This is a genomic window from Eremococcus coleocola ACS-139-V-Col8, assembly GCF_000183205.1.
GTDB lineage: Bacteria > Bacillota > Bacilli > Lactobacillales > Aerococcaceae > Eremococcus > Eremococcus coleocola.
In genome coordinates, this window is record NZ_AENN01000015.1 from 1 (window position 1) to 57,671 (window position 57,671).

Annotated in this window: 52 protein-coding genes (1 of these 52 running past the window's edge); 8 read left to right on the plus strand and 44 right to left on the minus strand. The window is 37.8% G+C overall.

The window, feature by feature from the left end:
* The 7 genes from HMPREF9257_RS03725 to HMPREF9257_RS03755 all read right to left on the minus strand — a co-directional run.
* Window positions 1-1,607, minus strand: a 1,607-nt coding sequence (locus tag HMPREF9257_RS03725) for a muramidase family protein (protein ID WP_006418415.1), incomplete at its 3' end; no start/stop codon positions are given.
* Window positions 1,608-1,761: 154 nt separating this feature from the next.
* Window positions 1,762-2,118 carry a DUF6568 family protein gene (locus tag HMPREF9257_RS03730; protein ID WP_006418515.1) on the minus strand — a complete coding sequence of 119 codons (357 nt, stop codon included), beginning with the start codon at window positions 2,116-2,118 and terminating at the stop codon, window positions 1,762-1,764.
* A gap of 69 nt (window positions 2,119-2,187) precedes the next feature.
* Window positions 2,188-3,810: a hypothetical protein gene (locus HMPREF9257_RS03735; protein ID WP_006418347.1), complete on the minus strand. Its 1,623-nt coding sequence runs from the start codon at window positions 3,808-3,810 to the stop codon at window positions 2,188-2,190.
* 94 nt (window positions 3,811-3,904) lie between these two features.
* Entirely contained in the window at window positions 3,905-4,747 is an 843-nt protein-coding gene (locus HMPREF9257_RS03740) for a CapA family protein (RefSeq protein ID WP_006418133.1), read from the minus strand.
* Window positions 4,744-4,989: a hypothetical protein gene (locus HMPREF9257_RS03745; RefSeq protein WP_040466680.1), complete on the minus strand. Its 246-nt coding sequence runs from the start codon at window positions 4,987-4,989 to the stop codon at window positions 4,744-4,746. Before HMPREF9257_RS03745 ends, HMPREF9257_RS03740 begins: the two co-directional genes overlap by 4 nt.
* 8 nt (window positions 4,990-4,997) lie before the next feature.
* A complete protein-coding gene (locus HMPREF9257_RS03750; RefSeq protein WP_006418394.1) occupies window positions 4,998-8,492 on the minus strand; it encodes a pyruvate carboxylase in 3,495 nt (1,164 codons plus the stop codon).
* Window positions 8,493-8,711: 219 nt separating this feature from the next.
* A complete protein-coding gene (locus tag HMPREF9257_RS03755; protein WP_006418598.1) occupies window positions 8,712-9,200 on the minus strand; it encodes a PTS sugar transporter subunit IIB in 489 nt (162 codons plus the stop codon).
* 145 nt (window positions 9,201-9,345) lie between these two features.
* On the opposite strand from HMPREF9257_RS03755, the gene HMPREF9257_RS03760 reads away from it, so the two are divergent.
* Window positions 9,346-10,515 (plus strand): helix-turn-helix domain-containing protein, encoded by a 1,170-nt coding sequence (locus HMPREF9257_RS03760; protein ID WP_006418241.1) that lies wholly within the window; start codon window positions 9,346-9,348, stop codon window positions 10,513-10,515.
* Window positions 10,516-10,607: 92 nt separating this feature from the next.
* Here HMPREF9257_RS03760 and nrdH read toward each other — a convergent pair whose 3' ends face one another.
* The 4 genes from nrdH to HMPREF9257_RS03780 form a co-directional block, all read right to left on the minus strand.
* Entirely contained in the window at window positions 10,608-10,829 is a 222-nt protein-coding gene (gene nrdH / locus HMPREF9257_RS03765) for a glutaredoxin-like protein NrdH (protein ID WP_006418267.1), read from the minus strand.
* A 183-nt stretch (window positions 10,830-11,012) separates the two neighbouring features.
* Window positions 11,013-11,789 carry an ABC transporter ATP-binding protein gene (locus HMPREF9257_RS03770; RefSeq protein WP_006418354.1) on the minus strand — a complete coding sequence of 259 codons (777 nt, stop codon included), beginning with the start codon at window positions 11,787-11,789 and terminating at the stop codon, window positions 11,013-11,015.
* The gene (locus tag HMPREF9257_RS03775; protein ID WP_006418255.1) at window positions 11,789-12,679 is read right to left on the minus strand and encodes an ABC transporter permease; all 891 of its coding nucleotides are present in this window, start codon (window positions 12,677-12,679) and stop codon (window positions 11,789-11,791) included. Before HMPREF9257_RS03775 ends, HMPREF9257_RS03770 begins: the two co-directional genes overlap by 1 nt.
* Window positions 12,680-12,681: 2 nt before the next feature.
* Window positions 12,682-13,662: an ABC transporter substrate-binding protein gene (locus tag HMPREF9257_RS03780; RefSeq protein ID WP_006418449.1), complete on the minus strand. Its 981-nt coding sequence runs from the start codon at window positions 13,660-13,662 to the stop codon at window positions 12,682-12,684.
* A gap of 405 nt (window positions 13,663-14,067) precedes the next feature.
* On the opposite strand from HMPREF9257_RS03780, the gene HMPREF9257_RS03785 reads away from it, so the two are divergent.
* The gene (locus HMPREF9257_RS03785; RefSeq protein ID WP_006418581.1) at window positions 14,068-15,771 is read left to right on the plus strand and encodes an Rqc2 family fibronectin-binding protein; all 1,704 of its coding nucleotides are present in this window, start codon (window positions 14,068-14,070) and stop codon (window positions 15,769-15,771) included.
* A 70-nt stretch (window positions 15,772-15,841) separates the two neighbouring features.
* Here the strand turns inward: HMPREF9257_RS03785 and HMPREF9257_RS03790 are convergent, their stop codons facing one another.
* From HMPREF9257_RS03790 to parE, 4 genes are all read right to left on the minus strand, one after another.
* On the minus strand, window positions 15,842-16,141 hold the full coding sequence (locus HMPREF9257_RS03790; protein ID WP_155857449.1) for a hypothetical protein: 300 nt from the start codon (window positions 16,139-16,141) through the stop codon (window positions 15,842-15,844).
* Window positions 16,142-16,295: 154 nt separating this feature from the next.
* Window positions 16,296-17,228 carry a manganese-dependent inorganic pyrophosphatase gene (locus tag HMPREF9257_RS03795; RefSeq protein ID WP_006418411.1) on the minus strand — a complete coding sequence of 311 codons (933 nt, stop codon included), beginning with the start codon at window positions 17,226-17,228 and terminating at the stop codon, window positions 16,296-16,298.
* 54 nt (window positions 17,229-17,282) lie between these two features.
* Window positions 17,283-19,772 carry a DNA topoisomerase IV subunit A gene (gene parC / locus HMPREF9257_RS03800; protein ID WP_006418537.1) on the minus strand — a complete coding sequence of 830 codons (2,490 nt, stop codon included), beginning with the start codon at window positions 19,770-19,772 and terminating at the stop codon, window positions 17,283-17,285.
* Window positions 19,773-19,775: 3 nt separating this feature from the next.
* Window positions 19,776-21,851 (minus strand): DNA topoisomerase IV subunit B, encoded by a 2,076-nt coding sequence (gene parE, locus HMPREF9257_RS03805; RefSeq protein WP_006418330.1) that lies wholly within the window; start codon window positions 21,849-21,851, stop codon window positions 19,776-19,778.
* 145 nt (window positions 21,852-21,996) lie between these two features.
* Between parE and plsY the strand changes: the two genes are divergently transcribed.
* Window positions 21,997-22,677 carry a glycerol-3-phosphate 1-O-acyltransferase PlsY gene (gene plsY, locus HMPREF9257_RS03810; RefSeq protein WP_006418363.1) on the plus strand — a complete coding sequence of 227 codons (681 nt, stop codon included), beginning with the start codon at window positions 21,997-21,999 and terminating at the stop codon, window positions 22,675-22,677.
* A 60-nt stretch (window positions 22,678-22,737) separates the two neighbouring features.
* On the opposite strand, the gene HMPREF9257_RS03815 is transcribed toward plsY, so the two are convergent.
* From HMPREF9257_RS03815 to HMPREF9257_RS03865, 11 genes are all read right to left on the minus strand, one after another.
* Window positions 22,738-23,622 carry an aldose 1-epimerase family protein gene (locus tag HMPREF9257_RS03815; protein WP_006418399.1) on the minus strand — a complete coding sequence of 295 codons (885 nt, stop codon included), beginning with the start codon at window positions 23,620-23,622 and terminating at the stop codon, window positions 22,738-22,740.
* 11 nt (window positions 23,623-23,633) lie between these two features.
* Window positions 23,634-25,034: an ATP-dependent protease ATPase subunit HslU gene (hslU, locus tag HMPREF9257_RS03820; RefSeq protein WP_006418287.1), complete on the minus strand. Its 1,401-nt coding sequence runs from the start codon at window positions 25,032-25,034 to the stop codon at window positions 23,634-23,636.
* Window positions 25,035-25,043: 9 nt separating this feature from the next.
* Window positions 25,044-25,571, minus strand: a complete 528-nt coding sequence (hslV, locus tag HMPREF9257_RS03825; protein ID WP_006418217.1) for an HslVU peptidase proteolytic subunit — start codon at window positions 25,569-25,571, stop codon at window positions 25,044-25,046.
* Window positions 25,572-26,486 (minus strand): tyrosine recombinase XerC, encoded by a 915-nt coding sequence (xerC, locus tag HMPREF9257_RS03830; RefSeq protein WP_006418138.1) that lies wholly within the window; start codon window positions 26,484-26,486, stop codon window positions 25,572-25,574.
* Window positions 26,487-26,621: 135 nt separating this feature from the next.
* Window positions 26,622-28,679, minus strand: a complete 2,058-nt coding sequence (gene topA, locus HMPREF9257_RS03835; protein WP_006418410.1) for a type I DNA topoisomerase — start codon at window positions 28,677-28,679, stop codon at window positions 26,622-26,624.
* A gap of 84 nt (window positions 28,680-28,763) precedes the next feature.
* Complete coding sequence (gene dprA / locus HMPREF9257_RS03840; RefSeq protein WP_006418317.1) at window positions 28,764-29,669, minus strand: DNA-processing protein DprA; 906 nt, start codon at window positions 29,667-29,669, stop codon at window positions 28,764-28,766.
* 48 nt (window positions 29,670-29,717) lie between these two features.
* The gene (locus HMPREF9257_RS03845) at window positions 29,718-30,518 is read right to left on the minus strand and encodes a ribonuclease HII (RefSeq protein ID WP_040466681.1); all 801 of its coding nucleotides are present in this window, start codon (window positions 30,516-30,518) and stop codon (window positions 29,718-29,720) included.
* Entirely contained in the window at window positions 30,511-31,383 is an 873-nt protein-coding gene (gene ylqF / locus HMPREF9257_RS03850) for a ribosome biogenesis GTPase YlqF (protein WP_006418490.1), read from the minus strand. Before ylqF ends, HMPREF9257_RS03845 begins: the two co-directional genes overlap by 8 nt.
* A 228-nt stretch (window positions 31,384-31,611) precedes the next feature.
* The gene (locus HMPREF9257_RS03855) at window positions 31,612-33,057 is read right to left on the minus strand and encodes a S41 family peptidase (protein WP_040466682.1); all 1,446 of its coding nucleotides are present in this window, start codon (window positions 33,055-33,057) and stop codon (window positions 31,612-31,614) included.
* A gap of 18 nt (window positions 33,058-33,075) precedes the next feature.
* A complete protein-coding gene (gene deoD, locus HMPREF9257_RS03860) occupies window positions 33,076-33,792 on the minus strand; it encodes a purine-nucleoside phosphorylase (RefSeq protein ID WP_006418378.1) in 717 nt (238 codons plus the stop codon).
* Window positions 33,793-33,802: 10 nt separating this feature from the next.
* The gene (locus HMPREF9257_RS03865) at window positions 33,803-34,027 is read right to left on the minus strand and encodes a YozE family protein (protein WP_006418247.1); all 225 of its coding nucleotides are present in this window, start codon (window positions 34,025-34,027) and stop codon (window positions 33,803-33,805) included.
* 135 nt (window positions 34,028-34,162) lie between these two features.
* Here HMPREF9257_RS03865 and trhA point away from each other — a divergent pair, with 135 nt between their 5' ends.
* Window positions 34,163-34,801, plus strand: coding sequence for a PAQR family membrane homeostasis protein TrhA (gene trhA / locus HMPREF9257_RS03870; RefSeq protein WP_006418497.1), 639 nt, complete (start codon window positions 34,163-34,165; stop codon window positions 34,799-34,801).
* A 122-nt stretch (window positions 34,802-34,923) separates the two neighbouring features.
* Here trhA and proC read toward each other — a convergent pair whose 3' ends face one another.
* The 8 genes from proC to lepA all read right to left on the minus strand — a co-directional run bounded on the left by proC (window position 34,924) and on the right by lepA (window position 44,383).
* Complete coding sequence (gene proC / locus HMPREF9257_RS03875; RefSeq protein ID WP_006418401.1) at window positions 34,924-35,700, minus strand: pyrroline-5-carboxylate reductase; 777 nt, start codon at window positions 35,698-35,700, stop codon at window positions 34,924-34,926.
* Window positions 35,693-36,214, minus strand: coding sequence for a dihydrofolate reductase (locus tag HMPREF9257_RS03880; RefSeq protein ID WP_006418366.1), 522 nt, complete (start codon window positions 36,212-36,214; stop codon window positions 35,693-35,695). Before HMPREF9257_RS03880 ends, proC begins: the two co-directional genes overlap by 8 nt.
* Before the next feature lie 8 nt (window positions 36,215-36,222).
* A complete protein-coding gene (locus HMPREF9257_RS03885) occupies window positions 36,223-38,130 on the minus strand; it encodes an ABC-F family ATP-binding cassette domain-containing protein (RefSeq protein WP_006418155.1) in 1,908 nt (635 codons plus the stop codon).
* Window positions 38,131-38,146: 16 nt separating this feature from the next.
* The gene (locus tag HMPREF9257_RS03890; RefSeq protein ID WP_006418480.1) at window positions 38,147-38,815 is read right to left on the minus strand and encodes a uracil-DNA glycosylase; all 669 of its coding nucleotides are present in this window, start codon (window positions 38,813-38,815) and stop codon (window positions 38,147-38,149) included.
* A complete protein-coding gene (locus HMPREF9257_RS03895; RefSeq protein WP_006418560.1) occupies window positions 38,799-40,544 on the minus strand; it encodes an ABC transporter ATP-binding protein in 1,746 nt (581 codons plus the stop codon). Before HMPREF9257_RS03895 ends, HMPREF9257_RS03890 begins: the two co-directional genes overlap by 17 nt.
* Window positions 40,545-40,619: 75 nt before the next feature.
* Window positions 40,620-42,134, minus strand: coding sequence for a glycerol kinase GlpK (gene glpK, locus HMPREF9257_RS03900; RefSeq protein WP_006418228.1), 1,515 nt, complete (start codon window positions 42,132-42,134; stop codon window positions 40,620-40,622).
* Between the two features lie 210 nt (window positions 42,135-42,344).
* Window positions 42,345-42,479, minus strand: a complete 135-nt coding sequence (locus tag HMPREF9257_RS08950) for an LPXTG cell wall anchor domain-containing protein (RefSeq protein WP_006418309.1) — start codon at window positions 42,477-42,479, stop codon at window positions 42,345-42,347.
* Window positions 42,480-42,550: 71 nt separating this feature from the next.
* On the minus strand, window positions 42,551-44,383 hold the full coding sequence (gene lepA / locus HMPREF9257_RS03905; protein ID WP_006418364.1) for a translation elongation factor 4: 1,833 nt from the start codon (window positions 44,381-44,383) through the stop codon (window positions 42,551-42,553).
* 260 nt (window positions 44,384-44,643) lie between these two features.
* Here lepA and coaBC point away from each other — a divergent pair, with 260 nt between their 5' ends.
* Window positions 44,644-45,864 (plus strand): bifunctional phosphopantothenoylcysteine decarboxylase/phosphopantothenate--cysteine ligase CoaBC, encoded by a 1,221-nt coding sequence (coaBC, locus tag HMPREF9257_RS03910; protein WP_006418202.1) that lies wholly within the window; start codon window positions 44,644-44,646, stop codon window positions 45,862-45,864.
* 146 nt (window positions 45,865-46,010) lie between these two features.
* Here coaBC and HMPREF9257_RS03915 read toward each other — a convergent pair whose 3' ends face one another.
* The 3 genes from HMPREF9257_RS03915 to HMPREF9257_RS03925 form a co-directional block, all read right to left on the minus strand.
* On the minus strand, window positions 46,011-46,787 hold the full coding sequence (locus tag HMPREF9257_RS03915) for a type III pantothenate kinase (protein WP_006418184.1): 777 nt from the start codon (window positions 46,785-46,787) through the stop codon (window positions 46,011-46,013).
* Window positions 46,788-46,809: 22 nt separating this feature from the next.
* Window positions 46,810-47,571 (minus strand): ECF transporter S component, encoded by a 762-nt coding sequence (locus HMPREF9257_RS03920; RefSeq protein WP_006418528.1) that lies wholly within the window; start codon window positions 47,569-47,571, stop codon window positions 46,810-46,812.
* Between the two features lie 111 nt (window positions 47,572-47,682).
* Window positions 47,683-48,642, minus strand: a complete 960-nt coding sequence (locus HMPREF9257_RS03925) for a P1 family peptidase (RefSeq protein ID WP_006418371.1) — start codon at window positions 48,640-48,642, stop codon at window positions 47,683-47,685.
* A gap of 259 nt (window positions 48,643-48,901) precedes the next feature.
* Between HMPREF9257_RS03925 and HMPREF9257_RS03930 the strand changes: the two genes are divergently transcribed.
* Complete coding sequence (locus tag HMPREF9257_RS03930) at window positions 48,902-50,242, plus strand: MATE family efflux transporter (protein ID WP_006418134.1); 1,341 nt, start codon at window positions 48,902-48,904, stop codon at window positions 50,240-50,242.
* Window positions 50,243-50,319: 77 nt separating this feature from the next.
* Here HMPREF9257_RS03930 and HMPREF9257_RS03935 read toward each other — a convergent pair whose 3' ends face one another.
* From HMPREF9257_RS03935 to HMPREF9257_RS03960, 6 genes are all read right to left on the minus strand, one after another.
* Entirely contained in the window at window positions 50,320-51,009 is a 690-nt protein-coding gene (locus HMPREF9257_RS03935; protein WP_342610063.1) for a YitT family protein, read from the minus strand.
* 351 nt (window positions 51,010-51,360) lie between these two features.
* Window positions 51,361-52,128 carry a thermonuclease family protein gene (locus HMPREF9257_RS09425; protein ID WP_006418390.1) on the minus strand — a complete coding sequence of 256 codons (768 nt, stop codon included), beginning with the start codon at window positions 52,126-52,128 and terminating at the stop codon, window positions 51,361-51,363.
* A gap of 233 nt (window positions 52,129-52,361) precedes the next feature.
* Window positions 52,362-53,321 (minus strand): glycosyltransferase family 2 protein, encoded by a 960-nt coding sequence (locus HMPREF9257_RS03945; protein WP_006418334.1) that lies wholly within the window; start codon window positions 53,319-53,321, stop codon window positions 52,362-52,364.
* A gap of 19 nt (window positions 53,322-53,340) precedes the next feature.
* Window positions 53,341-54,846 (minus strand): hypothetical protein, encoded by a 1,506-nt coding sequence (locus tag HMPREF9257_RS03950; protein WP_006418201.1) that lies wholly within the window; start codon window positions 54,844-54,846, stop codon window positions 53,341-53,343.
* 117 nt (window positions 54,847-54,963) lie between these two features.
* Window positions 54,964-55,545 carry a uracil-DNA glycosylase family protein gene (locus HMPREF9257_RS03955; protein ID WP_006418370.1) on the minus strand — a complete coding sequence of 194 codons (582 nt, stop codon included), beginning with the start codon at window positions 55,543-55,545 and terminating at the stop codon, window positions 54,964-54,966.
* 30 nt (window positions 55,546-55,575) lie between these two features.
* Window positions 55,576-55,929, minus strand: a complete 354-nt coding sequence (locus HMPREF9257_RS03960; protein ID WP_006418463.1) for an arsenate reductase family protein — start codon at window positions 55,927-55,929, stop codon at window positions 55,576-55,578.
* Window positions 55,930-56,075: 146 nt separating this feature from the next.
* Here HMPREF9257_RS03960 and HMPREF9257_RS03965 point away from each other — a divergent pair, with 146 nt between their 5' ends.
* Together HMPREF9257_RS03965 and HMPREF9257_RS03970 are read left to right on the plus strand one after the other, a co-directional pair.
* The gene (locus tag HMPREF9257_RS03965) at window positions 56,076-56,606 is read left to right on the plus strand and encodes an EndoU domain-containing protein (RefSeq protein ID WP_006418369.1); all 531 of its coding nucleotides are present in this window, start codon (window positions 56,076-56,078) and stop codon (window positions 56,604-56,606) included.
* A 6-nt stretch (window positions 56,607-56,612) separates the two neighbouring features.
* Window positions 56,613-56,915, plus strand: a complete 303-nt coding sequence (locus HMPREF9257_RS03970) for a hypothetical protein (protein WP_006418200.1) — start codon at window positions 56,613-56,615, stop codon at window positions 56,913-56,915.
* A gap of 132 nt (window positions 56,916-57,047) precedes the next feature.
* Here HMPREF9257_RS03970 and HMPREF9257_RS03975 read toward each other — a convergent pair whose 3' ends face one another.
* Window positions 57,048-57,671, minus strand: the 3' portion of a protein-coding gene (locus HMPREF9257_RS03975) for a CobW family GTP-binding protein (RefSeq protein WP_006418425.1). The gene runs 396 nt beyond the window's last position; only the last 624 of its 1,020 coding nucleotides appear in the window; the start codon falls outside the window, past its right edge; its stop codon occupies window positions 57,048-57,050.

Consider the following 57,671-nt stretch of genomic DNA (forward strand, 5'->3'; position numbering starts at 1 on the left):
TGAGTCTTAGCATTTGTATTAATTTCAGGTTTTGAGTCTTCTTTTTTACTATCATCTTTTTTAGTTTCTTCCGGTTTACTAGGTTCAGTATTATTGGTTGAAACTTTAAGCACTTGACCAGGCTTAATGATATTAGAAGATAAATTATTTAAGGCTCTTAATTCAGGAATACTAATACCATACTTTTTGGCAATTAAATACAAATATTCGCCATGTTTTACAGTATGAGTATTAGCTGTTTGGTTAATCTGATTGCTATTAGAAGTTTCAGAGGCGGCAGCAGCATCATTATCTGTAGAATTTGTGGATTCTTGAGTGGTTCCAGAAACTTTAAGTACTTGGTTAGGATGAATTAACTCACTCGTTAAGCCATTTAAAGCTTTAAGTTGAGCGACTGTCATTCCGTATCTACGAGAAATGAGTCCTAATGACTCCCCTTTTTTCACCGTATAAGTTCCTGTCGATTGATTTCCGTTATTTTGTTGATTAGAAAGATCTGAGCCAGATTGCTTTATAATTTTAGAAGCTTCATCTTCAATATCCTTAATATTATGATTTGAATTTTTAGAATCTTCGAACAATATTTGGTCATATTGGGTTAGATTATACATGCTAATCAGGTTATTTAATTTACCACCATAACGAGTATCCGTAGCATAACGTCCAGTTAAATGAGCGGTGGCATCCTTGTAGGAATTTGTATTTGAAAAACGAGCACCTGCATAATATTCCCTGCGCCAGGTTGAATCTTTACCTGTTAAAACATTCGCATAGTCTAACAAGGATTGCATATAACTTGGATATGCTTTAAATTTGGCTTTAACTCCTGAATAATTTCCTGTACCATCATCTTCCAGAGTATCCAGAGCAACCGAATTACCGTTATACGATCCTTTTACGCCAAATAAATTATAGTTAGGAGCTTTTGATAATTTAGAATTTCCCCAATTAGATTCCAAAGCTGCTTGGGCAATCATAACGGATGGATATAAATCATTCGCTTTTGCAATGGACTTAGACGATTCTGCAATCATAGCAATGAACTCTTGTGGACTATAATTATCAGACTTCAACTTAGTGACTACTTGAGTTGTTGCTCTTTCTTGATTAGCTACTACTTGTGAATTTGATTTTGCTTGCGGTGTAAAGTATAAGACGGTTCCAACAGGAATATTATATGAGCTCAGATTATTATAAGCCATTAATTGGTCTAGGGTTAAACCATTATTTCTTGCGAGTGAATATAAGGTATCACCTTGTTTTACTGTGTGTGAAGCGGAAGTTGGATTTGAAAGAGAAGTTTGATTTGAAAGATTGGAAGTATGTTGAGAATTTTCAGCTGGCTTAGCTAATGCGCTTTGAATAGATTCAATTTCAACAGCATCTATTTCAGGCGTAACTTCTTGCTTTTCATTGTCAATATTTAAACTAGATTCAATTTTTGAAATTTCGTCAATTTCTTGACTAGTAACGAGACTTTGATCAGAACTGTTGGCTTCTTGAGCTAGCACAAAATCAGCAGATTGCATGGTGATGGCCATTGCTAAGAGCGAGGTTGATAAAGCAACCCATTGTCCTTTTCGTTTGTGTAAAAGCTTGCGTTCCAAAGGGCACACTCCCCCTATCTATAAATTTTCACAATTAATTCTAACATTCTTTATCCTTGACTGTATTTCAAAACCATTACAATATGACTACATTGTAGTGATATATAAGAATTGCAACATAAAAAAGCGCCCAAGCGCTTTTTCTAATTATAAGTTATCCAATAAATTCTTTAATTTCTTCAATTGGCATTGAAGAATCACATTTTACCTTTACTTCTCCTTGTTTAGCCACCAAAAATCCTGGGACTGTTTTAATATTGTATTTATCACGAAATTCAGCTAAACCTTGATCTGCTTTATTTTCAGAATTGACAAAAAGAATTTCTTGATTACTTTCATCAATTATTTCTTTTAATTTCAGGATAAATTTACGACAATATGGACAAGTTGGACGACCAACAAATACTGGCTTTTCTTTGTCTGCTGCCAAATATTCCCCTGCTTGATTAGCTGTAACAGTCTCAAATGATTTATTAATTATTTCCATGAACTCTACTTCATTAATACTCATCTATATTCCTCCTATTTGTAATAAGTATAAGACAAATTATGGCTTAATAAAAATATTCTGCTCATGGCCTTAATCTAGATGTAGGTGTTCTATATTTTTTTTATGACGATATCTTTGAATTAAATCAGGAATTAAAATTATCACACCAATTACCACGAAAGTAATGGCTATTAGGTAGGCCGCACGACTCTCCCCTGTATCAGGTAATTTAAGCGAAGATTTTGAAGCCGACTTGTCTTCTTTTTTAGGAGACTTTTTGGCTTTATTATTATTTGAATCAGCTAATGTTTTGGCCTTAGATGGTTTGTTTGATTCATGACTACTAAGTTTATCTTTGATTGCTTGTAATTGCTGATTACGAACCGACCTCTTATTACTAGATTCATCATCATTAATTTCTTGAGGATTTTCCTGAGTTGAGCTATGGTCTGTGCTACCACTTTCTTCATTAGCTATCACTTTGCCCTCAATCACTCGATTGATATATTCATCATAAAACCCTGTGCTTGTAAAATCATTTGCGACCCACTGACTAGTTTGGTCATCATAAAATACTAATTTTATTTGATATTTACTTTGAAAAGTTTGAATTGCTTGTAAACTTTTTTCTTGGTCTAAGTTATTAGAATTTAAATATTGAAGTAATATCTCTTGGATTTTTATAAATACTTCCCGATTAATTTGAAAAAAGTAATGAAACTGATCCTCTTTTAATTGAATAATTTCATGATATGCCTGGTTATACCGATGGTCATCTTGATCATCAAGATAATATCTCTGCGCAAAATGAGCTAAGCTTTCTATGTCTGATAAGGATAATTCGCGGGCATAGGAATATTCATAGTATGCATTTTGATCTAAACGGATGAGTTCTTTACCTTTTAAAATTTTATCCAACTCTTCTTGACTCATAAATAAATTAAAAATTTCGTAAATTTGCTGAAAACTAACTTTACTATAAGCTTTGGGAACAATAGCTTGCATTGTTTGATCTAGATTGACTAGGATATCTTCTAAGGAGCCATTGTTTGTATCAAAAATTATTCGCTCGTCCAGTTTAAATGGAACAGAATAAGCGTAGAGTTCACAAGCGTTGTTTTCACTTTGTTCTTGATTTATATAACTTGATTGATTTTCTAATTCCTCTAGTCGATATATAGCTTGATTATATTCATCTTCAATGAGTTTTTGCTGGTGAACTAGATAATCGATTTCTGCTTGAACTTCGCTAAGATAGGTCTGCCATTCTTGCACACGACTATCTTGGACTAAATATTTTTCTTGACTTGATGCATCGAGTTCAAGAAAACCTGTTTGTTCCTGACTTAATTCATCATAGACCGTCTCAAGGATGTGGTCTAAGCCTGCTTGGGCAGCTTGTCGAGAATAGTCAGGGTTTTGTTCAAGATCTTCAATCGCTAAGGTTATTTCATTATGTTGGTTTACTAAGTTCGTTATTTCTGTTTCTAAGGTTTTAATTTCACTGCTTGCTTGATTATCTTGATAAACATTTTCTCTCTTCTGATTAAAAAAATTTAAACAGTAATCTTTATCAATCGCTTTCTCTTGAATATGTTGCGTTAACCGATAGGGCTTAGGAACCTGATTTATATTTTCTTGAGCATTTATATTATTCGTTATGAATGATGAAGTTATTAAAAGACTTAAACTAAAACTATATATTTTTTTCATGGAACACCTCCTATGTATAAATACAAAAATAGGTGGTAATTCCTTTTATTTAATTAAAAAAGCTCAGATTATTAATCTGAGCTTTAAGTTTTATTTAATCCAAATATTCAACGACCTGAACTTTATTTGTATAAGTCTGCATCCGATATACAAAATCATCAAAATATGCTTGGGCATCGGCTAAACCATAGTCTGCTCCGTCTATCAGTGCAACCACTTGTCCTGTATAGTCGCTGTAAGAGCCAGCATTATAGGTAGGCATAAGCCGTAATCGATCAATCTTACATTCTTTAGTTTCTTTATTAAAGGCATATCTTACTTCAATAATGCTACCTAATTTATTTTCTATATTTACTTGACCACTGATGAAATTACCATGGGAAAAAATCCCAGCTTGGCTCTCATTATAATTAATAAATGGTTGGACTACATGAGGATGCCCTCCCAGTACGAAATTGGCACCAGCATCCCGAGCTAAACGAAAGGTTCTTAGTTGGTAATCAGCCGGTAAGTATTCATATTCCTCGCCAGTATGGAACATAACCATGGTAATATCGGTTTGGTCGGCTAATGCTTTAATTTCTTGGGGAAAGATATCCTCATCAATTAAAGAGAATAAATAGCCTTGGTCTTCTGAAATAGTGTTCCCATTTGCATCTCTAGCATAAGAAAGAAAGCCGACTTTGGCCCCTTTACTTTCAATAATACGGGGCTTTTGTGCATCTTCCCAACTCTCATAGGAGCCCACATACATCATATCTCTGGCTTTTAAGGCTTGAATTGAGTCATAAGCCCCTTCTGCCCCCCAATCGAGAGTATGATTTGTTGCGTTGTTAACAATGTCTACTCCGACATGTTTCAGACTATCAATAATCTCAGAAGGAGCATTGAAGGTCGGATAGCCCGCAAGGGGCAAATGGTCTCCTGCTGCAATCACTTCAAGATTTGCTGTAGTAATATCAGCATTTTCAAGGTATTTTTTACTGGTTCAAACATATAATCAAAATCAAATCCATCCTCAGTTGCGGCAGCTTCATAAACATCAGTATGAATTAAGATATCGCCAATGGAACGAATAGTAATATATTCGATATTTTTATCTTCAGCAAAAACTATTTGTGGGCTCAGCGTCATTGATACAAGCATAAATATGCAGAAAGATTTAATATATTTTTTCATAGAAACTCCTATTCTATTTCAATTAAAAGGTCACCAGCAACAATTTGTTCTTTTTCCTGACAATGAATTGCTTTAATATGGCCTGCTTTTGGAGCTCGAATTGCAGTTTCCATTTTCATAGCCTCTGTTATCATCAAAACTTGATTGGATTCGACCGCTTGGCCTTGTTTAACTTCTATTTTATATACACTTCCTGGCATTTGAGCCCCAATATGGTTAGGATTTTCTGAATCTGCTTTAGGTCGAACTTTAAGGCCTGTTTGAGCATTCTGATCTTGAACTATGACTTGTTCAGGCATGCCATTTAAATTAAAGTAAACGGGCCGTTGACCGGTTTCATTGACAGGTCCGATGGAAGTCAATTCAATTAAGAGGGTTTTGCCCTCTTCTAAGACTACTGCAATTTTCTCATAGGGTTTAAGACCATAGAAGAAAGTTGGGCTGTCTAAGACAGTGACTTGTCCATATTCATCTACAAACTTGAGATAGTCTTTGTAAACTTTAGGATATAGTGCAAGACTCAATAAGTCATGGTCTTCTATCTCATTATAAGCCTGTTGGCTTAAACTTTGACGAGCTGCTTCAAAGTCATAATCGTCTAATAATGAACCGGGTCTAGCCTCACTATAAGTTTGTCCTTTGAGGACTAGTTGGCGTAAGGCTTCATTCATGCCTCTGGCTGGTTGGCCAATTTCACCTTTGAAAAAGGATACCACTGAATCAGGGAAATCTAATGTCTTTCCTTTTTCAAATAAAGAATCTTCATCCAATTTATTTTGTACCATGAACAAAGCCATATCCCCCACTACTTTTGAAGAAGGAGTGACTTTGACTATGTCTCCAAATAGAAGATTGACTCGATGATACATTTCCAATACTTCATCGAATTGGTCGCCTAAATTCATAGACTGGGCTTGCATTTGAATATTTGAGTACTGACCGCCAGGCATCTCATAGTCATAAACCTTAGTCCAGGCAGATTTTAAATTTGATTCAAAGGGTTGATAATAATTACGGGTTATTTTCCAATAATTACTTAAAGACTCATTGGCCTGAGTATCGATTTTTAGCTGACGATCATTGCCTTGGCGGGCATAGAATAAACTATTCGTATTTGGTTGTGAATTTTGTCCAGACAATGCGGCATTTGCTGTATCCACAATATCAACGCCAGCATCAATGGCCCGTGAATAGGTCATAATTCCATTACCAGTAGTATCATGCGTATGGAGGTGAATCGGCATTTTGACTTCTGATTTTAAAGCTTTAATCAATTGATAAGCGGCTTCTGGTTTCAAGAGGCCTGCCATATCTTTAAGGGCTAGAACATGAACACCTTGTTTTTCGAGCTCTTTAGCTAATTTAACATAATAATCTAAGGTATAAACTTTAGACCGATTTGGATTCAAAATATCACCGGTATAGCAAATGGTCCCTTCGACCAGTTTGCCAGTTTCTAAGGCCTTTTCAATTGGTAATTTTAAGGACTCTAACCAATTTAAAGAGTCAAAAATCCGAAAGACGTCAATACCTTGTTTGGCAGATTCCGCAATAAAAGTCGCCACCAAATTGTCGGGATAATTTTTATACCCTACGGCGTTTGAGGCTCTTAATAACATTTGAAAAGGGATATCTGGAATTGCTTGTCGTAGGACTTGTAGACGTTGCCAAGGGCTTTCTTTTAAAAAGTTATACGCCACATCAAAAGTTGCCCCACCCCACATTTCTAGAGAAAAATAATCTTGCATAGTTTCGTTCATAAATGGAGCCACTAGCAACATATCACTTGTTCTTAATCGAGTTCCTAACAATGACTGGTGGGCATCCCGTAAGGTTGTGTCCGTTAGAAGGGGTGTTGACTCAGCCAAAATCTTCTCTACAACAGCTTGGGGACCAGCTTGATCAAGTAAATGTTTATATGATTGCTCTTGATGTTTATGACGTAACCAACGTTTACCTGGCCGATCCAAAGATTCTTTATGGAGTTGATACTGATGTCCTTCAACTTCGGGGACGATTCGTTTAGGAAAATCAGGTTTTGTTCCCTTTTTAATCCCTGGAAATCCATTAACTGAGACGTTGGCAATATATTTCAATAACTGAACGCCACGATTTCTTGGCGGAACAAACTCAAAAAGTTCTGGGTGATTATCAATAAAAGTGGTATCAAAATCACCTTGATTAAATTCAGGGTGTTTTAAAATATTCTCTAAAAAACGAATGTTGGTCTTGAGTCCAACCAAACGAATCTCACTCAAAGCACGTTGCATCTTTTCAATAGCGCCCTTCTTAGAGCGAGAATAAGAAGACACCTTAACTAATAAGGAATCGTAGAAGGGAGAAATCTGAGCCCCACCATAAGCATCCCCAGCATCAAGGCGGATACCAGCACCACCTGGTGAGTGGTATCCAATAATCTTACCAGAATCAGGGGAGAAGTTATTGAGCGGATCTTCCGTGGTAATTCGACATTGAATGGCAAAACCTTTTGCCTGAATGTCAGTTTGATGCGGCATATGGATGGCAGGCCCGAACAAGTCTTCTCCATCTGCGATCAAGATTTGACTTTTAACAATATCAATTCCAGTAATCAGTTCTGTCACCGTATGCTCAACTTGAACTCGTGGATTCACTTCGATGAAATAATAATCATCACCTGCTACTAGAAACTCGACCGTTCCTGCATTTTCATAACCAATATGGTTCATTAATTGTAAAGCCGCACGAGTCAATTTATCCCGCATACTTGGAGACAAGTTAAATGAAGGAGCGATTTCCACGACCTTTTGATGGCGCCGTTGAATTGAACAGTCGCGTTCAAATAAATGGACCAGGTTTCCATGTTGGTCGCCAATAATTTGGACTTCAATGTGTTTTGGATTTTCTACATATCGTTCCACATAAATAGAATCATCGCCAAACGATGTTTTGGCTTCTGATTTGGCTCGGTCATAAGCTTGTTCAAGTTCGTCGGCTTGACGAACAATGCGCATCCCCTTACCACCGCCGCCATTGACCGCTTTAATCATTATTGGATATCCATGTTCTTGAACAAAGGATTTAACTTCTGATAAGGACGCCACGCCTCCTTGAGAACCAGGAATTACAGGTAAATCAGCAGCTAGAGCAGTTTCTCTTGCTTGAGTTTTATTCCCGAACATTTGCAAATGTTTTACTTGAGGTCCAACAAAAATAATTCCCTCTTCAGCACATCTTTGGGCAAACTCTTGATTTTCTGATAAAAAACCGTAACCTGGGTGAATTGCATCCACACCTTTTTCCTTTGCTAAGTTTATAATCCCTTCAATATCAAGATAGGCCTCAATGGGACCTAAATCCTCACCAATTAAATAAGAATAATCGGCCTTTTGTCGGTGTAAGGCACCAACATCTTCTTTAGAATAGATTGCAATGGTCTCAATGCCTAGTTCGTGACTTGCCCTGATAATCCGGGTAGCAATTTCGCCCCGGTTAGCAATGAGTAATTTGTGGATTTTATTCATAATTTCCTCCTATCGGGCCTTCGGTCCATTTCCTAATTGTAAACAATTATAGCATAGTATCCCTTTGCATTATCACTAATAAATCGGTAACTGGTAAAAAGGAAAAAATATTCCCTAACTAATTTTCTTCTTGGATAAAATCAGTTACTTCTTAAGTAACTTAGAAAGTCAATAATCTAAGTTAATTCTTTAAGAATGGAATGTTTTATTTTTCTTCAATTAAGAATGTTTTTTTATAAGGTCCGCAAACTTATTTGATTCTTCAAGACCGTAGGCGCCAACATGAATTTTTGTTCTTTTTTTCTCTTGTCCTAGCAAGAAATCTATATGTTCTTGACTTAAAGAGACATCATCACTTAGTCGTAAATCATCAACTTTAAAAGGAACACTAGTTAAAATAATTTGATCAAGATGTAAGCCATCTTTAACGAGGTCTTTTAATTTAGTGATGGAAGGAAAGACTAGCATGATGGTTTGATGCTTATCTTTTAAGAGTGGTAATTTAGTAATGGCCTGTTCTTGAGAATAATACCGACACTGAACATCACCAGCAATTGCCACTTCGATAAGTCCTTGTTTGAGCTTATCATTTACTAATTCATTATCCACGATAATGATTAGTTGTCCTTGAAATTCATGAAACCAACGTAAGCCAATTTGTCCATGGACATAATGGTCATCAACTAAAGCGATTATCTGCTTGGACATTTCTGCCCCTCCTTTTATTATCATTAACTTGCCAAATCATAATACAAAAACATAAAAACTGCAATATTTAGTCATGAGAATTGTCACCATTACTTATCTTTTATAGTATACTAGTTATAAGAATTAAGGATAAGGAGTATCAAATATGTTTCGTTTAACAAATCAAGTGAGTCAAAATCCCTTATTTACTGCCTTTGATATTGAAAAGAACAAATTAAACCATGTAAATGGACGTTTGATGGTTCTAAATAAAGCGAAAAGTCAAATTCTTTTTCGATTTGACCATCCAGTTAATTTAATCGAAGACAAAGGCTTGGCTTTGTTAGTTATAACTGATAACCCCCATGATCCTTCTAGCTTTCGTAAATATATCTTGAAAGGTGCGGTTCAAATCCGTCCTGGTAACTACTTTAATATTTTAGCCTTATCACAAACTAGCCAAGTCCTTCTCCTTCCCCAACAGAAAGACCATCCCCAACAAATTAAATTAGACTTTATTTTTGCAAGTAATATGGATTTTGAAGGACAGGTTCATTATTTTATGCCGCTTTCAATGACCTATGAATTTATCCGCGAGAATGAATCTTTAGTAAACCCCTTCCCCAATTTTTGGCATCTTTTAATCCTTGATCATGGTCAAATAACTTTAAAGCATAATCAGATGAATTTATCTCTTAATGATTCCCAATACGTTTTTTTACCACCTAACCAAGATTACAATTTGTTGGGTGTATCTAAACAAAGTTCTTATATCCTCCTACCCTTTACCAGCAAAATAGACTACCACTTTGATTCTGGAAAAATATTGACATTGAATCAAGTAAATAAGGACCTTATCCAGGAAATTATTGACTTACTTGCTTTATCTGCTCTTGACTATTTACAAAAAGCTAAAGTCTTCGCTCTATTCCAACTTGTTTTTATCAATCTCATTTCAAATAAAAATGAGAGACAAATTTTAAATAATACGACTAAGATGAAAGAAAAATCTGATAATAAAGCCTTTGAACTCATGGATACCTACATTAAACAAAATCTAGATAAAAACATTCAAGTAGCAGATCTAGCCAATTTATTTAAACTATCTCGGTCTACCCTCCAACAACTCTTTAATACCTATGTTAATATGACCCCCAAGCAATATATTAACCATTTACGTTTAAGTGAATCTAAGCGACTTATTCGTGAGTCTACTTTGTCTTTATCAGAGATTGCGTTGCAACTAGGGTTTGGATCTATCCAGTATTTTTCCCGTGCCTTTTCCCATGAATTTGGTATGAGCCCTTCCGCCTATGCCAAACAAAAATTTCAATGAGTTCATTCAAAAATTAAAATCAAGAAAAAAATAGACTATGTTCCTTTCACTGTAGAGGTGAACCGGACATAGTCTATAAAATTTATCTATGCTTATGCTAACTTAGCTAATAAATCTGGGCGGAAGCCATTAAAAGCAGGCTCATCATCTGCTTCAACAACTGGAACAGATTGAAAACCAAGGGCTTGGACATGTTCTAGTGCACTGGCATCTTCAAAGATATCAACGGATTTATAAGAAATTCCTTTATCATCTAAATATTTCTTTGTAAAATTGCATTGCATACAATTTGGTTTTGAATATACGGTAACCATATTTAATTCCTCATTTCATTAAAAATACTATAGTAGTATTTTAGCTTATTATGCAGAACTAAACAAGATGTATGGTTTAATTAGGTTAAAAAACACAATATATAGGGCACTTCTAGTGTTAAAACCTATTAGCACTAGAAGTAATCCATAGATTATGTAAGAAAGTTGTTATCAATTTTAATTCTATTCTTCACTCGTATTCAAGTTTTCTAATTCTTCATAGAGATCCGTCGTACTTAAATGTGTTATCTCATCCCTTTGATGGGAATTGACAATCCGGCCCCGGTGTAAGACCAAGATTTGATCAGCATACTTAATGGCATCAGCTAAGTGGTGGGTAATCATTAAGGTCGTTAAGTGAAAATCCCGCACCATAGTCTGGGTAATTTCCATGACTTGCCGGGCCGTCCGTGGATCTAGCGCAGCAGTATGTTCATCTAATAATAGAAGTTCTGGCTGTTTTAAAGTCGCCATTATTAAAGAAATAATTTGCCGTTGTCCTCCTGATAAGAACTCAATCGGAACATCGAGGCGATTTTCAAGGTCTAAATGAAATTTACTTAAATAATTAGCTAAGTCACTTTCCTTCTTTTTTGATAATGATAAAGCTAAACCGCGTTTTTCTCCCCTCTTCTCAGCCAATACGAGGTTTTCGAAAACAGTCATCCGTGGTGCCGTACCATGACTGGGGTTTTGGAATACTTGGCCAATTTTTGAGACAACTTTAGAAAGTGACATTTGATCGATTCTTTGGCCCGAAAGATAAATTTCTCCACTGTTAATATCAATTTGCCGGGTCAAAGCATTAAACAAGGTCGATTTACCCGCGCCATTCGTACCAATAATAGCAGTAGTAGACCCTTCTTCGATGGAAAAATTAACTTGGTCTAGAGAGGTAATAAGGCCCCCCGTTTTACGTTGGAAATTTTTGCTCACATTCTTAAAAATTACATGTGCCATTAGGCTTGCCCCTTTCTTTGTAAGCTATGTGGTAAGAAATAGCGAAACTTGGGTAAGGCTAAAAATACAGCTAAGACAAGGGCTGAGATAAGTTTGAAATCATTAGGATTTAAGCCCAATTGTAGGACAAATACCAAAATCAGACGGTATATAATTGCGCCCAAGACAATTGATATTAGGCGCACGAATAAAGTGACTTGTTTAGATAGTAAGAGTTCACCAATTACAATTGAAGCAAGAGCGATAACTACGGTGCCCGTCCCCATAGAAATATCAGTAAATGAGTTATCTTGTGAAATTAAAGCACCCGCTAAGGCGATTAGACCATTCGCAATCATTAGAGCTAAACAGGTCATAGATTTAGTTTTTATTCCGATAGATTGTGCCATCTTGGGGTTATCCCCCGTAGCGATCATGGCTTGACCAAGGTCAGTTCGGAAAAAGAATTGTAGGGCTAAAATTAGGATTAAACTGATTAAGAGACCAATAAAGAGTCGTTGGTAGTTTATATCTTCGATCCATGAAGCAATTAAACTATAAATCGTTTCTGAACCTCGGTAAGAGGCATTAGGTCGTCCCATAATCCGAAGATTAACCGAATATAAGCCTGTCATGGTTATGATTGATGCCAAAAGATCAGGTATATCAAATAAGGTGGTTAATAGGCCTGTCACTAGGCCAGCTAGCATCCCGAATAAAATAGATACCACTAGAACCAAAATCGGATGCATGCCCTGACTGGCAAACATAACGGAAGCAGCCGCTCCAATCGTAAAGGAAGCTTCAGAAGTTAAATCAGTGAATCTTAAGATTCTGAAGGAAATATAGAGTCCCATACCCATAATTCCCCAAAGAATCCCTTGGATTAAAGCAGAAAAATAAATAGTCATTCTTACTCACCTGCCACTGAGGTGACTTGGTCTTTTATTTCACCTGGCACCTTTAAGCCCAATAATTTAAGCGAATCTTCATTGACTAATACCTTGTAATCCTCAATATATTCGATGGGTAGTTGACCAATTTCTTGGCCACCTAAAACCTTACCTGCAAATTCAGCCGATTTTAGACCAATATCTTTTTGTTTAATTGCGGTACCTGCCACCGCTCCAGATCCAATCATTAATTCAACCGGTGAAAAAATCGGTTTTTTAGCTCGGTCTGTTACTGAAATGAGTGAGTCAAAGGCAGAGGCGATGGTATTATCAGAACCAATAAAGATTAAGTCTGTTTCATTAGCTAGTTTCTCAGCCACTGTCTGCATATCTAAGGCAGAAGAAATAGCTTGGACTTGCACCTCGAAACCTTGGCCTTCAGCAGCTTTTTGAGCTTTTTCAATTTCTGCCTTGGAATTGTCTTCTGAAGAAGAATAAATCATGCCTACTTTTTTAGCGTCTGGGACCATGGTCTTAATTAATTTAAACTGTTCTTCCATAGGAATTTGGTCGGAAATTCCTGAGATGTTAGCTCCAGGTTTTTCTAAAGAATCAATTAAATTAGCTGCCTCAGGATCAGTAATACCAGCTAAGATAATTGGAATATCAGAGGTCGCATTTTGTAAGGCTTGAGCCACGGGCGTTGTAATCGCAAAAATTAAATCAGGTTTTTGAGACGTTACTTGCTGAGAAATAGTGGTTAGTAAGTTCATGTCCCCTTCTGCATTTTGAAAATTTATATCAAGATTTTCTCCTTCTTTGTAGCCTTGGTCAGCAAGACCCTCGATAACACCTTCATGAATTTGATCTAAGGAAGGATGTGAGACTAATTGAACAATTGCAACAGATAAATGGTTATCCTCTGCTGAAACAAATGAAGGGAGACTCATCAAGACAAGACATAAGGCCAATAATAAGCTCATTAATTTGGATATTTTCATTTTAATCCTCTTTCTATTCTATGAACGCAAAGAAAAAAAGCTAGCACAATCTATGTGTTAGCTCAAAATAACTTATGGGGGCTACCACATAGAATTCATAAATCTACGTGGTAAACGAAATAGCCACATAGATACAACTGCAGTCAAACTGGGTTGTATCCATGAATATGCTCCATGTTTACAACCTATCTATGCCAGCCTTGCCAACGGTTTAAATGGTTAATAAGAACATGTTTCATATTCGTGACTTCCTTTCTTTTTAATATTATTATCATAATCAGCTTTCAGCTTCTTGTCAAGGGTGGACTTCACTAGCAATTTGATTTAATCCATAGAAAACAAAATATTCTTGCTTAAACTTAATTCATGCTATAATCATAGTTAAGTCAAAAGGAGGTCACACCAATGTCATTTGATGGATTTACGACCCATATTATCAGTCAAGAACTCAGACAGGCTCTTATCGGAGGACGTCTGTCTAAAATATACCAACCTTATGAACAGGAGCTCCAGTTTGCCATCCGTAATCAGGGGCAAAACTACCGGTTAAATGCTTCGATTCACCCAGTCTACTATCGACTCCATCTCACCCAAGAGAAATCATCCAATCCTCAACAAGCACCCATGTTCTGCATGATCTTAAGAAAACACTTAGAAAACGCCCAAATCTTGGATATTTATCAACAAGATAACGACCGGGTGGTTGTCATGGAACTTTCTGGCCGGGATGAACTTGGCGATTTAAATACCTATCAACTCATTTTTGAGTTGATGGGCCGCCACTCTAATATTCTCTTGGTCAATCCGCAAAAACAAACCATTATCGACTGCATCAAGCATGTGCCGGCTTATTTAAATTCTTACCGGGTCCTTCAAGCAGGAGCCCCCTATCAAGCTGCACCGACCGATGACCAACAAGTCAATTTGATGGACCAGCCTGAAAATAAACTTAAAGATTTTGTTGACCAAGCTAAAATACCGATTCTAGAAGGTCAAGCCGGACACTTTATTCAAGGCTTAGGCAAACTGGGACAGGAAAGTCTAGCAGGTCTGATCATAGAAAGTGGCCGAGTCCAAACTGCACTTGAATCCTTTATCGACCAAGTAAAGTCACCCCAATACCTACTCCTTGAGAAAAAGGATAAGCTATTCTTTTACTTTATGAATCCGGATCCGTCTTCCTATCAAGTCATTGATTCCTTTGATTCCATGTCTAGCCTCCTTGATAAGTATTATAATCAAAAGGCCAAGCAAGACCATATCAAACAAATCTCAGGCAACTTAATTCAAAAGGTTAAGCAAGTTTTAGATAAAAATAAGGGGAAATTAAAGAAATTAGCTAAGGATTATCAAACTGCTGCTAATGCCGAAGACTACCGGATTAAGGGGGAACTCTTGTCTGCTTACGGTCACCAAGTCCAAAAAGGTCTGACCCAAGTTGACCTGCCCAATTATTATGAGGACAATCAACCACTAATTATTGCCCTAAATCCAGCCAAGTCTGCTATTGAAAATAGCCAGGCCTACTTTAAACGTTATTCCAAATACCGGGATTCTCTTCGTTTTATCAAAACTCAAGAAGAAAAAACTAACCAGGAAAATGATTATCTGGAAAATGTCCTAGTCCAAATCCAACAAGCGGATATTGAAGATATTGATGATATCAAAGCAGAACTACAAGACCAAGGTTACGTCAGCAAGGACAAGCAGAAACTAAAGAAACGGGCCAAGTCCAATTCTAAGCTCCGCCGCTATAAGTCATCAGACGGCGTTATGATTTATGTGGGCCGCAATAACAAACAAAACGACCAACTCAGTCTCAAACAAGCTGCCAAGAACCACTGGTGGCTCCATACTAAGAATATTCCCGGCGCCCATGTCATCATTGAGTCCGACAAGCCGTCCGACCGGACGATTACCCAGGCCGCCCAGATTGCTGCTTACTACTCTAAGTCTCAAGGGTCTAGCAATGTGCCGGTGGATTTAGTTCAGGTCAAACACTTACGAAAACCCAATGGAGCCAAACCTGGCTTTGTCATCTATGAGGGCCAACATACTGTCTTCGTGACACCTGAGGAAGCAGAGATTGAGGCCTTAAAAGTTAAATAAGTTGAAATGACCACTTCAATCGGATAATTTTCTGATTAAAGTGGCCTTTTTCTATATGCTTTTTGCCTACTTATTCCATATTATCAACTAACCACTGGCTAGCCTCTTCTTCCAGCTGGCGGGTTTCTTGATCAAGCAGCAAAGGGGCCTCAGGATATAGCTCACCTTTAGGCCCAGCGATGTAACCATCGGCAAATTGCAGCCTAAAGCTATCCTTTACCTTCTGATTGTCCGCTGGCTTGTCCCCCATATGTAAGGCCACATAGTTGGTCTCGAAATCATTGGCGATATCTAATTGTAGCTTAGCACTGTCCTCGGCCGACATATTAGGATTGACCAAATCCGTCAAAATACTTTCTTGGCTAGCCATTAATTGACTGGTAAAATCTCTAAACCCTTCATTAGCTGGGGCTAGCGCTATACCTGAATATACTGACCTGAATTTTAATATCAATATATAAACAAAAAAGTCGCCAACTAGGTTTCATCCTAGTTAGCGATTATTAATTAAGATTCAATTTTTATTATTCTTCAGTGAAGGCTTCAGTCAATGGTGGAATAATTTGTTTCTTCCGTGACACTACCCCTGGTAAGTCAATTTGTTGTTCTTTCAAACTTTGTTTAAAAGCTTTTTCAGCTAGACTAGCTTTATTGCCTGCGACCAAACCAATGGAATTTGAATCTAAAACATCAGTCGCTACAAATAAGAATAAACTTAAGTCATCTTGAGCGACTGCTTTTTCCATTTCAGCTAACAAGGCCGCCTTCCGGTCAAGAATTTCATCAAAGCCGATAATATTAACTTGACCAACGCGGATCTTTTGATCATCCATTTCGAAATTCTTGGCGTCGCCATTTAAAATTTGATCTTCACTTTGGCTAGCAATATTGGTACCTGCTTTCAATAATTCTAGTCCATATTCGTTAAGGTTAACTTCAGCAATCTTAGCTAACTCATTAGCAATATCGATATCTTCCTTGGTACAAGTTGGTGATTTCAATAAGAGTGTATCTGAAATGATAGCAGATAACATAAGACCAGCAATGGCTTGTGGAATATCAATATCTTTTTCCTGGAACATCTTGTATAAAACAGAAGATGTAGAGCCAATTGGTTCAGCCCGATAATATAAAGGTTGGCCTGTATTGAAGCCGAAAATCCGATGGTGGTCTACTACTTGAATTACAGTGACTTGGTCAAGATCGTCCACTGATTGAATGGGCTCATTATGGTCCACTAAGACAACTTCTTCAACTTCATCTGCAACTGAGGAAACAATGCGGGGTAGCGAAACTTTAAAATAATCAAAAGCAAATTTACTTTCGTCATTGGCTTTGCCTAAGGCCACTGCTTCGGCCTCTTCACCGATGCGTTCTAAATAATAAGCCATCGCTACGGCAGCTGATAATGCATCTGTATCAGGATTTTTGTGTCCAAATACTAATTTTTTTCCCATTAATATGAGCCTCCTAAATATTCTTACATACTATTTATCTACTATTTTAGTACATTATGCTTCTTCAAGCAATAACAAAGGTGATTGTCTAAGAACTAAGACCTGACCTAATTTATCTAATTGGTCTAGACTAGATCCATTAGCCAAACGATCAGACTTAGGAACTTGGCGGGCTTGAATCGTAACCACAAAACCAGTGTCACCCGTGACCTCTAGCATCTGATCTAAATCTTGAATGAGAGCCGCAGATAAAACGCGGTGGGGATTATTCTTTAATTCTTTCAGCATCAAAATGCCTCGACTGCCCCGTCTAGCGTCCGCAATAATTTGATTGTCAAAGCGTTTAATATTGCCTCGTTGTGTCATGAGAATAATTTGAGCTTGGCTTTCCATACCTTGGTTATCCAATAGAAAAGCAGCTAAATAGTCATCCTTCTTAAGATTAATAGCAGTCACGCCTTGAGCTTTCAAGCCATATTCAGAAACCTCGGTTAATGGATACCGTAAACTATAGGATTTCTCCGTTAAGAGAATTACCTGGGCCACCGTATCCTGTTTCACTGCTGCCACACCGATAATTTCATCCGTCTCAGTTTTCATTTTCATCGCTTGACTTGGCCGTGACTTGTATGTCCGATAGCTGACAAAATCTGTCAATGGTGTTTTCTTAATCATACCTTCTTTGGTGGCCATGACCAAATATTGATCTTTATATTCTGCTAGTTCTTGGTCATTAATATCCCGACTTGCTGGACTGACAAAGACCACCTGTTCTCCGTCGGTTAAGTTGTATTGTTGAGATAAGTGCATGCCTAAATCTTTCCAACGAATATCTGGTAATTCATGGACCGGTAGATGGATATATTGTCCCTTATTTGTGATTAAGACGAGGGCTTGATAAGTGGACAACTCTTGAGCAAAAATAACATAATCGAGCTCGCGCACCCCTAAATCCATGGTGTCCGATGTCGCAAAAGAGCGTAGACTAGTCCGTTTAATATACCCTTCTTTAGTTACAGTAACCATCACTTGTTCTTCATTGACTAGGAGGCTTTGTTCAATATTAATCTCTTCAATTTCGACTTCAATTTGAGTTCGACGTGGCGATGGGAAGGCCTTTTTCACAGCTTTTAATTCATTAATTAAAGTGGCTTTTAAACTTTTATCCTTAGAAAGAATATTATGGTACATACCAATTCGTTCGTTTAACTCAAGTCGTTCGTTCTGTAAAGCAACAATATCGGTATTGGTCAAACGATATAGTTGCAAGGATACTATGGCTTCAGCCTGGTCTAGGGAGAAATCAAATTCCTTGGCTAAGTTTTCCTTAGCATGACTTTTAGATTCGGATTGGCGGATGGTTGCAATTACTTGGTCAAGAATTGACACCATGTAAATCAAACCGTCGACGATATGAAGGCGGGCTTGGTCTTTATTCAAGGAATACTGGGTCCGGCGGAGAATAACTTCTTTTTGATGGGCAATATAGGCTTCTAACATATCAATTAAGCCGACTTCATGAGGGCGTCGTTGATTGATCGCAATCATATTAAAATGATAGTTAATCTGTAAGTCAGTATTTTTAAAGAGATAGTTCAGAATCTGCTCAGCATCCGCTTCCCGCTTAATTTCAATGACCAAGCGAGTCCCATTTCGGTCTGATTCATCGCGAACATCGGCCATTCCTTCGACTTTTCGTTGAATTCGTATATCATCTATCCGTTGAATCAGCTTGGACTTATTCACTTCATAAGGTAATTCAGTAATAACAATTTGAGATTTTCCGCCTTTAAGACTCTCAATCGTCGAAGTGGACCGTAAAACGATTTTACCATGACCAGACTTATAGATTGCTTTAAGCCCTTTAGCCCCTTGTAAGATGGTACCGGTAGGAAAATCAGGCCCTTTAATAAACTTCATTATATCAGCCAAAGTATAAGTATCATGGCTTAACATGTAAACGGCAGCATCGATGACTTCCCCTAGATTATGGGGTGGAATCTCGGTCGCATAACCTGCGGATATCCCAGTAGCCCCATTGACTAAGAGGTTTGGAAACCGAGCTGGCAATACCATAGGTTCTTCTAAAGAATCATCAAAATTTAGAGCATAATCTACCGTGTCCATATGGATATCACGGAGCAATTCCATGGCAATTTTGGACAAGCGCGCTTCAGTGTACCGCATGGCGGCAGCTGGATCGCCATCCATAGACCCATTATTTCCGTGCATATCGATTAAGGGCTGCCGGTTCTTCCAGTCTTGACTCATTCGTACCATGGCCTCATAAACAGAGGAGTCACCATGAGGGTGGAAATTACCAATGACGTTACCCACAGTTTTGGCTGACTTACGATAAGGATTATCCGCGGTATTTCGGTCTTCATACATGGCATAGAGAATCCGTCTTTGAACAGGCTTCAGACCATCGCGAATATCAGGAAGAGCCCGATCTTGAATAATATACTTGGAGTAGCGACCAAAGCGATCCCCCAAGATATCTGAAAATGTTAATTCTTCGATATTTTGATTATTAGCTTGCATGGTCTACTCCTCTCCAAATAAAGACATTTGTTCTTGATTGTCATCAGTATCGGTTGATTCCTCAAAAGCTTGATCTTGATCCATGGCTGTGATGGCCTCATCTTGTAGGTCCGCTAAGCCTGGCCCCTTACTGGAATCATTCAACAAGGTATCTTCTTCATCTAAGGTGAATTTAACATTATCCTCAATCCACTTCCTCCGTGGTTCGACCTTGGCTCCCATCAGAGTAGTTAACCGTCTTTCAGACAAGGCTGCATCTTCAACCGTCACCCGGATTAACAAGCGAGTATCAGGATTCATCGTTGTATCCCAGAGTTGGTCGGCATTCATTTCTCCTAAGCCTTTGTAACGTTGTAAGATATAACCTTTTCCAATCTTCTGAGTCGCTACTTTTAATTCCTCATTCGTCCAAGCATATTCTATCTTTTCTTTCTTTCCAGAGCCCTTAGATATTTTATAAAGAGGTGGCATAGCTAAATAAACTTTACCAGCTTCTAGTAAAGGTTTCATATAGCGGTAGAAAAAGGTTAATAACAAGACCTGAATATGAGCCCCATCGGTATCCGCATCGGTCATGATAATCACTTTATCATAATTAATATCCTCAATATTAAAATCAGCCCCTACCCCAGCACCGATTGTATAAATCATAGTATTAATTTCTTCATTCTTCATAATATCAGTAATAGAAGCTTTTTCAGTATTAATAACTTTCCCTCGTAATGGTAGAATAGCTTGATAGCGCGGATTTCGCCCTAATTTGGCTGAACCCCCAGCTGAATCTCCCTCGACTAGATATAGCTCATTCATTTTAGCATCTTTGGATTGGGCTTTAGTTAATTTTCCAGAAATAAGTCGTTCCTGTTGTGAACGCTTTGCTCCCGATCTTGAGGCATCCCGGGCCTTACGAGCAGCCTCTCGAGTATTCCGAGCTTTAACTGCCTTACGTAAAAGTTCTTGGGCTTGCGGTCCATTTTCATTTAAGAAGAGGGTTACTGCCTCGGTTACAAAGTTATCAACTAAGGAACGAGCTTTAGGTGTTCCCAATTTTTCCTTAGTTTGGCCTTCAAATTGCAGATAAGCTTCAGGGACCCGAATCGACAAGACGGCTGCGATTCCTTCCCGAATATCAGATCCATCCAAATTTTTATCTTTTTCTTTGATTATACCGGTCCGCCGTCCATAGTCATTAAAGGCCTTGGTCAAGCCGGTCTTAAAACCGGTTTCATGGGTTCCCCCCATAGATGTTCTAACGTTATTGGCAAATGACATGATTGTTTCGGAGTAGCCATCATTGTATTGAAAGGCAAACTCAATTTCAAAATCGTCCACCGTACCAGAAGCATAGGCCGTGTCTGAAAAAGTATGCTTCTCTTCATTAAGGTATTTAATAAAATCTTTGAGTCCCTCTTCATAATGGAAGGTTTCTTCCTTATCACTCCGTTCATCTGTAATTTCAATCGTGAGTCCTTTTAACAGGAAAGCAGATTCGCGTAAGCGTTCAAGAATAGTCTCATACTTAATACTATTGGCACCAAATATTTTAGCATCTGGCATAAAATGAACTTGAGTACCTGATTCATTCTTTTGCTTATTTGGAATTTTCTTGAATTTTCCCTCAGGATGGCCCCCATCTTTAAAATTCATTTCATAGGTGTAACCATCACGTTTAACTTGAACTGTCAACCAGGATGATAAAGCATTAACCACTGAGGCTCCTACCCCATGGAGGCCACCGGCTGATTTATAGCCGCCTTGGCCAAATTTTCCTCCAGCATGGAGGACAGTAAAAATTACTTGGATGGTTGGAACCCCAGAAGCATGCATTCCAACTGGCATACCCCGGCCATTATCAGTCACCCGGATTGACCCATCTTTTAGTAACTCAACTTTAATCGCATCACAATAACCTGATAAGGCTTCGTCAACTGAATTATCTACGATTTCATACACTAGGTGGTGTAGGCCACGATGGTCGGTGGAACCAATATACATACCGGGCCGTTTACGGACCGCATCCAAACCTTCTAAAATCTGAATGGACTGGTCATCATAATTAGCATTGGTCTTATTTACCATGATTCACCTCAATTGTTTCTTTCTTTATCTTATTTATTCACAAAGCTAAGCATAAAGCTTCGCTATTTATAATAACCTAAAAATTAAAATTTTCAAACCTTGTCTTTTGTGATAAAATTGTACTAAATAAAAAGGGGGGACAATTATGAATATAATTATCTTACACATTTTAGTAATTTTATTAGCTTATTGTATTGGTTCGATTCCAACAGGGCTATGGTATGCTCAATATGTTCATCATCAAGATATTAGACAACTTGGCTCTGGAAATTCTGGGGCAACTAATATTGGTCGTAACTTTGGCCTTAAAGCCGCCGTCATTGTGACCGTCATAGATGTACTTAAAGGACTCATTCCAACAGTGCTAGCCGGCTGGATATTTGCTGAAAGTCCAGCAGCCGTTATGTTGACCGGTTTAGCCGCTGCCTTAGGTCATGCCTACCCAATATGGGCAGAATTTAAGGGGGGTAAAATGGTAGCTACTTCATTCGGGGTTCTGGCCGGCTTTAACATTTGGTTAGGCATTATTGCTGCCATAGTCCTATTTTTGTTTATGTTCTTATTTTCAATTGTTTCCTTTGCAGCCATGACCTCTTTTTATATTGGTGTCATCCTAGTTGCGTGTTTTGCCCATTCTTGGATTTATGTCATTGGCTTCACCCTACTCTGGTGTCTTCTACTTTTCCGCCACGAAAAGAACCTTAAAGCCTTGGCTAAGAATGAAGAACGTGTCATGTCTTTTGGGCTTCATCTATATGAGAAAACAATTTATCCCCTCATTAAAAATTATTTATATGAAAATGTAGAAGTCGATGACCTGGCATAAATACAAATAAATCCCTAGTTAGAAAGACGATATAATCCGTCTTTCTAACTAGGGATTTTTTTACTGTTTCTTAAGTTCGAGCGTGAAGCCATGAATATTCATCGCTTGGGGCTCTAAAGCGGTCATTTCTTGTTTCTCTTCAAGAATACCTGAGGCATTATTTCGGTCAGGCAGACCAGTCCAAGGTTCGATTGCAATTAATTTTGCTGGTTTAGGATAAGGATACCAAACACCTAAATAATTCATTTCATTCGGCTTTACTAAGATTTCTACCCCGTGTGCTCGGTCAGTTAAGCGGACTTGGGTCCGTTTAGAAATCTGAAACACATAGGTATCAATATTAAACTTGGCCTTTTGTACGGGATTAGCTGGTAAATCTTCGTATTTGGCCTTATTGTGTGTCATTAAACCGTGACGGTTGACAGGAATCCTCAAATATTTAGCTTCAGGTACAAAATCTAAATCTAAGTCAGCAAAATCTTCTGTACCTGGATCCATGGCGACATTGAAGGCAGGGTGTCCCCCTAAGGCATAATACAAGGTTTCTTTATGAGAGGTATTTAATACCTCATAAGAAACGGTCACATGGTTGTCACTCAGGATATAGGTTACCTGTAAGGAAAAATCAAAAGGATAAATTTCCTTGGTAGCCGGGGAGCTTTTTAAATAAAAGGAGGCTGAGTTTTCGGTCACACTCTGTGTATAAAACTCCATGTCACGAGCAAAACCATGTTTATTGGGTTTAAAAATTTGGTCTTGATAGGAATAGGTACCTTTTTTTAACTTACCAATAAAAGGGAAAAGAATTGGAGCTTGTCCCTTCCAAATATCAGGATCCCCTTGCCAAAGAAATTCAAAGCCTGATTTATTATCGATAATAGAGGTGATTTCGGCCCCTACTTCTCGGATAGTGATTGTTAGAACTTCATTTTTTAATTCAATCACAAGGTATCCTCCTATAAAATATAATGACTTAGGTCTTTATTTTCTGTTATTTTTTCTAAACGCTCGGACACATAATTTGCAGTGATTTCAATCTCTCCCATGGGAGTATCAGCCGCTTCAAATAGTAATTCTTCCAAAACGGTTTCAATAATCGTATGTAAGCGGCGCGCCCCGATATTATCAGTCGTTTCATTCAATTCCACAGCATAATAAGCCATCTTTTCAATGGCATCATCGGTAAAATGGATTTGAACACCCTCGGTAGCTAACATGGCTTGGTATTGCTTAATCAGCGCATTTTTTGGTTGGACTAGGATTTTAACAAAATCATCGTGACTCAAATCGTCCAAGTTAACCCGAATCGGAAACCGGCCTTGTAATTCAGGAATTAGGTCGGAAGGTTTTGCTAAGTGAAAGGCACCTGAACCAACAAACAGAATGTGATCGGTAGAAATAATCCCATATTTAGTTTGAATTTGCGTTCCTTCAACGATAGGCAAAATATCACGTTGCACTCCTTGGCGAGATACTTCACCAGAATTTTGATTTTTAGTGGCAATTTTATCCATCTCATCAATAAAGATTATTCCAGAATCCTGCGCTAAGCTGAGGGCTTTTTGATGAATATTATCCATATTGACCAATTTTTCAGCTTCTTCTTCGGAAAGCAATTTGATTGCTTCCTTCACAGTAACCGTCCGTTCAATTTTCTTCTTGGGTTGTAAGGCGGATAGACTCTCTTGCATTTCCATCATTTGTTCCATTGCAGGATTTAAATTGGTCATTTGCAATTTTTTTTCTTGCATTTTAATGGTTACTTCATGATTATCGAGTTTACCTTCACGAATTTGAGCTCGAATTGCCCTTCTGGAAGAGGCAATTTCTTCAGTGACTACCTCATCATCCTCTGAATCCTCTTGGCCAACCGGTGCAAAATTTTTCATCATTTCCATAAAATCAAAATTACCATTTTGATTCGTTTTCTTCTCGACTTTCTTGCCAGGTCTTAGAGCTTTAGCAATTCGTTCAATTGCCAAATTCTCGGCTTGGTCTTGAACTTTTTCAAATTCTTGGTCTTTAATGATTCGAATGGCATTTTCTACCAAATCACGGACCATCGATTCCACATCCCGACCCACATAGCCAACTTCAGTATATTTAGTGGCTTCTACTTTGACAAAGGGTGCTTGAGCAATGGAGGCCAGCCGGCGAGCTATTTCAGTTTTACCAACTCCAGTTGGACCAATCATTAAAATATTTTTAGGCTTAACTTCCTGCCGCATTTCATCATCTAAGCGTAAGCGACGAAGGCGGTTACGTAAGGCGACTGCCACCGAGCGTTTAGCTTGATCTTGGCCAATAATATATTTGTCTAATTCACTGACGACATAACGTGGTGTTAATTGGTTCATAAAGCCCTCCTAAAACGATTCTACTAAAATATTATCATTGGTATATACATCAATCTGACTGGCAATTAACAGTGCTTCCCTAGCAATCTCTTCTGCTTTAAGATCGGGATTTCCTTGTCTTAGCATGGCCCGCGCCGCTGCTAAGGCATAGTTGCCACCTGATCCAATCGTCAAGACACCATCATCCGGTTCAATCACCTCACCGGTACCAGATACCATCAATAAATCTTTATTATCCATAACAATTAATAAAGCTTCTAACTTTTGTAAAGACCGGTCTGTCCGCCATTGTTTAGCTACTTCAATGGCTGCACGAACTAATTGCCCTTGGTGGCTTCTTAATTTTTCTTCAAACATTTCCGATAAGGTAATCGCATCAGCAACGCCACCTGCAAAACCTACAACGACCTTATCATCATAGATTCGTCTTAATTTCCGAGCGCCACCCTTCATAATGACAGTTTCACCCATAGTCACCTGACCGTCCCCAGCCATGGCTAATTGATTATCTTTTCTAACAGCACAGATTGTTGTCATTTATAAATCCTCCTTAGTTTGTCGATGTGCACGGGGATGAAGGTGCATATAATTCTCCCGTAGCTTATCTTTAGTAATATGTGTATAAATTTGAGTGGATGATAAGTCAGCGTGGCCTAACATTTCTTGGACACTCCGGAGGTCAGCCCCATTATTAAGTAAGTGAGTCGCAAAAGTATGTCTTAGTTTGTGGGGATGAATTGACAAGTTTAAGGCCCCTTCGGCGACAATCTCATTCAAAATTTGGCTGACCTGACGAGTAGTTAGTGTCTTTCCCTTATTAGATAAGAATACTTGCTTGGCTTGGCCTGTGACATCCAACTTAGGTCTGAGATATTTAATATAATCTTGCATAGTCTGGCTGGCAGAGTCACTCATGGGGACAATGCGTTCTTTGTTACCTTTACCGTGCACCCTGAGAACTTGAGCAAGGAAATCAACCTGACCTAGTTCTAACAAACGACATTCACTAACACGGAGTCCAGAAGCATAGAGTACTTCTAAAATAGCTTGATTACGCAAGGCTAAGGGATGTTCAGACTCAGCAGCTGCTTTTAATAAGGCTTGCATTTCATCTTCATAGAAAAAATCAGGTAAACGTTGTTTTTTCACTTGATAATTGACTAAATCCATCGGGTTCTGATCTAGTTTTGTTTCAACCTGCATAAACTTAAAAAACGATCTGAGGGTTGAAAGTTTACGAGCAATACTTGTCCGGCTTAACCGTTTTTCATTCAAAAAAGCAATAAACAGACGGATATCATAGTAAGAGATACTTTGGACCTGGTCATTACCTGAAGAAGCTAAGAAATGTGCAAATTCTTTCAAATCCCTTTGATAGGCTTGAGCAGTTAGGGGTGAATACCGTTTTTCATCTTGAATATATGTAATAAACCGACTGATTTCAGCTTGCATAGAAATTTCCTCCCCCATCACAAGATGCATTATACCATAAGCATACAAAAGTAGAAAAAAGGATGATTAATACATAAGTAACCCCCACTAATATAAAAATCTTAATTAGTGAGGGTGTTTGCTTTATTAATCGATTTATTTTTGTATTTCTTCTTCATAGTCACAATGACTACACTTAACCTGACTACCCTTGCGATTTGATTTTGTTACTAGATAATGGCCACACTTGGGACAAGACCGAGCTAAAGGCTGATCCCAAGAAACAAAATCACATTCAGGATATCGATTACAGCCGAAAAAGACACGATTTTTCTTAGATTTACGTTCAACTATTTCGCCTTGATGACATTTAGGACAGGTTACCCCAATCTTTTTAACAATCGCCTCTGTGTGACGACAATCGGGGAAATTTGAACAAGCATAGAATTTACCAAAACGTCCGATTTTAATTACCATCGGATTACCACATTCTGGACAATCAAATCCTGCTGGTTCATCTTTAATCTCAATTTCAGCCATTTCTTCTTCAGCCTTAGATAATTCAGTGTTAAATGGTTGATAGAACTGATCTAGAACTTCAATCCATTCCCGTTTGCCGGCTTCAATATCATCCAAATTTTGTTCCATTTGGGCCGTGAAATCTGAGTTGACAATATCAGGAAAGAATTCTTCCATGGTTGTATTAACAATTTCACCTAGTTCCGTCGGTTCAAAGCGTTTGGCATTCATTTTTACATAATAACGTTTCCGCAAAGTTTCAATCGTAGGAGCATAGGTTGATGGCCGTCCAATTCCCATTTCTTCTAAAGCCTTTACTAAGGAGGCTTCATTAAAACGAGCAGGTGGTTGCGTAAAATGCTGGCTTGGTTCAATCTTGCTTAATTTTACTTGGTCACCAACAACTAGGTCAGGTAAAAGATTATCTTTATCTTTTCCTGGATATAATTTAAGAAAACCATCGAATTTAATCGCAGAGCCATTTGCCCTAAAATCGACCCCATTTTGGCGAATGGTTACCCGGACAGTATCATAAACGGCATGGGCCATTTGACTCGCCATAAAGCGAGACCAAATTAATGAATAAAGACGGAATTGGTCTTTACTTAAACGTTCTTTAATCGAATCAGGGGTAATGCTAGGATCAGATGGACGAATGGCTTCATGAGCATCCTGAGCCCCTTGTTGGTTGGACCGTTTAACCCCTTTGCCTAAATAGTTTTGACCATAGTTCTGACTGATATAGGAGACAGCAGCTTGGCGAGCTGTATCAGATATCCGAGTTGAGTCGGTACGCATATAGGTAATTAAACCGACGGTTCCACTCTTTAAGGCAATCCCCTCATAGAGTTGTTGGGCAATCATCATAGTTTTACCAGTTCTAAAATTTAAACGGTTTGAGGCTTCTTGTTGTAAGGTTGAAGTGGTGAAAGCCGGATTAGGTCCCCGACGTCTTTCTTTCTTCTCTACCTCACTGACATCAAAAGTTGCTTTTTGATCTAACTTAGCCATAATGTCTTGGCTAGATGCTTCATCATTTAATTTAACTTTTTTACCTTCTAAACCATAAAATTCAGCATCAAAAGTCTTTTTATCTTTTTTGAAACTGGCTGGAATGGTCCAATATTCTTCAGGTTTGAAAATCCGAATTTCTTTCTCGCGGTCAATAATTAATTTTAAAGTAGTCGATTGAACTCGTCCTGCTGAAAGCCCTCTTTTAATTTTTTTCCAGAGTAAAGGAGAAATAGAATAACCTACAATTCTATCTAAGATACGGCGAGCTTGTTGGGCATCCACTAAATCATAATTAATCGTTCGCGGATGCTTAAAAGCTTCTTTAACCGAGTCTTTAGTCACTTCATTAAAGACAACTCTGTTTTTTTCAGCCAAGTCTAGGTTGAGTAAGTGACTTAAATGCCAAGCGATTGCCTCCCCTTCACGGTCCGGGTCAGCTGCTAAGTAGACATTTTCAGCACTTTTAGCAAGTTTCTTTAATTCTTTTACTGTGTCACCCCGGCCACGTATCGTGATATAATGAGGTTCAAACTTGTTTTCTAAATCTACGCCCATTTTGGACTTAGGTAAATCACGTAAGTGTCCTTTAGAAGCGACCACTTTATAATTACGGCCAAGATATTTATCAATCGTTTTGGCCTTGGTTGGTGATTCGACAATGACTAAGTTTTTATATGCCATGTGAATTCACACCCTTTCTTATTCTTGTTAGATAAATCGTACCAATCTTATTCGATAGATTGTATATTGTCAAATAATTTTTTCTTAAACAAGAGGAAATTTAGGATAAAAATAGGTTGAAATCCGGTCTAATTCTTGACTTAAATCCTGTAAATTTATGATCGGGATAGCCCCTATTTTAATTAATTCATTACAGCCTGCTGATTGCTGATCAGTCATTCGGCCAGGAAGAACTAATAATTCCCGGTTGGCTTGTAAAGCATAGTTTGCCGTAATTAAACTCCCAGATTTTAACGCGGCTTCAACCACTAAGGTTACGGGACTAATCCCCGCAACTAACCGGTTTCGCATAATAAAATGGTGTCGTTTTGCCTTCTGGTCAGGTAAATATTCTGATAATAACAAGTGCTTTTGACCAAGTTTAGTTTGGAATTCTTCATGATTTTTGGGATAGACCTGCTTAAATCCAGTAGCGATAATAGCAATGGTTGACATGGGTCCATAGACCATAGCATGGGCATGACAAATTTGGTCTACTCCTTGCGCCATACCAGAAACAATTTTCCAATTTTTATTTAATATTTTATTTATTAATAAAGGTAGGACGCATTTACCATAATTGGTAACCGACCGTGTTCCTACGATTGAGATTAATCTTTGTTTTAATAGATCACGATAACCTCTAAAAAACACCAAAAGTGGTGGTTGAGCTAATTGCTGCCAAGCATGAGGAAAATCTTCATCTAAAATAAAAAGACTCTGCTGGGATAATTGGTTTAAATGTTCGTAATTAAACTTAGTCCGAATAAAAGGATTAAGCGGTTTATGCCGGAAATTTAAACTAGCATAAATTTCTTGGGCCTCTAGTAGACTCAATTCTTTTTCAAGTAGGTTCAACTTGATTAATTGCTTAAAATAGGCTAATTCTTGATGGTAAGTCCAGCCAGCTTTGCGTAGACATAAAATTTGAAATTTACTATTTATAAACATATTCGTCACCTCTCTGTATATAAATACAGTAAAAGGTGACGAATCCTTTTAGGTATTATTTAATTTTTTGACCATCGATTTGACAGGTTCAAAGGAGCGACGGTGGATTGGGCTATAACCGAATTCATTTAGCCCAGCCAAATGATTTTGAGTCCCGTATCCCTTATTATGTTGGAAATCATAATAGGGAAACTCCAGAGCATATTGGTCCATAATTTGGTCACGGTAAACCTTGGCTATGATTGATGCAGCTGCAATTGATAAGGACTTCTGGTCCCCTTTTATTATAGACCTTTGCGGGATGGAGCTTTCAATTTGCATAGCATCTAACAGAAGATAATCAGGCTGTATAGCTAAATTTGCGACAGCTTTTACCATCATTTGGCGGGTAGCTTGATAGATATTTACTTGATCAATTAATTGAGCAGACCCAATTGCAATGCTATAAGCTAAAGCATTTTCCTTAATAATTTCCGCATAGCTTACTCTTTGTTGATGACTTAATTGTTTTGAATCATTGATTCCTATAAAAGCAGCACAATCTTGCGGTAAAATAACCGCGGCCGTAACCACTGGTCCTGCCAAGGGCCCACGCCCTACTTCATCTATCCCAGCAATATACTTAAACGATTGATTTTGCCATAAGTCATTTTCATAGACCAATTTTGCTTGGTGAGCTTCTATTTTAGCTTTTTCTCTTATAAATGCTTTTTCCTTAGCCTTAAGCGCCATTTGAACCCCCTTTCGAGGGTCCTTAGCTAGTATAAGTAATCGGTCATCGTCCGGACTAGATATTTGACTTAACAGGCTTTTTACTTGAGCAACTGTAAACTTACTTATATCAGTCATTCGCTTGATCTCCAAAAGTTTGTTCTGGAATCCGGTCAAGGGTTATACGGCCCACTTTACCCTTACGGAAATCATTTATTAATCGTTCAGACCCAGCATCATAATCATCCTTAAAGCCCCAATTTTGGCTAAGTGTTAATAATAAATCAACATTGGTTAGTTTAGCCAGGCTATCATTGGATAACTTAGTATAATTACAAAGTGAATCTAAATAATGCTCTCTTAATATAGCTAAAAGTGTCAAGGCCAAATCATCCATATGAAGCAATTGATCCTTAATTGCCCCCGTGAGTGCTAGATTGATTCCAACTTGTTCATCTTCAAACTTCGGCCAAAGAATTCCAGGTGTATCTAACAACTCAAAACTCTTGCCAATTTTCAACCAACGCTGAGCTTTAGTCACACCAGGTTTGTTGCCTGTGATTGCCTGATTTTTCCCAACAAAGCGATTAATTAAGGTTGATTTACCCACATTTGGGATTCCTAAGATCATCAGCCGAATAGGTCGAGGTTTAAGCCCTTTTTGAGCTAATTTTTCAAATTCAGGGGCCATTAATTCTTTAATCGCTTTCTCTAAGCCTTTAAGTCCTTTATTGTGCTGTGCATCAATACTCAATGCCTTAAACCCTTGTTCTAAATAAGCTTTCACCCAGGCTTGACTCAACTTCGGATCTGCTAAATCGGCTTTATTTAAGACAATTATTCTTTTTTTATCCTGAATCAAGTCTTGTAGAATTGGATTACGACTGGATTCAGGAATCCTCGCATCGACCAACTCGATGACTACATCAATTAACTTTAATTTTTCCGAAACTTCTCGTCTGGCCTTGGCCATATGACCAGGAAACCATTGAATCGTTGCCATGCTTCCACCTCTTTACTTATAAAACTGTGCCTATTATAGCACAGACTCGCACTGGGTTAAATATTCCCACATTATCCAAAGACTTCGGTTAGTTATAGAAACATTATTCAAGCAGACAATACTCATGCAATTTAATAATAAAAAACCAGCCTAACACGCCTTAATAATCCATAAATTACTAAGAAGAAAGTTAGACTGAGTGTCTAAATTAAAAGATAGAATAAGAAACTAGTTCTTTTCCTTTAATATCTTAATGGCTTGGTCTAATTGACCATCATGATTTTGTAAATACTCTTGAGCCGCTAAATTAATGGCGGCACTGGTATCCCCGGTGACGATTCCATCTTGGTCTAAATCATGGTCTTTTTGAAAAGCTTTAACTGCTTTCTCGGTATCTTGATCAAACTCATCTTTTTGATTAGCTGAGTAGCCCATCCCATTTAAAATCACATTTAAGTTAGCTACTGAATCAGAATGTTGTCCCAGACTTAATTGATCTTCACCATTCAAGAGAATGGAGGTCTGAATTGGATCAGCCTTAACTTCTTGACTCGGCTCAATTCCCTTTTCATGGATCCATTGACCTGATGGCGTTAGCCACTTGGCGATAGTTAATTTGAGTTCCCCATAATCGCCCTGCGGCATCACTGTCTGGACGGTCCCTTTACCGAAAGTTTTAGACCCTAAAATTTTGGCATCTGTATTTTCTTTAATGGCTGCCGTCAAAATTTCTGAAGCAGAAGCTGAACCGTCATTGACTAATAAGACATATGGTTCTTTAATTTTAAAATTGCCATACTCCTTATCATTGGCGACGTAAACGGTTGGATTTTCAGTATTGGCTTCTTGAACCTGCATAATCGTATCTTTATCTTTTAGAAACATATTAGAAATTGATAAAGCTTGATCCATTAGTCCACCTGGATTATTTCTTAGGTCAAACACAAATTGTTTTGCCCCTGCTTTTCGAAGTTCTTTTACTTTATCCTGTAATTCTTGAGCAGTTGTGGTATTAAATTGACTAATCTTTACAATTCCTACATTTTTATCGGATTTTGCGATGTCACCTTCAACCGTATAAATTGGAATATCATCCCGTTTTATATCCACTTCAAAGGTTTGCTGATCTCTTTGAATTTCCAAATGAACGGATGTTCCTTTTTTCCCTCGAATAATTTGAACGACTTCATTAGCAGTCATCCCACTTAAATCTTTATTATCAGCTTTTAAAATAATATCTTTCGGTAGTAGCCCTGCTTTTTCAGCGGGGGTATCAGCGATGGGTGTCATAACTACGACTTGGTTATTTTGTACTGTAATTTGTACCCCGATTCCTGAGAAAGAGCCAGAAAGATCTTCATTCATATCTTGGGTTTGATCTTGGTCAAGAAATTCAGAATAAGGATCACCCGTTGCTTCAACCATTCCCTTTAAAGCACCTTCAAGTAATTCTTTTTTATCCACATCATTAATATATGAGGTCTGTATTTGATTATAGATAGACTCAATTAGAGCTAGGTCTTCTTCGCTTAATTGATCTTCCTCAGCAACCGTATCTGAAAGTAAATCAGCTAGTCCCTGACTATGCCCTACCTCATACCCTATACCAGTTGTAATTGCAAGACCGGCAATGACGGCCAAGATAATTTCGATAAATTTTTTATTTGATCGCATATTCTCATCCCACATTCCCTATGCAAATTCTTTAGCAGTTTGTAAAGCAATTTCCATCATTTGAGTAAATGAAGTTTGTCGTTCTTGGGCCGTAGTTTCTTCACCCGTTAAGAGATGATCAGAAACTGTACAAATAGCTAAGGCACGTTTATGGTGTTTGGCAGCAACTGCATACATACCAGCCGCTTCCATTTCAACTCCTAATACTCCATATGCTGCTAATTTTTCCTTATCCATTTCTTGATTATAAAAACGGTCACTCGATAAGACATTTCCTACATGAATATTTTTTGCTGGAATCATGGTTAAGGCCTTATGATAAAGGGTATCTAAAAGTTTAAAGTCTGCAATCGCAGAATAATGAACTTGACCATCAAAAATATTTCTTAAGATATTCGAATCAGTCGTGGCTCCTTGGCCAATGATAATATCTCTCACTTTAACATCTTTTTGCATACCACCAATGGATCCAATCCGAATAATGGTTTCAACGCCATAAAATTGTATCAATTCTTCTGTATAAATCATGGCAGATGGAATCCCCATCCCAGTACCTTGGACCGAAATTTTTACTCCTTGGTAGGTTCCGGTATATCCAAACATGTTCCGCACGGTATTATATTGTTGAATATCTTCAAGATAGGTCTCCGCAATATATTTAGCTCTAAGCGGATCGCCTGGTAATAAAACAACTTTAGCAATTTGGCCTGCTTGGGCTTCAATATGTGTACTCATTTTTTTCTCCTTAATCTAAATAATCAAATTTATAACGTTGCCACATTTCATCAAAAACCGAAATTAATTTTGAATATTCTAGGCTATGTTCCATATAATTAGAAATTCTTTGAAAGTCCTGACTTTGTTTGGGAAAAGAGCTATCATCATGAATTGCATTCGCTAACCGACTAATTGGATCCTTTGCTTCTTCATTTACAAACCGCATCATAAATTCATAAAAACTGGGTATCATCTTAATCTCACTTTCCTTGTTTTATAATAGATTATACTAAAATGTGACGACTAGCAAATATAAAACAAATAATTATGATTAAACTTGAAGCTTGAACATTTGAGTATATAATAAAATTAAAAAGGAGGTTGTTTTATGAAACAAGAAAGCTTAAAACCTTTCATCATAGTTGAAGTCTTTAATGCCTTGACCCATGGTATTGCAACCCTGCTTAGTATCATAGGCTTAATTGCTTTATTACAAAAAGGAATCCATCTTTCATCACCCACTGCGATTGTTGCTTATTCAATTTATGGCGCTTCCCTGATTCTTCTATTTTTAAGTTCAACCCTCTATCATAGCTTTAAATTTAGCCGCCTCCGTCACCTTTTTCAAAAGTTTGACCACTCCGCCATCTATCTATTAATTGCAGGCACCTACACGCCTTATATTCTCTTAACCATGCGTGGTTGGCCAGCCTACACCTTTTTGGCCTTAATTTGGTTCCTAGCCCTTTCAGGAATAATCTATGAAGTGGCTGCCACAGATCGATTTCCACGACTTTCTACCTTCTTATATCTCCTTTTAGGATGGCTGGGAGTCCTCCTCATTTATCCATTAACCCAAAATTCTCACCTATCCGCAACAATTTGGTTAGGAATCGGCGGCTTAGTTTATTCTATTGGGACTATTTTTTACAGTATGAAAAGTAAACCTTGGATGCATGTTATTTGGCATCTATTTGTTATTGGCGGGGCCGCTTGCATGTATTCTTCAATTCTTTTCTATATCTAGCGATTGATTAAATAATCAGTAAACTTTCTAAAAAATCATTATTTCATAATTCCTTTAATATAATAAAAAGTGGGTCTAGGGCTTTATGCCCCACCCACTCTTTTTGATTTTATAAATACTTATTATTTAATTGACTGCGCAGCTATGATGGCTTCAATGATAGCAGAGCGTAGTCCCTTTGCTTCCAGATTTCGGACGCCTTTTATTGTATCCCCCGCTGGTGAGGTGACTTGATCTTTTAATTGGCCAGGATGGAGACCACTTTCTAAAACCATAGCACCAGCCCCGGCCAAAGCTTGGGCAGCAAAACGAATGGCTTGGTCTCGACCTAAACCAGCATAAACCCCTGCATCTGACATGGCTTCAATAATAATATATAAAAAAGCCGGACTACAACCCGCTAAGGCCGTAAATGAAGGAAATAAGTCTTCAGATAATGCTTCTACTAAGCCAGCATCTTTGAATAAGTCTTCGACCAAATCGCCATAACTTACATGCTCTGGGTGACAATAGGCAATCATGCCTTGACCGACCGCAACGGGAGTATTAGGCATTAACCGAATCCAAGTTTGGGGACTTATTTTAGCTAAATCGTTGAGACTCCAACCCGAAACCACAGATAGCCATAACTTATTAGGATAAGCAGCGATTAAGCTTTCATTTTCTTTGAAGAAATCAACCACTTGTTTGGGTTTAATTGCTAATATAATTAGATCTGCTCGTGAAAGTAAATCCTTGACTGAAACAGGCTCGGCTTGGAGTTCTTGACTTAAGTCATCCAATATATCTAAGTGACGACGGTTAAACAATAATTCATAATCAGGATGGCCGTGACGAATCACTCTCGCTAAAGCTTGGCCCATATTTCCAACCCCAATAATTCCAATTTTTTTAGTCATTTAACCCACCTTTCCTCTCTTCCTTGTCTAAACGAACCCAAACCTCTATCCGATGACGGTATGGATTTGTCGGTGATTTTTCATAAACTTCTATCTTAACCAACCGCCATAATTTGGGGTCTAAGTTTTTTACATGGGTATCACAGGTGAAGGTTGCTTCAATCACAGTCCGATAGATTACATCCACTTGATCCCAAAACAAGTCAAAAATTTGGGCACCTCCAATAATGTAAATATCTTCTGACTCCGCCAGTGCTAGTATCTCTGGAACGGTATGAAGAACCTGCAAGCCAGCGATATCTTGACCATAGTTTGCTTGTTGGGTCATAACGATAGTTTTGCGACCAGGCAAGAGTCTACAATCCATGGCCTCAAAGGTCTTCCGGCCCATTAACATGGTATGGCCCATCGTTGTGGCTTTGAAAAATTTTAAGTCATTTGGTAAGTGCCAAGGAAGGTTACCCTGAAAACCAATACCGCCTTGTAAATCTTGGGCATAAACAAAATAAATCATCTTGGTAATCACCCTTCTAAACGGTTTGACAAGTCATCGTAACGTTCATAATAATAGAGAAGATCTTCATTCAATTGGTCTAGTTGGGCTTGTAAGTCGACTAAAATACCGACATCGGTGGCATTTATCTGCATCTCAGCTTGCACTGATTCTATTTCTGCTTCAGTAGTCATTATTTTATCCTCTAATCCATCCCATTCTTGTTGCTCTTTGTATGATAAACGTTTCCTTTTACTTTTAGGGTTAGAAGGCACTACCACTGTTGAAGTCACTTTGTTATCTGAATCAGACTTAGCAATTTTGCTGACTTCTGCCTGTTTTTTCTCAGTTAAATATTCAGAATATTTACCAAAATAATAGGTAAAAATACCTTGACCTTGCACCTCTAGTAACTGATCCACAGTTTTGTCTAAGAAATATCGATCATGGGATACAATAATGACAACCCCTTGGAAACTTTCTAAATAATCTTCTAATACCTGCAGGGTTTCGATGTCTAAATCATTGGTCGGTTCATCCAATAGCAAAATATTGGGTTCTTGTATTAATAAGGATAATAAATAAAGACGACGTTTTTCACCACCCGATAAGTACTTAATTTGACTAGAATGCGTCACTGATGGGAAATTAAACCGTTCGAGCAGCTGGCTAACTGAAATGGTTGAGCCATCCTCCCGTTTAAATTGACTGGCAATCTCGGTCATATAATTAATAACCCTTTGGTCACCTGGTAAGTCTTGGTCTAATTGACGATAATAAGCCAAGCGCGTGGTTGAACCACGTTCATAACTTCCGGCCTGAACTGGACGCAATCCAGCCAGTGTATTCAAAATAGTGGATTTACCGATCCCATTTGGCCCCACAATGCCGACGCGATCTTCCTTAACAAAAAATTTAGTAAAATCTGTGAGGATTGGTAATTGGTCTAGCGCAATTGAAACATGGTCTAATTCCATAATTTTCTGACCAATACGTTGCTGGCCAAAATTGAAATCTAGGTTAGCTTGAGCTTGATTGCGTCCTGCAATATCTTCTTTCAGTGTTTCAAACCGATCAATGCGGGCTTGTTGCTTGGTCGTCCGCGCTTTGGCCCCTTTTCGCATCCAAGCTAGTTCTTGTTGGAAGAGACGGTCTTGTTTGGCTCGACTGCGTGCTTGGTCTTGGTCAGCTTTTAATTTCTGATCAAGATATGCTTGGTAGTTTCCTTGGTAGCTTGTTAGTTGACCAAATTTTAATTCGACAATTTTATTGACTGATCGCTCGAGGAAATACCGATCATGGGTAATTAAAAGTAAGGCTCCCTTGAAATTGGCTAAATAATTTTCTAACCATTGGATGGAAGCAACATCTAAATGGTTGGTTGGTTCATCCAATAAGAGCAGATCTGCCTGGGCGATTAAGACTTGGGCCAGACCAATTCGTTTTCGCTCGCCCCCTGAACAAGTTGCGAGTGTGCGTTTAAGGTCCGAAATTCCTAATTGGTCTAAAATTGTTTTGGCTTGGACTTCAATATCCCAAATATTTTCCATGGTCATCCGGTCAGAAAGCTTGGAAAAATGCGCTTGAATTTTCTCATCATTTGGGTTGGCCGCTAAATCATATTGAGCTTGTTCATAAGCCAATAAAGTCTGAATTGCTGGAGCTTTTGAATCATAAATCGTCTCTAAGATTGTTTTGTTGGGATCAAAATCAGGATTTTGTTCCAAATAGGCAATACTATATTGGTTAGGATGACTAATATGACCACTATCATAGGAATCTCTACCAGCGATAACCTTCATTAAGGAGGATTTCCCCGTTCCATTCGGTCCAATTAATCCAATCCTGTCACCAGTTCGAATAGCAAAATCCACTTGGTCAATTAAGGTTTTCGTTCCATAAGTTTTTGAGAGTTTCTCAATCTTTAGTTCTTTCATAAATACTCCTTCAACATTAAGTCAACCGCCAATCAATGGGATCTTTACCATCTGCCACTAAATAATTATTTATCTGACTAAAAGGCTTAGACCCTATGAAACCACGATAAGCAGATAAAGGACTGGGATGAGCCGACTTAATGATATGGTGATGTTTTTTTAAATATTTCTGATAATTTTGTGCTTGGCGTCCCCAGAGAACAAAGACTAAAGGTTCCGCTTTTTCACCTAAGAGCTGAATGATTGCTTGGGTAAATTCTAACCAGCCAACATCTTTCATGGAGTTAGCTTGCCCTTCTTTCACCGTCAGGGATGTGTTAAGTAGTAAGACCCCTTGCTGGGCCCAAGCACTTAAATCCCCATGTTTGACGACAGGTATGCCTAAATCTTGCTGTAGTTCTTGATAAATATTACGTAAGGATGGTGGTAAGGCTTTACCGCGATTGACAGAAAATGCTAACCCATTCGCTTGATTAGGGCCATGATAGGGGTCTTGACCTAGAATCACTACTTTGACTTGATCAAAATCACAGGCATTCAAAGCTGCATAGATTTGATCTTGATTAGGATAAATCTGATTGGTTTGGTAGGCCTGAATCACTCGTGCCTCTAAAGCTGTGTAAAAAGGACTATCCAAGATGGATGCTAAGGCTACTTGCCAAGAAGGATTAAGCTTTAGTTTCATCGGCCGCCCACTCCCAATCATTAAATTGCCCTTTATAAAGACTCGCATAAACCTTATCCAAGGCCATTAATTCTTGGTGACTTCCGTCTTCAACAATTCCCTCTTTGGTAACCACTAGAATACGATCTGCATTCCGAATGGTTGCTAAGCGATGGGCAATAATCAAAGTAGTCCGCCCCACGGCTAAATCATCTAGGGATTGTTGAATGTACTGCTCTGTAGCGGTATCCAAAGCCGAAGTGGCTTCATCTAAGATTAATATACTAGGATTCTTCAAGAAAATTCGGGCAATAGATAAACGTTGTTTTTGGCCACCAGATAGCGATGTGCCCCTTTCACCAATTTGGGTATCAATCCCTTGGGGCAAATTAGCTACAACCTCATCTAATTTAGCGGCTTTAATGGCGGCTAAGACCTCAGCTTCACTCGCATCAAGGCGTCCATAAAGGACATTTTCTCGAATGGTCCCATCAAACAAGAAGACATCTTGTTGCACAATCCCAATCTGTTGCCGTAAGGAAGTTAAAGTTAAATCGCGAATATCATATCCATCGACTTGGATTCTACCCTTGTTGACTTCATAAAAACGAGGTAGCAAATTAACCAAGGTTGATTTACCTGCACCTGAAGGTCCAACAAAAGCAATGGTTTGACCTGCTTTAATATCTAAATTAATATTATCCAAGACTTGACGCCCATTCTGATAGGCAAAACCCACTCCTTCATATTGGATATTACCTGTGAGCTTAGGTGCAGCAATGGCTCCAGGCCGGTCTTCAATATCTGGCGACTGACTCATTTCTTCTTGGAACCGCTTGAAGCCGGCAATTCCTTTAGGATACACCTCAAGCATGGTGTTGATCCGTTCAATTGGTCGAATAAAGGTATTAGATATTAAAATATAGCCGACCAATTGCCCCACACTTAACTCACCTCTTAAGGTATAGTAGGACCCCGCCACTAAGGCAAATAAATTAATGAGGCGCATAATCATAAAATTAAAAGAAGAAGATAAGGCCATGGCCTGATAGAAAGCAATCTTGTGTTTTTTATACCCTTGAATTAAGCCTTCAAAGACAGTCTGCTCGTGATCTTCATTGGCAAAGGCTTTAACTACCTTCATGCCGGAGATAGCATTTTGCATCCCCGCATTAAAATGTCCTAGATTTCGATTGATTCCTTCATTCACTTTAACCATTTTACGAGAGAAGAAAATAAGCGCGATTAGTAAAACTGGTACTAAAAGAACTGTAATCACTGCTAGTTTAACATGAACTTGGAGCATTAAGAAAAAGGCCCCCACCAGGGTCATCACTGTAATAAAAATATCTTCGGGTCCATGGTGAGCCATTTCAGAAATCTCAAATAAATCAGATGTCACCCGACTCATTAATTCTCCCGTTTTTACTCGGTCAAAATATGCAAAGGATTGTTCTTGATAATGAGCAAATAATTGACGTCGCATATCGGTTTCAATATTAATTCCTAAACGATGTCCTAGGGCCACCACGATATAATTTAATGACATAGAAAAAAGATATAAAGCTAAGAGGAGGACCGCAAACATTAAGACCATCTTTAGGTTGTGGTTAGGTAAAATTTGATCAATCACATAGTTAACCGCTACAGGAAAGAACAAGTCAAATAAAGCCGATAAAACAGCACAGGAGAAGTCAATAATAAATAAGCGTTTATAGGGTTTATAATAAGAAAAAAAATCTTTTAACATGGTGTCATCCCTTCTAATCTTCCTTATTTTATCATAAGCTATAAGTAAAACACAGAAGACTAGTTTGATAGACTACTAATCCTCACGACATAGGTCCGCATAATATGCAGCTGCTTTGACAGCCTTCTGCCAACCTTGATACAATTTTTGCCCCTGAATTTGATCCATATGGGGTTGAAAGACTTGTCCTTGTCCTAGAAGAGCTTTTAATTGGTCTAAACTTTGCCAATAATTGGTGGCAAGGCCCGCCAAATACGCAGCTCCTAGTGCAGTCGTTTCAACCTCTTGGGCTTGGACTAATTCTTTTCCTAAAATGTCCGCTTGAAATTGAAGGAGATAATGGTTACTTGCCGCACCCCCATCCACCCGGACTTGATTAATTTCCATTTTGGCATCGGCTTCCATGGTATCAACCACATCTTTTACTTGATAAGCAATAGCTTGCAGGGTGGCTTTAGCTAAATCGGCCTTATTGGTTCCCCGACTAAGACCTAAAATCATGCCTCTCACATCAGGATTCCAATATGGGGCGCCCAATCCAGTGAAGGCGGGTACCATATAAATTGGGGTTTCCTGGTCGGATGCATCCATAGCTAGCGCTTCGCTTTCAGATGCTTTTGAAAATAAGTTTAAGCCATCCCTTAACCATTGTATGGCAGAACCAGCCACAAAAATAGACCCTTCCAAAGCATAAGTCACTTGGTCACCTAATACGTAAGCTACGGTTGAAAGCAATTGATGATCAGATAGACGGATTTCTTGGCCAGTATTCATGATTATGAAGGCTCCCGTTCCATATGTCGATTTCACCATTCCCTTTTCAAAGGCTAACTGCCCAAACAAAGCCGCTTGTTGATCACCAATCATAGCTGCAATCGGAACCTGATGGTCATGGAAATGATAGGATTGGGCATGGGCATAAATTTCTGAGTTAGATTTTAATTGAGGTAGAATTTTTTTTGGAATATTTAATAAGTGTAAAATTTCGTCATCCCAGTCTAGGGTCTTTAAATTTAACAACATGGTTCTCGAAGCATTGGTATAATCGGTCATATGCACCTGACCATTGGATAACTTCCATAAAAGCCAGGTATCAATCGTCCCAAAGAGTAAGTCTCCTGCTTCAGCTCGCGCTTGGGCACCTGGAACATGATCTAATATCCAGCGGATTTTAGTCGCTGAAAAATATGCATCAGGGATCAATCCTGTCCGTTCCTGAATAAATGAGCCATACCCTTTGTCTAGTAAATCATCCGAGATTGCTGAAGTTTGACGCGATTGCCAAACAATCGCATTATAAATGGGCTGTCCTGTCTTTTGGTCCCAAATAAGACTTGTTTCCCTTTGATTAGTGATGCCAATTGCATGGATTTGTTGTGGATCTAATTGACCATTAATTAAGGCACCTGACATGACTTTTTGCACATTGTTCCATATTTCTTGTGGATCATGTTCCACCCAACCAGCTTGCGGATAATATTGCTTAAATTCTGCTTGGTCACTGGCAATAATCTGACCTACTTGGTTGACAATAATGGCGCGTGAAGAAGTAGTACCTTGGTCAATGGCCATAATATATTTTTCATACATATATATCTAACCGCCTTTAATTTATACTTGTTTGAACTAAGACTCATTATCTAAAAGTTAATGTTTTTTAGCCTCATGGCTCTCTAAGTTTAAGCATAAAATAAAAAATCTGATAACAATGCTCCCCTAGCTATACTTTAGTTAATTAAACTAGAGTTTAACAAGGTCTTGGCATATTATCAGAAATTTTAATTAAAACACAAACGTGGTTTATTTTTTATTTTTACGAGAAGAAATAATTAAGAAAATTCCAGCTAAAACCACTAAGACACCAATAATCCAATAAATTAAATTAGAGCCTTCACCAGTCATTGGTAATAATCCTTGACTATACAAAAATTCCATAGGGCACCTCTTTCTTTTTATATATTCTATTATACACGTTGCTAACAGGAATACCAAGGCAGTCTATTAATTTATTTATCATCATCCATTTTTAAAACTGCCATAAAAGCTTCTTGCGGGATTTCAACTGAACCAACAGCCTTCATCCGTTTTTTACCTTCTTTTTGTTTCTCTAAAAGTTTCTTACGACGGGAGACATCCCCACCATATAACTTAGCGGTAACATCCTTTCGGTAGGCTTTAATTGTTGTTCTAGCAATAATTTTTTGACCGATGGCAGCTTGAACTGGCACTTCGAACATCTGACGTGGAATAATCTCTTTTAATTTAGCGGCAATCGCTTTACCACGTTCATAAGCAAAATCCTTATGAACAATAATTGAAAAGGCATCAACAATCTCACCATTTAATAAAATATCTAATTTCACTAAATTTGATTCCTGATAACCGATCAATTCATAATCTAAGGAGGCATAACCTTTGGTATTTGACTTTAAGGAATCAAAGAAATCAAAGATAATTTCAGCCATAGGTAATTCATAAACGACGTTAACCCGAAACTCATCTAAATAGTCCATAGTGATAAATTTGCCCCGTTTACGCTCACATAAGTCCATCACAGCTCCCACATAATCACTTGGTACCATAATCTGAGCTTTCACGTAAGGTTCCAGTATTTTATCAATTTCGGTATTATCCGGCATTTCAGATGGGTTATCGATTCTCACTTCTTCCCCATCAGTCTTAATAATCCGGTAAATAACAGATGGAGCGGTCATAATTAAGCTAATATTAAATTCACGTTCGAGACGTTCTTGGATTACATCCATATGAAGCAAGCCTAAGAAGCCGGTTCGGAAACCAAACCCTAGTGCTTGAGAGGTTTCAGCTTCAAATTGTAGGACCGCATCATTCAGTTGTAATTTTTCCAAGGAATCACGGAGATCGTTAAAATCTCCGGAGTCAACTGGATACAAACCTGCATAAACCATCGGATTCATCTTCCGATAACCTTCTAAGGCTTGGTCCGTCGGATTGGAAGCGAGAGTAATAGTATCCCCAACCCGGGTATCTTGGATAGTTTTAATGCTAGCTGTTAGGTAGCCGACATCCCCTACCATCAGATAATCTCGTTGCACTGGATGGGGAGAAAATACCCCTACCTCGTTTACTTCAAAGGTTTTACCGTTGGACATTAATTCAATAGTATCCCCCGGTTTCACCAAACCATCTATCACCCGAATATTTAAAACAACCCCCCGATAAGGGTCATAGGCTGAATCGAAAATCAGGGCTTTAAGTGGGGCCTCTAAGTCTCCGGTAGGTTGGGGAACTTTTTGCACGATTTGTTCAAGGATTTCTTCAATCCCAATTCCCGCCTTAGCAGAGGCAAAAACCGCCTCTGAAGCATCGATACCTATCACGTCTTCAATTTCTACTTGGACACGTTCTGGGTCAGCAGCAGGTAAATCAATTTTATTAATCACGGGTAAAATCTCAAGATCATTATCAATCGCTAAATATACATTGGCTAAGGTTTGAGCTTCAATGCCTTGGGCCGCATCAACGACTAAGATAGCCCCCTCACAGGCCGCCAAAGACCGGGATACCTCATAGGAAAAATCGACATGGCCAGGTGTATCAATTAAGTGGAAAATATACTCTTGACCATCCTTAGCATTATATGTTAATTCAACCGCGTTTAACTTAATCGTAATGCCACGTTCCCGTTCCAAGTCCATTGAATCTAATAATTGATTTTGCATGTCTCGCTCAGCCACCGTCTCAGTTTGTTGTAGAATGCGGTCGGCTAAGGTTGATTTACCATGATCTATATGAGCCACAATAGAGAAATTGCGGATTTTTTTCTGTCTTGCTTTTAAGTCTTGCATATCTATCTTCATACTTATTCTCGCTTTCTCAGGAAAATCTTTAGTATATACTAATCTATCATAACAAATTTATAGCTAAGTCTACAATCTTTTCTTACGATATCGATTGATTAAATCATCAGACCAAGCAGAGTTAACTAAATTATTGAGAAACCGTGTTAAACTTTTTATAAAGTAATTACTTTAACTTAAAGTCAATTATATGAGGGAAATTTTAAGAAGACATATGTTAAAATAAGGATAAGAATAAGAAATTAAAAAGGAGAATCTCCGTGCAATTAACCAATAAAAAAATCCTCTTAGCAGTGACCGGTGGAATCGCTGCTTATAAGGCTCCCGCCATTGTTTCTTTATTACGTAAGCAAGGTGCCCAAGTCAAAGTCATTATGACCCAAGCGGCTCAAGAATTTGTCACGCCACTCACCTTTCAAACTATATCAGGAAACTATGTTTATCAAGATCTTTTTGATAAAAAACCAGCTAGTCCTTTAGTAGAACACATTGAACTAGCAAAATGGGCGGATGTCTTTGTCGTTGCCCCTGCCACTGCCAATACCATTGCCAAATTTGCCCTAGGGATCGCAGATGATTTATTAACCTCAGTTTACTTAGCGCATCGCAGCCCTCTGATTATTGTTCCAGCAATGAATACCTTTATGCTAAACCATCCTGCCACCCAAGAAAATATACAAACATTAAGGAAACGCGGACACCAGGTTCTTGACACCCAAGATGATCTTTTAGCTTGTCAGGACAAGGGGGCTGGCAAAATGCTTGAACCTGAAGATATCGTCGATGCTATTGACACCTGTCTACGACCTAAAGACTTAATCGGTAAACGCTTTACGATTACAGCTGGTCCAACCCAAGAGGCGATCGATCCGGTCCGTTATTTATCCAATTATTCATCAGGTAAAATGGGTTATGCCTTAGCTAATCAAGCAAAAAAACGGGGGGCCAAGGTCACTTTAATCTCAGGCCCCAGCCACTTACCCCGACCTAAAGTCGATCAATTTATCGAAATTAAATCAACCCTCGACCTCTTCGACGCAGTTGAAAAGAACTTTGACCAAAGTGACTGTCTGATTAAAGCGGCCGCTCCAGCTGATTTCCGCCCTGCCCAAATAGCCAATCAAAAAATTAAAAAACTTAGCCAAGGCGCTGGTTTAAACCTTGAATTAGTCAAAAATCCTGATGTTGCGCTCCACTTTGGCCAATTAAAGCAAGACCAAATAATTGTTGGTTTTGCTGCAGAATCACAAAATGAACTAGAAAATGGTCGCAAAAAACTAGAGTCTAAAAATTTTGACTTGATCGTCATTAATAATATCAAGCGAGCTGATGCAGGCTTCCAAACTGATAATAATGCCGTCACTCTACTCGACCAAAGTCAAGCAGCTGAAGAACTTCCTTTGATGTCTAAAGAAGATTTAGCCAATATTATTTTAGACCGCGTCAGTGACATGTTCATAACTAAAGCAAATACTAAATAGGTAATTTAAAAAAGGACTGAGCTTTTTCTGCTTAGTCCTGATTTTTTACAATAATTTATATACGATTATTGCCTCATTCGATTTTATCTAAATTCTCTTTCAATCTCGTTTTTGTAAACTCAATATTTGCTAGAAAGATAATTAAACTATGCTTTATTTCGCTGATAGATTAAACATAATCCTTCTAAAGTCAATAAAGGATTTATCTCAATCGGATAATCAGACAGGTTAGCGATTAACTTAGCATAATTACCTGTTGCAACTAAATTGGTTTGATCTATAGATAGGTCCATTTCCTTTACAATTGCTTTGATGATATAATCAACCATTCCAATATATCCATTAACAAGCCCAGATTGCATTGCTTGAACTGTATTTTTACCAATTAGATGACGTGGGTGCTTAATTTCTATCTTAGGTAATTTTGAAGTTGAGGCCACCAGACTATCAGCAGTAATTTTAATTCCTGGACTGATTAAGCCGCCAACGTAATCTCCTTTAACATCTATGACATCAAAAGTAAAAGCAGTCCCCATATCCATAACAATTGCTGGTGTACCGTAATTTTCTTTGACTGCCACAGCATTAACTATTCGATCTGCTCCTACTTCTTTAGGATCATCATAACGAATGTTCAATCCTGTTTTAACCCCCGCGCCAACAATCATAGGGGATTGCTTAAAAAATTTTTGACAAACAATCGGCATGGTATCCATAATATTAGGGACCACGGAAGATAAAATAATAGCACTTACTTGATCAACTTCCACAGCTTCACTAGCTAATAATTGTGTGAATAAAAGGCCATATTCATCCACTGTCTTATTTGGATCCATTGAAACACACCAATGGTGAATTAAACTTAGATCTTGGTAAAGCCCTAAATCAATATTTGAATTGCCAATATTAATCGCTAATAACATAGATCAACCCTTCTCTTTAATTCTATTTTCTTCCTAGGGCTTTGGTAATTGCCATCACTAAAATAATCGCGATAATACATTCAGGAATACCATTCACAATTCCTATTCCTAGAATCGTTTTACCAGCATTGGCTGGATCCACTCCCATAAGTGATACATATCGTTCACCATAAAAGAGATAGACACCACCCAAAAACCCTACGGTATTCGTTAAGGTGCCGACTATCGCAGCGATGACTTTATCTAAAGAAGCCTGGTAAGAATCGGCAAGTTTTGAAAATTCTAAGAGGGCCATGGCCGCCACCAGGATAAACAAACCACTATTTACCCAAATAGACATAGTATTCCCCGCTTGAATTGCTGCAAAAATTCCATGGCCTAAATAGCCTAAAATTGCTAACCAAAAAATAGATAGAGCAATCTTAGCTTTCTTAAGTCCAACATGATTTAAATAACTATAAATATAGTAAGGAAAAATCCCAATAAGAATACGCGGTAGAACTGATACTAAGGGGTTAAGGACCACAAAAGAGAAAGGAGTCGGATTTAAGATACCCTTCATCATTGAAAATACTCCAAAAATCAAGCCAACTAATGAACCAACAGCTGGGCCAAAAAGGATTGACGATGTGATAACTGGAATATGCATGGTGGTCGCACCTGTCACTCCAATTGGAATGAAACCTAAGGGAGTTGACCCCAAAACTATCGTTAACGCCCCCATAATTCCAACAATAGCAATTTTATGGGCATCAAATCTACGCATTAAAACTTTATTATTCATTTTTTTACCTCCGATCCAGTTCCAAAGGATACTGGTCTATTTTGTTATCGATATTGTTTCGTTGTTAACCATTTCTCAGTCCTAGTCTTATGATCTAGGCTGATGAATAGATTAAGGTTTAAAAATATTTTGATATGCCGGAAAGTTTTGATAGGCATCTGCCGCATACACAGCATTCATAATAGCTTTCTCCATTGCCTCAATAGCCATCACGCCTACAAGATTTAAATCTGCCATTACTTCTTGAGTGGCTAAAGCAAAAATGGTATCGCCGTCAGAAGAAGTATGCACGGGTGCAATCGTTCTAGCAAAGGCATTATGGGTCATTTCAGCTAGTTTATTGGTTTGTTCCTTATCAAAACGTGCATTGGTAGCAATACAAGCAATCGTCGTATTAGTAATCGCATTTTCCATGTGAAATTGTCGTAACAAATCGCTTGTTTTAAGAAAATGTTTCTTTTGACGGTCATAGACGCCAGCTATCTGTTCACCCTGGTTTCTGTCAAATACATCTCCCATGGCATTTAAAACCACCAAGGCTCCAACTACTAAGGACCCCAACTTAACCGAAGCTGACCCAAGTCCCGTTTTCATAATATAATTTGGTCCTAATATTTTACCAACAGAAGCTCCTGTACCTGCGCCGATGTTTCCTTGGAGCGATTCATTGACCTTTGCATTTTTTGCAGCCAAATAACCCATATGATAATCAGGACGAATTCGACTAGAGCCTAATCCCAGATCAAAAATAACCGCTGAAGACACGATAGGAACTTTAATGACTGGCGTTTGATAGCCCACCCCCTCCTCTTCTAAATATTTCATCACACCGCCAGCAGCATCTAAACCGAAGGCTGAACCTCCGGCAAGCACAATCGCATGTACTTGGTTAACCGTCTTTTTCTGACCAAATAGGTCAGTTTCTCTTGTTCCCGGCGCAGATCCCCGAACGTCTACACCGCCAACTGCACCTTTTTTTGTTAAAATAACACTACAACCTGTCATGGCTTCATAGTTCTGAGCATGACCTACTTCTATACCTGGCACATCCGTAATATAACCTTGATACACGATAATATCCCCCTTAGTTTACAATAAAATTTTAATAATACAAGTCTTTTTGGAAAGCGATTTACATACTATTGATATTTACTTTTTAAAGAATATAGACTAGCTAAGTGTAGCATGTTTACGAGGAATAAATCATACTAAGTCTTATTTTTAATTTATTTTCTTAGAGTATTACAAACTAGCTATTGATGTGGAAAAGGAGTATGATAACTTTTACATACAGTTTTTAGGCTTTATTATTAATTAACGAAAGGAAATTATGGAAGATAAAGAATATTATAAAACCGCCCTACAAATGGCCTGGCCCTCGGTACTTGAGTCCTTCTTCATCTCTCTAGCCGCTATGATTGATACCATGATGGTGGGGTCACTCGGTTCATATGCCATCGCTGCCGTAGGCTTAACTACTCAACCAAAGTTAATTGGATTCACAGCATTTATAGCAATATCAATCGCAGTTTCTGCACTTGTCGCCCGTCGTCGGGGGCAAGATGATAAATATGGGGCGAATGAGGTCTTATTAACCGCACTCATTATAGCTCTGAGTTTGTGTATTTTAATTAGTTTTGCCATGGTCTTTTATGCAGATACAATTATGCATCTTGCTGGATCCAATCAAGATACCCATACCGCATCGGTTCAATATTTTACCATTATTATGGCTGGCTTAATATTTAACGTGACCGCCATGGTCATTAATGCAGCCCAAAGGGGATCTGGTAATACCAGAATTGCCTTCACCACAAATTTGACCTCTTCCATTATTAATATCATTTTTAACTATCTATTAATAAATGGAAATTTAGGGTTTCCGGCCTTAGGCCTAAGAGGAGCAGCCTTTGCAACGGTCTTCGGGTCTTTTATTGCTATGTTGATGAGCATTCGTTCATTATTCAAGAAACAAAGTCTAGTTCAAATTCCTTATATTATAAAGGAAAAAGTTCGCATGCATAAGAGCACGGCTGCCTCTATTTTTAATCTAGGCTCAAATATGTTTATAGAGAACCTTTTTATGCGGGTGGGCTTCCTAGCAACCGCATTAACTGCAGCAAAATTAGGTACAGATTCTTTTGCGATTTATAATGCCGGTATGAATATTTTATCTCTAGGATTTTCATTTGGGGATGGGATGCAAGTAGCCGCAGTCGCCCTAGCCGGCCGTGCGCTCGGACAAAAGCGCCCGGATATCGCCGTTTTATACGGCCATGTTTGCCAACGAATCGGACTCATTATTTCAATTGGACTTTCTGCTTTTCTCCTCTTCTTTGGTGAAAATGTCATGGAAATCTACTTTGACAACCCAGAAATAATAGGTGAAGCCACCATGGTAACCCAGTTTATTATGGTTATTGTCCTTTTACAAATTTCCCAAATTATCTTTGGCGGATGTTTACGGTCTGGTGGGGATGTGCGTTATACTTTGATGGCCGGGATTATTTCAGTCACAATCATTCGTACCAGCATGACTCTCCTTTTAGTTAATGTCTTTTTACTCGGTCAAATGGGTATCTGGCTGGGTGTTTTATCTGATCAACTTTCCCGTTTTGTTCTTCTACGTCATCGCTTCAAACAAGGTAAATGGACTCAAATTGAAATATAGCAAATATTACTAAAACACTCGTCATCTTTCCATACAGGAAGATAACAAGTGTTTTTAATTTATAGAAAAATTAAAGATTAGCTAAAAGAAACGGGTTTGAAATTTGTTTGGGGTAGTTTCAATTCAAACTGACCAATAATAAAAGATGAAATAAAAGTCGTAACTAATGAAATTAAGACATTAGTAAAAGGCATATAAACTACAAATGATAAAGCTAATACAATAAAATCACTAATGAAATAGGCCATCGAGAGCGATAAATGATTGTATTTAACATTTATTAGGGCTAGACAATCTTCACCACCAGCCACACATCCCCGTGAAACAACCAAGCCGCAACCAAGTCCGACTAATATCCCTCCAATAATAGCGGCAAATAGAGGGGCATCCTGTAAAGAAGGCAAGATGGGCCCTAATTTATAACATAAACTATAAATGATTGAATAGGAAACAGTTGTAAGAATTGCCCTAGGTAGGAAAGCCCGACTCAAACATAAGAAACCAATAAAATAAAGACTTAAATCTAGAACTAGATTGACTGTGGCTGGGTTAAAGCCATTTAATTGGTAAAAAACTAAAGCTAAGCCCATTACTCCGCCCTCACTAATTCGCGCGGGAATATGAATATTTACCATAGCAAAAGCCATAATGAAATTTCCTAAATTAATCCAAGCAAAATCTTTAAGACTTATTTGGAATTTATTAGTTAAATAATTAGTGAGAGATGCAAAAGAAAATCCAATGTTTTGTTGCGTTTTAATAATAATTCAACCTCTTTTTTGTCTACACACAGAGGCTTGTGCATTTTGGCCATTAATAAAGACTACCCTGGCCGTGAGACAAGCTCCGTGCTGTACAATCTGATGGTGGTTGATGTGTTATTTTGTTTGATGATTCTTTCTTGTAAGAACTCTGATAGGCACACTTCTTCAACATAACGATCACATCAGATAGTTAGTCACAATGAAGATAGCTGAACAGATAAAAACTACCATATGGTACAAGACATTTTTTCATATGGTAACCATCGGGGTCTTACCCCATCCCCGATAGGATACCACACTAAATAAAATATATGAAATATAATAACTCTGAAATATAAGGTAAACGTTTTCTTTCTATACTTCACATCCGATTCCATCATTATCCCGATCAAACTGGGGTCTAAAACCAGGATCGCCTGGATAAATAGGTGCTTTCCCTGCTGCTTTTACCTCTTTACAATTTTTATAATAAACATCTTCATTTAAAATAGGATCTGTAAAGTTCACTTGATTGGAAGCGGTAGACGCATTAGTATTTAGATATTCGGCCTGGTTGATATAATTGATATCACCATCCACCCAGACGCGCACACCTTCATACTTGGCCTGGTCTTGGGCAGCATAAATTGCTTCTGCATAAGGGGAGTTAGGTAAGTACGCTTGGATATAACGAGCAATCGCATAACCTTCCCTAACCATAATTTCTTCTAGCAAAATACCATCAACCCAAACATGGACTAAATCACGACCATATTTATCCTTTTCTGGGCCTTCGTATTCAACCTCGATCAAATCAGCTTGGCTCAATAGCTCACTGACTCTTTTCTTAGCAGCCTTACTATAGGGAACACCCCCTCGTAATTCGGGGGCATCAATTAGTAAAAAGCGGGCTTTAATTGAGGGCTCGGTTTTTCGGTCTAAGATAAAATCTGCCGTATCCCCATCAATTACAGAATAATCAATGACTTCAAACACACTTTCTTGACTGCCTGCCCTTTGAGCAATTGTTGAATAGCCTAGCCTTTCGAAATCGATATTGGCAAAGACCAATGACTTTTGATTGGGATTCATACAAGTAAAAATAAAAATAAATAATAAAATAAATTTAAAATAATTTTTCATTTGTTCAACCTCTTTTTTCTCCTTTCTATTATAATTACAACTTAAATATTTCGTCAATATACTATTTTTATCTAATATATTTTCACGAAAAATCACTCAAAAATCTTAAATTTTACTAGTTCAATGTTACTAAGTTTAACAAAATTTTAATATTAACTTAAATGCATATACAAAAAACTAGCCCACAAGGACTAGTTTTTAATGTGACTATCAATTAAAAATATTTAATGCTTTTAAATTTCTTCTTTTTGCGTGCGTTTAGCAATAATATATTTTGGACGAGCTTTAACTTCCAGATATATCTTACCAATGTATTCCCCTATAACACCAATGGATAATAATTGGATTCCTCCCATAAAGCAGACTACAATATAGGTTGAAGCCCAACCAGCCACTGTATTATCCGTCCAATATCCATAAAATACCCATATAATTAAAAGCAAACTGAGAAGTGTCGCAAAAGCCCCCATTAAGGTTACTAAGCGAATGGGCTTAATCGACAAACTTGTAATACCATCAAAAGCTAAGGTCAACATTTTTGATAGAGGATAATGGCTCTCACCTTCCATTCGTTCATACCGTTCATACTCCACGACAGAATAATTAAAACCAATTAAAGGAATCAAGCCTCTTAGATATAAATTCACTTCTTTATAATTTGACAATTCATTTAAGACTCGCTTCGATAATAAGCGATAATCTGCATGATTATAAATGGTATCAGCACCTAAAAAGGCCATTAATTTATAAAAAAGTTGGGCTGAACTTCTTTTAAACCAAGTATCTGACTTTCGATTAGACCTCACCCCATAAACTATATCGGAACCATTTTGGTAGGCCGCGACCATTTGATCAATACAATTAATATCGTCTTGTCCATCACAATCGATAGTGATCACGATATCAGCCTGTTCTCTCGCTTCCATCATCCCAGCAAAAATAGCATTTTGGTGACCACGATTTCGACTTTGACTAATTCCTTGCGTATGGTGATTTTCCATGGAAAATCCTTCAATCAAATCCCAGGTCTTATCCTTAGACCCATCATCTACATACATAATCTGACTAAGAGGCGAAATTTTTGCTGCTTGAATTAAATTCCGAATTTTATTTAAGAATAAGGGATGAGTTTGAGGGAGTACTTTTGCTTCATTATAACAGGGAATAACTAAGTATAAGATCGGTAAGTCCATTTTATCCTCCTAAATTAGGCTAATCTTGTGAATTCCAGCCTGGTATATAGTAAACAATATCATTCAATAGTCTTGCTGCCAGTGGAATTAATGTGAATACATAGGTATAAAGATATTGACTCTTCCCTTCCCAGACCAAATGAAAAAGGAAGCCTCCAACGAGATAAATCATAAACGGTAGGAAACTTGCTTTTCCACGGAAGTGGATACAAATAAAAGCCAAACTAGCTATTAATATTAATAAATAAATTCCACGACAGGCCTGGTAGATATTGGCAAAAGTAAAAGATTCTTGATGGAGACTTCCCCCCCACTTTGAATGATAAGTTTGTGCTGCTCGAGATGTGGTCCAAAGTGACTGGAAGGTTGGTTCAGTCCATTGAGAATCAATTTTTAAATTGAAATAATCTTGAAAATAAGCTGGATTTTCTTGAAAATAAGCAATATTTTCCTTAAGTTTGGTTTGTCCAATAGCTTTCGCTTGATCATAATCATTATTTACTTGAGACATAGTATTATAATTAAAACCATTATACCATCCTGCTGACCGGTCTAAGTTTTGAGGGTCAGTTCCCATGGCGACCCATAGATTCGATGGAGACCCACTAGGAAAATACTGGTCGAGAATTAATTCATAACTAAAGGCTAATAAACGACTAGGTAATATCAAGCAAGCGATCAAGCTTAAAAGAAGAAAAACTTTTGACCAAGAATTTTTACCAATTAGACTCACGAATAAACCAATAATAATCGCAATAATTCCAATCGCGAAATTCTGTCGGATTATTACCGACAGACTAAAAGCCAAACAAGCGGTAAGGTAGTATGCCCAAGCAAATTGGCTTGCTTTGATGCCTTTCATTAGCAAATAGGCACCCAGGATTAAAAAGAAGAAACCAGGAATCAACCCATAGCCAAAGTGTACATAAATTAATTGGGGTAAAAATAAGAAGCTAAGCATAATGGTCATTGACTCTAGGCCATGACGGTCACCAAAGACGAGAAGAGTTAATTTAGCTACTAAGTAATTTATGGCTAAGATTTGCAAAAAGTTAACAAAAAATATTATTTTAGGAGAGGACCATAATCTAGTTAAGAGTCCATCATAAATCATAAGTCCTAGCTGAAAAGGATATTTTAAAAAGTAATCTTCTGAAAAAACTGCTGCCTTATTTTCTGAAAAAAGAGTTTGACTCAACTGGTAGACAATATCAGCATCTGCCCTTAGTCCAAAATCAATTTGACTGGATAAGAAAATAAAGAGAAGGCAATATATCAAAGAACAAACTATATAAACCGTTCGTCCCTTAAAGTTAGCTGCCAAAAACACGAGGGCTAAGCTCAAAGCGGCAAAAGGAAGCCATGACCAAGTCGCTTGTAAAATATCTACTTTTTCACCACCGATAAATTCTACATAAGCCATATGGTTTAGATTTCGCCAAATAATCCAAGTTAATACCAACAGGACACAAAGCTGGGCCATGTAAATTAATAATTTAGTTAAACTATTTTGCCATTGCTTCATCTTTTCATACTCCCTATCTTATCCATTGCTCATATAACTCAATCATTATACCTGACCATGATTTAAAAGACTATCCTCAATCTATATTTTTTATTGAACCTCGATAGAAGGATGGTCCTAATTTTCACCTAATATTTGAGCAACCTTTATTTTTAGATCAGGTAATACATCTTTCTTAAACCAGGGATTCTTAGCCTGCCACCTAAAGTTAAGAGGGCTGGGATGAACTAAAGGGAAATAATCAGGCAAATACTCTTGATAGCTTGCTATAGTTTGGGTCAAGTTCTTTTTAAAAGCTTTACCTAAATAAAACTTATTGGCATATGCACCAATTAATAAGGTCATTTGGATTTTAGGCATTAAGGCCAAGATGCTTTGATGATAATCATGTGCAATAAATTTCCTTGGTGGCAAATCACCACTTTTCCCCTTTCCAGGATAATAAAAGTCCATAGGCATAATCGCAACTTCTTGGCTATAAAAACTTTCTGGACCAATTCCTAACCACTCCATTAAGGTTACCCCTGACTTATCATCAAAGGGAATTAAGGACTTTTCAACATGGGATCCAGGTGCTTGACCAATAATTAGTAGTTTGGCCTCTGGATTAATTTGAAGCACCGGTGGGATTCCACGTTGACTATAACTTTCATTTCTTGGGTCTGTTTTCAAGGCTTGGATAATCTCTTCTATCGTCAAAAATCTAGCTTCCTCTCCTAATGAAATACATTATTTGTCAAAATTAGCTTGCCACTGATCTACTTTAAAACCAATTAAGATTTGATCCTTTTCTACTAATATGGGACGTTTAATCAGCATCCCATCACTCGCTAACAGTTCTATTTGTTGGTCTAAGGACAGGGTATTCAGCTTATCCTTGAGTCCCAGTTCTTTATATTTATTACCAGACGTATTAAAAAATCGTTTAATTGGCACCCCAGAAACTAGATACCATTCCTTTAACTCTTCGGGCCTAGGCGTATCTTCCAGTATATGGCGACTTTCAAAGCCAATATTATTTTCTAGTAACCACTTTTCTGCACGTTTACATGTTGAACATTGAGGTAAATGAATGAATTGCATGGATCCAGACTCCTTTCAAGACTTAGTTCAAAGACAACTACTGTTTTATTGTAACCCTGCTAGATAGAAATACAAGTAATTGGATAGTAATTCATTGAAGGCTAATTATAAAATCGTTATAATCATACTAGAATTGGGAGGAATATATGAAAAAATTAATACGCCTACTTTTCTTGTTAGTCACCCTTTACTCTGCCCTAGCTTGTCAAAGTAATTCAAGTAATCCAAGTCAAGCTAACCAAGAAAAACAAGAAAGCCAGCTTCAGGATAGTCAATTTAGACTATCAGATCTAGAAAACACCCAACATTTCAATCGTCATGCCTTAGAACATATTTTTTACGGTAGTATCAATCGCAAAGGTAATGCAACGGGTTACCATTACGAAGGTATCAGTCAAATGGCTCAAATTCTGCCTGACACCCGTTCCAAGAATGATAAGCATGGGGTTTACCGGGCTAAAGTAAAGATTGAAGGGCAAAAGAAAAAAGCCATGTCCACCTTCTTCCCCAAAGATTGGAGCCCCCAAGAAGTCGTTGATGCCATCAATGAGGCCTATGACATGGCTGATCATGTTTCAGGCAATATCTATGAAGGAGCTAGTCAAGGCATTACTATCCAAATGTATTTAACGGATGATCAGAAAATTATTTCGGCATTTCCAATTTATGAAAGGTAGATAAAAATGTATTATTATTTTGAAAAAAACAAAGGAAAATGGCATGTTAAGCTAGATGGTAAGGATAAAGACCTACTTGATAGTTTCTTACAAGTGGAAGGAGCTAGTTTTGCCGACCTCATTATGGATGCAATCCAAGAAGTCAAAACTAGCAGACAAAAAAGTGAATTTTCAGGAAATACCTTTAGTCTGAACTTAGATTCTAATCAAGCTCTTATCAGCGATGAACTAGGAGAACAAGAAATAAAACTAACCAGCCAAGACTTTATTTCAATTTTTCTTTTCTGGTCGCGCTTAAGTCGTCGCTAAGCAAACTTCTCTTATTAAATTTGAATACATTCAAAAAATCGCCTGCTGAGTGGATTTAAATCCTGCAGGCGATTTTGTTAATTTTATGAATATCGAAAAAGATAAAAATAAATTCTTGAAAGGAAGTCCTTACTACATGGATAGAGACTTCAAATCTGAAAAAGCATCTGTAATTAATTTTTCATCCATTTCCTTACCAATCAAAACCAGTTGCGTCTTCATTTTGTCATTATTAACCACTGGGGCAAACTGATAATTCATAGAAACACCTTGAAGTAAGTAGGCATGGTCTTGATTAGTCAATTTGATAAAGCCTTTATAACGATAAAGTCGGTCTTGTTGTGACATCATAAGCCAATCAATGAAATATTGAACTTGATTACCATCTAAAGGTAAAGAAGTCTCTAGATAGATAGTTTCAATCCCATGGTGGTCATGATGATGGCCATGATTATGACCTTCTTCGTGATGATGGTGATGGTCATGGTCATAGTTACTTTCCTCCGCCTGCAGCATGGCCTGTAATTCTTCAGGTTCAAATACTTTATTATATAATCCTTGATTGAAGAATTGATGGCTTTCAATAGGAACATCTAAGTCAAAGGGAATAACTTGAGCAAATGGATTTAAATGACTGAGGTCTGCTTTAATCACGGAGGCATCTTCTTGACCTAGCTTAGAAAGATAAATCCGGTCTGCAAAGACTATCTGTTGAGAAACTTCTTCAAATTTTGTCAATGAGTCTTTATAATTAAT

What these genes read in the sequence shown, in the direction of transcription:
- HMPREF9257_RS03865 (WP_006418247.1), bottom strand. Translation starts at nt 34,027, where the DNA reads ATGATACCCAGTTTTTATGAATTTATGATGCGGTTTGTAAATGAAGAA.
- plsY (WP_006418363.1), top strand. Translation starts at nt 21,997, where the DNA reads ATGAATATAATTATCTTACACATTTTAGTAATTTTATTAGCTTATTGT.
- topA (WP_006418410.1), bottom strand. Translation starts at nt 28,679, where the DNA reads ATGGCATATAAAAACTTAGTCATTGTCGAATCACCAACCAAGGCCAAA.
- HMPREF9257_RS03890 (WP_006418480.1), bottom strand. Translation starts at nt 38,815, where the DNA reads ATGAAACTAAAGCTTAATCCTTCTTGGCAAGTAGCCTTAGCATCCATC.
- HMPREF9257_RS03775 (WP_006418255.1), bottom strand. Translation starts at nt 12,679, where the DNA reads ATGACTATTTATTTTTCTGCTTTAATCCAAGGGATTCTTTGGGGAATT.
- HMPREF9257_RS03920 (WP_006418528.1), bottom strand. Translation starts at nt 47,571, where the DNA reads ATGAATAATAAAGTTTTAATGCGTAGATTTGATGCCCATAAAATTGCT.
- HMPREF9257_RS03750 (WP_006418394.1), bottom strand. Translation starts at nt 8,492, where the DNA reads ATGAATAAAATCCACAAATTACTCATTGCTAACCGGGGCGAAATTGCT.
- HMPREF9257_RS03845 (WP_040466681.1), bottom strand. Translation starts at nt 30,518, where the DNA reads ATGACTGATATAAGTAAGTTTACAGTTGCTCAAGTAAAAAGCCTGTTA.
- HMPREF9257_RS03960 (WP_006418463.1), bottom strand. Translation starts at nt 55,929, where the DNA reads ATGCAATTCATTCATTTACCTCAATGTTCAACATGTAAACGTGCAGAA.
- HMPREF9257_RS08950 (WP_006418309.1), bottom strand. Translation starts at nt 42,479, where the DNA reads ATGGAATTTTTGTATAGTCAAGGATTATTACCAATGACTGGTGAAGGC.
- xerC (WP_006418138.1), bottom strand. Translation starts at nt 26,486, where the DNA reads ATGCAAGCTGAAATCAGTCGGTTTATTACATATATTCAAGATGAAAAA.
- ylqF (WP_006418490.1), bottom strand. Translation starts at nt 31,383, where the DNA reads ATGGCAACGATTCAATGGTTTCCTGGTCATATGGCCAAGGCCAGACGA.
- HMPREF9257_RS03730 (WP_006418515.1), bottom strand. Translation starts at nt 2,118, where the DNA reads ATGAGTATTAATGAAGTAGAGTTCATGGAAATAATTAATAAATCATTT.
- glpK (WP_006418228.1), bottom strand. Translation starts at nt 42,134, where the DNA reads ATGTATGAAAAATATATTATGGCCATTGACCAAGGTACTACTTCTTCA.
- HMPREF9257_RS03970 (WP_006418200.1), top strand. Translation starts at nt 56,613, where the DNA reads ATGTATTATTATTTTGAAAAAAACAAAGGAAAATGGCATGTTAAGCTA.
- HMPREF9257_RS03880 (WP_006418366.1), bottom strand. Translation starts at nt 36,214, where the DNA reads ATGATTTATTTTGTTTATGCCCAAGATTTACAAGGCGGTATTGGTTTT.
- HMPREF9257_RS03965 (WP_006418369.1), top strand. Translation starts at nt 56,076, where the DNA reads ATGAAAAAATTAATACGCCTACTTTTCTTGTTAGTCACCCTTTACTCT.
- hslU (WP_006418287.1), bottom strand. Translation starts at nt 25,034, where the DNA reads ATGAACCAATTAACACCACGTTATGTCGTCAGTGAATTAGACAAATAT.
- HMPREF9257_RS03930 (WP_006418134.1), top strand. Translation starts at nt 48,902, where the DNA reads ATGGAAGATAAAGAATATTATAAAACCGCCCTACAAATGGCCTGGCCC.
- HMPREF9257_RS03855 (WP_040466682.1), bottom strand. Translation starts at nt 33,057, where the DNA reads ATGCGATCAAATAAAAAATTTATCGAAATTATCTTGGCCGTCATTGCC.
- HMPREF9257_RS03760 (WP_006418241.1), top strand. Translation starts at nt 9,346, where the DNA reads ATGTTTCGTTTAACAAATCAAGTGAGTCAAAATCCCTTATTTACTGCC.
- dprA (WP_006418317.1), bottom strand. Translation starts at nt 29,669, where the DNA reads ATGTTTATAAATAGTAAATTTCAAATTTTATGTCTACGCAAAGCTGGC.
- trhA (WP_006418497.1), top strand. Translation starts at nt 34,163, where the DNA reads ATGAAACAAGAAAGCTTAAAACCTTTCATCATAGTTGAAGTCTTTAAT.
- parE (WP_006418330.1), bottom strand. Translation starts at nt 21,851, where the DNA reads ATGGTAAATAAGACCAATGCTAATTATGATGACCAGTCCATTCAGATT.
- parC (WP_006418537.1), bottom strand. Translation starts at nt 19,772, where the DNA reads ATGCAAGCTAATAATCAAAATATCGAAGAATTAACATTTTCAGATATC.
- HMPREF9257_RS03895 (WP_006418560.1), bottom strand. Translation starts at nt 40,544, where the DNA reads ATGTTAAAAGATTTTTTTTCTTATTATAAACCCTATAAACGCTTATTT.
- HMPREF9257_RS03790 (WP_155857449.1), bottom strand. Translation starts at nt 16,141, where the DNA reads ATGGCTAGCCAAGAAAGTATTTTGACGGATTTGGTCAATCCTAATATG.
- hslV (WP_006418217.1), bottom strand. Translation starts at nt 25,571, where the DNA reads ATGACAACAATCTGTGCTGTTAGAAAAGATAATCAATTAGCCATGGCT.
- lepA (WP_006418364.1), bottom strand. Translation starts at nt 44,383, where the DNA reads ATGAAGATAGATATGCAAGACTTAAAAGCAAGACAGAAAAAAATCCGC.
- deoD (WP_006418378.1), bottom strand. Translation starts at nt 33,792, where the DNA reads ATGAGTACACATATTGAAGCCCAAGCAGGCCAAATTGCTAAAGTTGTT.
- HMPREF9257_RS03915 (WP_006418184.1), bottom strand. Translation starts at nt 46,787, where the DNA reads ATGTTATTAGCGATTAATATTGGCAATTCAAATATTGATTTAGGGCTT.
- HMPREF9257_RS03945 (WP_006418334.1), bottom strand. Translation starts at nt 53,321, where the DNA reads ATGGACTTACCGATCTTATACTTAGTTATTCCCTGTTATAATGAAGCA.
- HMPREF9257_RS03780 (WP_006418449.1), bottom strand. Translation starts at nt 13,662, where the DNA reads ATGAAAATATCCAAATTAATGAGCTTATTATTGGCCTTATGTCTTGTC.
- HMPREF9257_RS03885 (WP_006418155.1), bottom strand. Translation starts at nt 38,130, where the DNA reads ATGAAAGAACTAAAGATTGAGAAACTCTCAAAAACTTATGGAACGAAA.
- HMPREF9257_RS03795 (WP_006418411.1), bottom strand. Translation starts at nt 17,228, where the DNA reads ATGGGAAAAAAATTAGTATTTGGACACAAAAATCCTGATACAGATGCA.
- HMPREF9257_RS03770 (WP_006418354.1), bottom strand. Translation starts at nt 11,789, where the DNA reads ATGGCACATGTAATTTTTAAGAATGTGAGCAAAAATTTCCAACGTAAA.
- HMPREF9257_RS03735 (WP_006418347.1), bottom strand. Translation starts at nt 3,810, where the DNA reads ATGAAAAAAATATATAGTTTTAGTTTAAGTCTTTTAATAACTTCATCA.
- HMPREF9257_RS09425 (WP_006418390.1), bottom strand. Translation starts at nt 52,128, where the DNA reads ATGAAAAATTATTTTAAATTTATTTTATTATTTATTTTTATTTTTACT.
- HMPREF9257_RS03755 (WP_006418598.1), bottom strand. Translation starts at nt 9,200, where the DNA reads ATGTCCAAGCAGATAATCGCTTTAGTTGATGACCATTATGTCCATGGA.
- HMPREF9257_RS03950 (WP_006418201.1), bottom strand. Translation starts at nt 54,846, where the DNA reads ATGAAGCAATGGCAAAATAGTTTAACTAAATTATTAATTTACATGGCC.
- nrdH (WP_006418267.1), bottom strand. Translation starts at nt 10,829, where the DNA reads ATGGTTACCGTATATTCAAAACCAAATTGTATGCAATGCAATTTTACA.
- HMPREF9257_RS03785 (WP_006418581.1), top strand. Translation starts at nt 14,068, where the DNA reads ATGTCATTTGATGGATTTACGACCCATATTATCAGTCAAGAACTCAGA.
- proC (WP_006418401.1), bottom strand. Translation starts at nt 35,700, where the DNA reads ATGACTAAAAAAATTGGAATTATTGGGGTTGGAAATATGGGCCAAGCT.
- HMPREF9257_RS03745 (WP_040466680.1), bottom strand. Translation starts at nt 4,989, where the DNA reads ATGAAAAAATATATTAAATCTTTCTGCATATTTATGCTTGTATCAATG.